The 57,671-nt window shown below is 41.3% G+C and carries 37 protein-coding genes (1 of these 37 cut by a window edge); 27 read left to right on the forward strand and 10 right to left on the reverse strand.

Features of this window, described 5'->3' with window-relative positions; all coding sequences use genetic code 11:
* The 3 genes in view from AAW12_RS11120 to AAW12_RS11130 are tightly spaced (at most 45 nt apart) and all read left to right on the forward strand, a layout consistent with a single transcriptional unit that may run on beyond the window.
* A protein-coding gene (locus AAW12_RS11120) for a DUF6443 domain-containing protein (protein WP_046673697.1) crosses the window boundary here: on the forward strand, window positions 1–3,111 show its 3' portion. Its footprint begins 633 nt before the window's first position; 3,111 of the gene's 3,744 nt are visible here — the last part of the coding sequence; its start codon lies beyond the left edge, outside the window; it ends in the stop codon at window positions 3,109–3,111.
* Window positions 3,112–3,531 (forward strand): hypothetical protein, encoded by a 420-nt coding sequence (locus AAW12_RS11125; RefSeq protein WP_046673698.1) that lies wholly within the window; start codon window positions 3,112–3,114, stop codon window positions 3,529–3,531.
* A 45-nt stretch (window positions 3,532–3,576) separates the two neighbouring features.
* Window positions 3,577–4,758 carry an RHS repeat protein gene (locus tag AAW12_RS11130; protein ID WP_046673699.1) on the forward strand — a complete coding sequence of 394 codons (1,182 nt, stop codon included), beginning with the start codon at window positions 3,577–3,579 and terminating at the stop codon, window positions 4,756–4,758.
* A 749-nt stretch (window positions 4,759–5,507) separates the two neighbouring features.
* Here the strand turns inward: AAW12_RS11130 and AAW12_RS11140 are convergent.
* Entirely contained in the window at window positions 5,508–5,996 is a 489-nt protein-coding gene (locus AAW12_RS11140; protein WP_046673701.1) for an META domain-containing protein, read from the reverse strand.
* A 531-nt stretch (window positions 5,997–6,527) separates the two neighbouring features.
* On the opposite strand from AAW12_RS11140, the gene AAW12_RS11145 reads away from it, so the two are divergent.
* From AAW12_RS11145 to AAW12_RS11170, 6 genes are all read left to right on the forward strand, one after another.
* Window positions 6,528–8,411 (forward strand): alpha-L-fucosidase, encoded by a 1,884-nt coding sequence (locus AAW12_RS11145; RefSeq protein WP_046673702.1) that lies wholly within the window; start codon window positions 6,528–6,530, stop codon window positions 8,409–8,411.
* Entirely contained in the window at window positions 8,401–10,740 is a 2,340-nt protein-coding gene (locus AAW12_RS11150; RefSeq protein ID WP_046673703.1) for a glycosyl hydrolase family 95 catalytic domain-containing protein, read from the forward strand. The genes AAW12_RS11145 and AAW12_RS11150 overlap by 11 nt, the downstream gene beginning before the upstream one ends.
* The gene (locus AAW12_RS11155; RefSeq protein WP_046673704.1) at window positions 10,727–11,929 is read left to right on the forward strand and encodes a DUF4369 domain-containing protein; all 1,203 of its coding nucleotides are present in this window, start codon (window positions 10,727–10,729) and stop codon (window positions 11,927–11,929) included. The genes AAW12_RS11150 and AAW12_RS11155 overlap by 14 nt, the downstream gene beginning before the upstream one ends.
* A gap of 65 nt (window positions 11,930–11,994) precedes the next feature.
* Window positions 11,995–12,855 carry a helix-turn-helix domain-containing protein gene (locus AAW12_RS11160; protein WP_046673705.1) on the forward strand — a complete coding sequence of 287 codons (861 nt, stop codon included), beginning with the start codon at window positions 11,995–11,997 and terminating at the stop codon, window positions 12,853–12,855.
* A 174-nt stretch (window positions 12,856–13,029) separates the two neighbouring features.
* Window positions 13,030–14,748, forward strand: a complete 1,719-nt coding sequence (locus AAW12_RS11165) for a M64 family metallopeptidase (protein ID WP_053003628.1) — start codon at window positions 13,030–13,032, stop codon at window positions 14,746–14,748.
* Window positions 14,749–14,824: 76 nt separating this feature from the next.
* Window positions 14,825–16,267 (forward strand): hypothetical protein, encoded by a 1,443-nt coding sequence (locus AAW12_RS11170; protein WP_046673706.1) that lies wholly within the window; start codon window positions 14,825–14,827, stop codon window positions 16,265–16,267.
* A 93-nt stretch (window positions 16,268–16,360) separates the two neighbouring features.
* Here the strand turns inward: AAW12_RS11170 and AAW12_RS11175 are convergent, their stop codons facing one another.
* The 4 genes from AAW12_RS11175 to AAW12_RS11190 all read right to left on the reverse strand — a co-directional run bounded on the left by AAW12_RS11175 (window position 16,361) and on the right by AAW12_RS11190 (window position 20,780).
* Window positions 16,361–17,830 (reverse strand): glycine--tRNA ligase, encoded by a 1,470-nt coding sequence (locus tag AAW12_RS11175; protein ID WP_046673707.1) that lies wholly within the window; start codon window positions 17,828–17,830, stop codon window positions 16,361–16,363.
* Window positions 17,831–17,894: 64 nt separating this feature from the next.
* On the reverse strand, window positions 17,895–18,356 hold the full coding sequence (gene bcp, locus AAW12_RS11180) for a thioredoxin-dependent thiol peroxidase (protein WP_046673708.1): 462 nt from the start codon (window positions 18,354–18,356) through the stop codon (window positions 17,895–17,897).
* A 74-nt stretch (window positions 18,357–18,430) separates the two neighbouring features.
* A complete protein-coding gene (locus AAW12_RS11185) occupies window positions 18,431–20,155 on the reverse strand; it encodes a M23 family metallopeptidase (RefSeq protein WP_084823141.1) in 1,725 nt (574 codons plus the stop codon).
* A 13-nt stretch (window positions 20,156–20,168) separates the two neighbouring features.
* Window positions 20,169–20,780 carry a fumarylacetoacetate hydrolase family protein gene (locus tag AAW12_RS11190; RefSeq protein WP_046673709.1) on the reverse strand — a complete coding sequence of 204 codons (612 nt, stop codon included), beginning with the start codon at window positions 20,778–20,780 and terminating at the stop codon, window positions 20,169–20,171.
* Between the two features lie 496 nt (window positions 20,781–21,276).
* On the opposite strand from AAW12_RS11190, the gene AAW12_RS25445 reads away from it, so the two are divergent.
* The 10 genes from AAW12_RS25445 (at window position 21,277) to AAW12_RS11240 (ending at window position 37,753) form a co-directional block, all read left to right on the forward strand.
* A complete protein-coding gene (locus AAW12_RS25445) occupies window positions 21,277–21,912 on the forward strand; it encodes a DUF6266 family protein (RefSeq protein WP_053003629.1) in 636 nt (211 codons plus the stop codon).
* Between the two features lie 36 nt (window positions 21,913–21,948).
* Window positions 21,949–22,608 (forward strand): HAD family hydrolase, encoded by a 660-nt coding sequence (locus tag AAW12_RS11200; RefSeq protein ID WP_046673710.1) that lies wholly within the window; start codon window positions 21,949–21,951, stop codon window positions 22,606–22,608.
* A gap of 87 nt (window positions 22,609–22,695) precedes the next feature.
* On the forward strand, window positions 22,696–23,184 hold the full coding sequence (locus AAW12_RS11205; RefSeq protein WP_046673711.1) for a gluconate 2-dehydrogenase subunit 3 family protein: 489 nt from the start codon (window positions 22,696–22,698) through the stop codon (window positions 23,182–23,184).
* Between the two features lie 7 nt (window positions 23,185–23,191).
* The gene (locus AAW12_RS11210; protein ID WP_046673712.1) at window positions 23,192–24,907 is read left to right on the forward strand and encodes a GMC oxidoreductase; all 1,716 of its coding nucleotides are present in this window, start codon (window positions 23,192–23,194) and stop codon (window positions 24,905–24,907) included.
* 411 nt (window positions 24,908–25,318) lie between these two features.
* The gene (locus AAW12_RS11215; RefSeq protein WP_084823142.1) at window positions 25,319–28,465 is read left to right on the forward strand and encodes a SusC/RagA family TonB-linked outer membrane protein; all 3,147 of its coding nucleotides are present in this window, start codon (window positions 25,319–25,321) and stop codon (window positions 28,463–28,465) included.
* Between the two features lie 18 nt (window positions 28,466–28,483).
* Entirely contained in the window at window positions 28,484–30,046 is a 1,563-nt protein-coding gene (locus tag AAW12_RS11220) for a RagB/SusD family nutrient uptake outer membrane protein (RefSeq protein WP_046673713.1), read from the forward strand.
* Window positions 30,047–30,565: 519 nt separating this feature from the next.
* Window positions 30,566–33,610 (forward strand): SusC/RagA family TonB-linked outer membrane protein, encoded by a 3,045-nt coding sequence (locus AAW12_RS11225; protein WP_084823143.1) that lies wholly within the window; start codon window positions 30,566–30,568, stop codon window positions 33,608–33,610.
* A 12-nt stretch (window positions 33,611–33,622) separates the two neighbouring features.
* The gene (locus tag AAW12_RS11230) at window positions 33,623–35,254 is read left to right on the forward strand and encodes a RagB/SusD family nutrient uptake outer membrane protein (RefSeq protein WP_084823144.1); all 1,632 of its coding nucleotides are present in this window, start codon (window positions 33,623–33,625) and stop codon (window positions 35,252–35,254) included.
* Between the two features lie 56 nt (window positions 35,255–35,310).
* Window positions 35,311–36,477, forward strand: a complete 1,167-nt coding sequence (locus tag AAW12_RS11235; protein ID WP_046673714.1) for a glycoside hydrolase family 76 protein — start codon at window positions 35,311–35,313, stop codon at window positions 36,475–36,477.
* A 382-nt stretch (window positions 36,478–36,859) separates the two neighbouring features.
* Window positions 36,860–37,753, forward strand: a complete 894-nt coding sequence (locus AAW12_RS11240; protein WP_046673715.1) for an alkaline phosphatase — start codon at window positions 36,860–36,862, stop codon at window positions 37,751–37,753.
* Window positions 37,754–37,822: 69 nt separating this feature from the next.
* Here the strand turns inward: AAW12_RS11240 and nrdF are convergent, their stop codons facing one another.
* The 4 genes from nrdF to AAW12_RS11260 form a co-directional block, all read right to left on the reverse strand.
* On the reverse strand, window positions 37,823–38,809 hold the full coding sequence (nrdF, locus tag AAW12_RS11245; protein ID WP_046673716.1) for a class 1b ribonucleoside-diphosphate reductase subunit beta: 987 nt from the start codon (window positions 38,807–38,809) through the stop codon (window positions 37,823–37,825).
* Window positions 38,810–38,941: 132 nt separating this feature from the next.
* On the reverse strand, window positions 38,942–41,047 hold the full coding sequence (gene nrdE / locus AAW12_RS11250; RefSeq protein WP_046673717.1) for a class 1b ribonucleoside-diphosphate reductase subunit alpha: 2,106 nt from the start codon (window positions 41,045–41,047) through the stop codon (window positions 38,942–38,944).
* Window positions 41,007–41,414: a class Ib ribonucleoside-diphosphate reductase assembly flavoprotein NrdI gene (nrdI, locus tag AAW12_RS11255; RefSeq protein WP_053003630.1), complete on the reverse strand. Its 408-nt coding sequence runs from the start codon at window positions 41,412–41,414 to the stop codon at window positions 41,007–41,009. The genes nrdE and nrdI overlap by 41 nt, the downstream gene beginning before the upstream one ends.
* Window positions 41,415–41,448: 34 nt before the next feature.
* The gene (locus tag AAW12_RS11260) at window positions 41,449–41,682 is read right to left on the reverse strand and encodes a thioredoxin family protein (protein WP_046673718.1); all 234 of its coding nucleotides are present in this window, start codon (window positions 41,680–41,682) and stop codon (window positions 41,449–41,451) included.
* A gap of 460 nt (window positions 41,683–42,142) precedes the next feature.
* On the opposite strand from AAW12_RS11260, the gene AAW12_RS11265 reads away from it, so the two are divergent.
* From AAW12_RS11265 to AAW12_RS11300, 8 genes are all read left to right on the forward strand, one after another.
* On the forward strand, window positions 42,143–44,566 hold the full coding sequence (locus AAW12_RS11265; protein WP_053003631.1) for a S9 family peptidase: 2,424 nt from the start codon (window positions 42,143–42,145) through the stop codon (window positions 44,564–44,566).
* Between the two features lie 272 nt (window positions 44,567–44,838).
* On the forward strand, window positions 44,839–45,708 hold the full coding sequence (locus tag AAW12_RS11270) for an AraC family transcriptional regulator (RefSeq protein ID WP_046673719.1): 870 nt from the start codon (window positions 44,839–44,841) through the stop codon (window positions 45,706–45,708).
* 442 nt (window positions 45,709–46,150) lie between these two features.
* On the forward strand, window positions 46,151–49,174 hold the full coding sequence (locus AAW12_RS11275; RefSeq protein WP_046673720.1) for a SusC/RagA family TonB-linked outer membrane protein: 3,024 nt from the start codon (window positions 46,151–46,153) through the stop codon (window positions 49,172–49,174).
* Between the two features lie 49 nt (window positions 49,175–49,223).
* Window positions 49,224–50,867: a RagB/SusD family nutrient uptake outer membrane protein gene (locus AAW12_RS11280; protein ID WP_046673721.1), complete on the forward strand. Its 1,644-nt coding sequence runs from the start codon at window positions 49,224–49,226 to the stop codon at window positions 50,865–50,867.
* Window positions 50,868–51,008: 141 nt separating this feature from the next.
* Complete coding sequence (locus AAW12_RS11285) at window positions 51,009–52,832, forward strand: aryl-sulfate sulfotransferase (RefSeq protein ID WP_084823145.1); 1,824 nt, start codon at window positions 51,009–51,011, stop codon at window positions 52,830–52,832.
* 31 nt (window positions 52,833–52,863) lie between these two features.
* Window positions 52,864–54,078 carry a glycosidase gene (locus tag AAW12_RS11290; RefSeq protein WP_046673722.1) on the forward strand — a complete coding sequence of 405 codons (1,215 nt, stop codon included), beginning with the start codon at window positions 52,864–52,866 and terminating at the stop codon, window positions 54,076–54,078.
* 94 nt (window positions 54,079–54,172) lie between these two features.
* Window positions 54,173–55,072 (forward strand): endonuclease/exonuclease/phosphatase family protein, encoded by a 900-nt coding sequence (locus AAW12_RS11295; RefSeq protein WP_046673723.1) that lies wholly within the window; start codon window positions 54,173–54,175, stop codon window positions 55,070–55,072.
* Between the two features lie 42 nt (window positions 55,073–55,114).
* Window positions 55,115–57,001 carry a sodium:solute symporter family protein gene (locus AAW12_RS11300; protein ID WP_046673724.1) on the forward strand — a complete coding sequence of 629 codons (1,887 nt, stop codon included), beginning with the start codon at window positions 55,115–55,117 and terminating at the stop codon, window positions 56,999–57,001.
* Window positions 57,002–57,115: 114 nt separating this feature from the next.
* On the opposite strand, the gene AAW12_RS11305 is transcribed toward AAW12_RS11300, so the two are convergent.
* Window positions 57,116–57,631, reverse strand: coding sequence for a DUF2911 domain-containing protein (locus AAW12_RS11305; RefSeq protein WP_046673725.1), 516 nt, complete (start codon window positions 57,629–57,631; stop codon window positions 57,116–57,118).
* Window positions 57,632–57,671 lie beyond the last annotated feature (40 nt).

Consider the following 57,671-nt stretch of genomic DNA (forward strand, 5'->3'; position numbering starts at 1 on the left):
AAGACCCAGCTATTTACCGACCGTGCAGGTAATACGGTACTGCGCCGTTCCTATATCAATGAAACTGTAGAGGGACAGCCGGAAACCTGGCTGGATACCTATTACGTATACGATGATCTTGGACAGGCGCGGTATGTTGTTCCGCCGAAAGCTGTTACAGCCATGCGCCAGTCGGGTAACTGGACCCTTACGCAGTCCTCTATAATCGATCAGATCTATAGCTACCGGTATAACAATAAGAGGCAGGTCGTCGAAAAACGGGAACCTGCAACAGGTGATATTTATTATATCTACGACCCACTTGACCGGGTTGTGCTCGTTCAGGATGCCCGTATACGGGCATCCAATAAGTGGTACTATATCAAATACGATGCCCGTAATGTTGCGGTAAGCCAGGGTATGTATACCAATACAGTGTATACCACAAGAGCTACGATGCAGAGCTATGTACAGGGATTGAGTTATGCCGTAAATAGGTCTGAAAAAAGGATAAATACGGCAGCAACAGGATATTATAGTAATCTTGTGTTTCCTACCACAGCCATAGAGCCACTGAGCTACGTCTATTTTGACGATTATGACCTGGACCGCAACGGTACGGCCGATTACAGCTATGCACCGCAGGGCTTACAGGACGAGATGACTGCAACAGGTTCCCTTCAAGGGAGACAGACTGTTCTGCGGCAGCGGAGCTTAGGTGATGGACTCGCCGATATCTGGCTTACCTCTGTTTGTTTCTACAGTAAAAAAGGAGACGTCATACAGATCAGGGCCAACAATCATTTGAATACGGCATTGGAGGACAGTGAAACGAAGGTAGTTGATTTTGCAGGAAAGACCCTGCGCAAGCGAACTGTCCGAAAGGTTCCCTCTGCCGGGACCTTGAGTACGATCACGGTGGATGATAGCTATCAATATGATCACGCAGCGCGTCTGCTATATATAGATGAGAAATATAATAGTGGTTCCAGTATCCGTATTGCGAGCTACAGCTATAACGAAATGGGACAGCTGATCGATAAGAAGCTGCACAGCACCAATAGCGGGTCAACTTTTCTGCAGTCGGTCGACTACCGATACAATATCCGTGGGCAGCTGCTAAGTATCAATAGCAGTAATCTGGGGACCGGGGATAACAACGATGACGGCAATGACCTGTTCGGGATGGAGCTCCTCTATGATAAGGTGGATGCAGCTTTGGGAAATACGGCATTTTACAGCGGACGCATTTCGGCCGTGAAATGGCGGGCAAAAACAGCTTCCGACAATAACCCCAAAGAGAAGTCCTATCTGATGGGCTATGACCTTCAGGACCGCATGAAGTCGGCACAATATAGAGACCGGCTGGGAGCAGCAGCCTGGGGCAATATCGGGAGCTTCGATGAAAAGGGACTTACCTATGATGCCAACGGAAATCTCATGACCCTGCAGCGTACAGCGTTAATTTCGGGTGTAAATACAACGATTGACGATATCAGTTACAGCTATACGGGGGATAAAATGACCAATGTCTCCGAGGGTACAACGGGCAGCCTGGGTACCTATGGCTTCCGCAACCTGACAGGAAGTACGGCTGCTTATAGCTATGATGCCGTGGGGGCTATTGCTGCTGATCCCAAGAAAGGACTTTCCTTTGCTTACAATGTATTGGGGCTCACCGCAAAAACGACCATTACAACGGCTACAAACAGATACGTTGATTATACCTATACGGCAAGCGGAACCCTTTTGCGTACCCGGCATTATGACGGTGGTACATTGGTTAAAACCCTGGATTATATTGGCGGATTTGTGTATGAAAACGGAGCAATTTCGTATTTTAGCATGGTTGAAGGAAGAGTGCGTAACGTAGGCGGGGTACTGAAACCCGAATATATGCTCAAGGATCATCAGGGCAATGTACGTGTCAGCTTTGAAGAGCAGTCGGGTGTGGCGGTTGTCCGTCAGGAGAACAGCTATTATCCTTTCGGGCTTCAGTTTCCGGGTACAGTGATACCGAGCGGGGCAAATAGGAACCTGTACAATGGCGGGTCCGAATGGGAGAATGCGTTCAGCAATCTGCCCGATCTTTACCGGACAGACCACCGGATGTACGATCCGGCCCTGGGGCGGTTTTTGAGTCCGGATCCATTGGCGCTGAGCAGTGCGGGTTATGGTACGTACCATTATGCCTACAACAATCCATTGCTGTTTAATGATCCATTGGGATTGAAGGCAGCGCCTGGAAGCGGCGGCGGGATAACGGGGCCATACGGAGAGTTTTGGAATTATGTTATGTCATTTACGGCTGGTAATGGTGCATATATTACACCCGCCAAAAATGGTTGGGACGTAGCAGAATTCAGTTCGTCGGAAGCGGCGTTTTATTTTGCGTCGTCGATGATGACTGAAAACAACAGTTGGGGATCATATTCTGGTTGGGCTGGCAGTTATGAAACTGCTGCCGCTAGATATAATGCAAATAATGTTGGCCAGGTCGCAGAAAAATTTTATAGATTAAATGAAGTTGCCGTTGATAGACGAGGGTTTAATAGCGGAAGTTGGATCTCTCAAGCGTACGCGCAACATAAAAGTCTTTGGAGTTCCTCGAGCAAAGAAACCGGATCTACAATTGATCCACACGCAGATGAATTAGCTAAATATGGGCAAATCAGCTGGGGTTATAATTTTGTAGCAGGAGCGTCAATTTCAACTATTGGAGGAAATGTCGAAATAGGAACACTCATTACTGATAAAGGATGGGCAAGAAATTATAAGACCGTTTACTATTCACCTGGTTTTGCATCCCCCTCTGTCTCACATAATTTTTTCTTTATTTATTCGACAAATAATAAAAATCTTCCGACCTTTTCCGATTGGAATGGTTTATCAAAGGGAATGTCTGCTTCTTTTGACTTTGTTTCAATTGGTGGTGGAATCGGATCAAACTACGCAGTATGGAGTGCTGGTTTGAGTTTTGCACCAGCATCGCTTAACTTTATGAAAGAAAGTCGTGGAGCAGGAGCATTGAATGTTGGTGTAACAACTTGGATCGGTCCTGTTTATATGCTGCCAGGAGATGGTTCCACTCAAAGATATATTAATACAATGAAATTTCAAGGAGGCTATTAAATGAATTTTGAATATAAAATAAAAAGAACCGTAGATATTTCTCTTATAGAATTAGAGAATAAGATTTATACATACCTGAGAAATAATTCCTATAAAATATCTGAAAAGGGTACTGGATATATAACTTTTGTTGAAGATGAATTAAGTAATCGAAGAAGATCACGGTCAGATTTTCATACTAGAATAGGCGAAGGAAAATTTATTTTCCATGAAGACACTACCGGCAACACAAAGATAGAACTAAACTACTTAACATCAATTAATTACTATCTTTCCCTTGTCGGTCTTACTTTAGCCTTTGGAATTTATACACGAAATATAATTATGCCAATAATTTTTTCAATAGTCTTAGCTACGCCTATTTTATTTAAAATTTTTTATTTAAATGAACATGTGTTTGATGAGGTAATGTCAAGCTGAAGCTAGGAATTATCTGAGACCACCTCGTTACTTCAATATGAGTACATGATCAAGGATCACCAGGGCGATGTATGTGTTGGTTTTGAAGAGCAGTCGGGCGTGGCGGTTGTCCGAAAGGAAAACAGCTATTATCCTTTCGGGCTGCAGTTTCCGGGTACGGTGATACCGAGCGGGGCAAATAGGAACCTGTACAATGGCGGGTCCGAATGGGAGAATGCGTTCAGCAATCTGCCCGATCTTTACCGGACAGACCACCGGATGTACGATCCTGCCCTGGGGCGCTTTTTAAGTCCGGATCCATTGACGCTGAGCAGTGCGGGTTATGGTACGTACCATTATGCCTACAACAATCCATTGCTGTTTAATAATCCATTGGGATTGAAGGCAGCGCCTGGAAGCGGCGGCGGGATAACGGGGCCATACGGAGAGTTTTGGAATTATGTTATGTCATTTACGGCTGGTAATGGTGCATATATTACACCCGCCAAAAATGGTTGGGACGTAGCAGAATTCAGTTCGTCGGAAGCGGCGTTTTATTTTGCGTCGTCGATGATGACTAAAAACAACAGTTGGGGATCATATTCTGGTTGGGCTGGCAGTTATGAAACTGCTGCCGCTAGATATAATTCAAGTAATGTTGGCCAGGTCGCAGAAAAATTTTACAGATTAAATGAAGTTGCTGTTAATAGACAAGGATTTAATAGTGGGGCTTGGGTTTCTCAGGCACAAGCGCAAGTTGCGAATTATTGGAATAATGCAAGGGAGCAGGATATTTTCTCTGAAAAAGATATCGCGACATGGGGTCGGAAAGCTTCCGGTTATCTTTTGTCAGCTTCCTTACCTTTCAAAAATGCTTTTAAACGCGGGAGCTTATATTTCAAGCCAAACGCGGGATCGAGAGCATTAATAATTTTCGAAAAGAAAATACTAGGAAAAACGATTGTCCATCAGCCGCTTTTTGAAATGAGTACAGTTAAAGCAGGTAAAATTGCTGCCGGATTAAAAACAGCTGGGAATGTGATTGGTGCAGCGGGTATTGCATTCGCAGTAGGGGATATCTATATGAACGGTTTTACTACCTCCAATTCTTTAGATTTGGCCATGTCAGGCTTGGCGTTGACAGGAGTTGGTTCAAGTGTAGCTGCGGGATATTTTATTTTAAATACAATCTCTGTTGCTACAACGGATAGGGATATAGGTCAACATATTGATAGTTTATTTGAATAGAAGAAAAATGATGTTTTTAGATTGTATGTATGTTGTTTGCTGTAATTTTTATAAGAAGAGAGATAAAGATATATTTAAAACAAGTGGATTAATTTTATTGTCTGCAGTCTTTATGTGTAATATTGCTTTGGTGTTTTTTATTCTAAGAACAAAAAGATTGTTTGTGTGGTCACTAATTGAATATAAATATTCTATATTAATATTTCTTTTTGTAATGATATCTTGCCTGTATCTTAGATACTTTAAGATTACCAATTATGAGGAAGTAAACAACAAACTCTATAGTATAAACCGAGATAAAATGAATCTTTATTATCTGATGTCAACCTTATATATTATATTGTCTTTTGCTTCAATGATAGGCTATGCATTTTATAAAGGAGGTCAGGTTAATAGGTGGTGGTAATTAATGAATATTGGGCTTATTTTTAAAAATTAAGTACTAATACGACAATGATGATGGTGTGTAAACCTATAATAGGACGACGATACAGTCGGCGGGGAAGCCAGAGTATATGCTTAAAGATCATCAGGGCAATGTACGGGTCAGTTTTGAAGAGCAGTCGGGCGTGGAGGTGGTCCGTCAGGAAAATAGTTATTATCCTTTCGGGCTGTAGTTTCCGGGTGCGGTGGTACCGAGCGGGGCAAACAGAAACCTAGACTATAGCGGCTCTGAATGGAAGAGTGCGTTCAATTAAAGAAAAAAAAGCCGGTACATGTACCGGCCTCCTCTTTTACCTTAAACTAACCTATTTTTTAACGAATTGCATCACGACGATGTCGCCAGAGATGAACGTTAACTCGTTATCCCGTACATCGAAGTTTGTCGTAGACTTCAAACCATTCATAAATTCGTTGTAAGCTGCATTCTCACAGTGCATCATGGTTGAAACCAATTTATCACCAATTTTGATCGAATTGCCTTTTTCACTTTCGTAGGTTCCACCAATACCATTACAACCATTGTTGCCATCTACTTTATGGTCTTTTGTATTGAAAGTCAATGTTGGAATTTTGTCCTTAAATAAATCCTTAAGTTGTTTTCCTGCTGTCTCTGCTGTGGTCAAGGATTTAAGTTCCCAGGTGCCTTCCAAAGATGCATTGTCCACTGTGCTCGGTTTTTGGACGGTAGTAGCCGTGTCGCCGGAACCTGTTGCCTCAGCTTTTTTTCCAGTTGTGTTACATGCGATTGTTGAAAACGCCAATGCAACCGCTAAAATCATTAAATTTCCTCTCATAATCATTTTTAATAATATAAAACTTTTGTTATTTCGTCAGTATCTATATCCATGAAAGCAACCCGAAACTTCTTTCTGGTCAATACGCTAGCGTAGCGAGTTCATTGATACGACAGATACGTTCAGAAAAAACATTCCTTTTTCTGCCCTATACTTATAATTATCATGCCAATCTCAAGGATAGCCTAAGCGAGCATCTAGTTGAACGCTGCTAACTATCTTATCCTCTATTAATAAAGGATGGATGATTTTTGTTTGATCAATAAGCGAAAGAATCTGATTTTTCAGGAAATTAGCGTGAAAAAAGGACGAAAAATTAAAAGATTGGCTGTAAAAAGCAGCATGGATAGATTGGAATACTTATTTTAATCAATCGATTGATTTGATCAAAAAATACGATTTGACCCAAGAATACATCCTAATGGAGCTGAGCATCGCTCGGTTTTGTACGCAAATGTTACATACAGCATTTTGCAAAACTTCTTATCTTAGGGCTTTACAACCTAATTTTCTAGCACATAAATATAGACTATGTTGACAATCTTGTTATCCTCCATTTTACTTTCCAGCGGGCCTGTAGCCAAATCAGATACTTTAAAAGCTTACGGGGCTCTGCCAACCGAGCGTCAATTAAAGTGGCAGGAGATGGAAACGTATTGTTTGATTCATTATACGCCGACAACTTTCCAAAATAAGGAGTGGGGCTATGGTGATGCACAACCCTCATTATTTAACCCTTCGGCTTTTGATGCAAATCAAATTGCTAAGGCAGCTGCAGCAGGTGGTTTCAGGGGCTTAATTAGTGTAGCAAAGCACCATGACGGATTCTGTTTGTGGCCAACCAAGACAACATCCTATAGTATCGCTTCTTCACCGTGGGAAAACGGGAAAGGGGATATGGTCAAAGATTTTATGCAAGCGACCCATCGGAATGGGATGAAATTTGGTGTATATCTTTCTGCTTGGGACCGTCACGATGAGCGTTACGGCACACCGGCCTATGCCGATGCCTACAGACAGCAGCTGACCGAACTGATGAGCAATTATGGCCCATTGTTTACGTCATGGCACGACGGAGCAAATGGCGGTGATGGCTTTTATGGTGGACATGAAGGGAAGCGTATCATCGATCGAACAACATACTATGAGTGGCATGAAAAAACGTGGCCTATTGTAAGAAAATTACAGCCTGAAGCCGTTATTTTCTCAGATATCGGTCCGGATATGCGTTGGGTGGGCAATGAAAAAGGATTTGCTGCTGAAACATCATGGGCAACATTTACGCCGATTGGCTTAAATGGAAAAGTCGCTGTACCTGGTGCGACAGAATCACACAATGCCGAAACAGGCGACCGTAACGGTAAATATTGGATACCTGCTGAATGTGACGTACCACAACGTCCGGGATGGTTTTATCATGAAGAACAAGATAGCCGTGTAAAAACACCCAATCAGCTTTTTGAGATCTATTTAAAATCAGTTGGAAGGGGAGCATGTATGAATCTTGGCTTAGCACCGATGCCTTCTGGTACATTACATGAGAATGATGTGAAGTCGCTGCAGGCTTTTGGAAAAAAAGTGAAGGAAACTTTCCGTACCAATTTAGCCAAAGGAGCGACCATCACGGCATCCAATACCCGTAATAGTGATTCAAAATCCTATGGTACTTCCTTTATTACAGATAACGACCGATACAGCTATTGGGCAACAGACGATTCTAAAACATCGGCTACATTGGAAATAAAATTAAAATCCCCTGCTAAGTTCGACCTAATTCAGTTGCGGGAGAATATTAAGTTGGGACAACGTATAGATAGTGTCTCCATTGAACGTTGGGAAAATAACAGCTGGAAGCCTTTGGCCAAAGCAACAAGTATCGGTGCAAACCGCCTCATCAAACTCGAGCAACCTCAAACTGCAAGTAAACTACGTCTTCATGTTTATGCTCCGGTAGCAATCACGCTCAGTGATTTTGGACTGTTCAAGGAGTACAACGAACCCTTTGCATTTAATACCAAAGAGGTGAAAAAGCTGACAGGGTTTAAGATTTCGACGGGAAGATCCAATAATAATGCTTATTTATCTGACGGAAAACCAAGTCCTTTTGCGACTGTTGCCGATCAAGGTGTAATCGTTGTCGCTACAGATAAACCTGTTTCTGGTATCGGCTTCCTTCCTCGTCAGGATGGAAAGAACGTAGGGACACCAACACATTATAAAATATCAACTAGTACTGACGGGAAAACATGGACCCTTGTCAAAGAAGGTGAGTTTTCCAATATTAAGGCGAATCCGATTTTGCAACAGGTGTTTTTCGATACGAACAGCGCAACCAAGTTTATCAAATTTGAACCAAAACAATTTATCGATGGCAATGAATTAGCCATAGCGGAATTTGAATTGTATGGTAAATAGATTTTTAATGCTTATCGTGGTATGTATATGTCATACCACGATACTTTTTGCTCAACAAAATCCACTCGTACTTTGGTATAATAAGCCCGCGAAGGTTTGGGAAGAGACCTTGCCATTAGGAAACGGACTCATCGGCATGATGCCAGATGGAAATCCTAGTCATGAAAAGATCGTACTCAACGAGATTAGTATGTGGTCGGGCAGTCCAGAGGATCCCAATAATTATGAAGCCTATAAAAATGTTGAAGCTATTCAGGCGCTGCTTAAGGCCGGTAAAAATGATGAAGCCGAAAAATTGGTCAATGAAACTTTTGTGACCAAAGGCAAGGGGTCTGGTTTTGGTAATGGGGCAACGGTTCCCTACGGCTGTTATCAGCTGTTCGGCGACCTTATACTCGATTATAAATTGCCTGCTGGAACGATCGAAGGTTACAAGCGTTCCCTGGACTTAGCGACGGCCTCTGCACAAACTTCATTCAAGATCAATGGACAGCAAGTCCAACGCCGTTATTATACTTCTTTTGACAACAATGTCGGTGTTATTCAATTAAGCCAAGGCAAAGATGTGGTACAGCAGTTAGGCATATCATTCCAGCGCCAGGAAAATATTGACCGTTATACCTTGTTGGACGATGGGATTCTGGTTGAGGGATCTTTGCCTGATGGAAAAGGTGGTAAAAATCTGAAATTCGTTGGATTAATTCAGGTTAAAGGTAAAAATCTGCAGATCAACAAAAAGGATAAAACCTTAGAGGTGTCGGCAAATGGTGGTCTTACGATCTATTTCTCAGCAAGTACTTCCTATTATGGAAAGGACCCCTTACCTGTTGTCAAAGCAGCGGTTACAGCAGCAAAAACTGCTGAAGAACAAAAGGTATATCGGGATCATCTCGCTGCGTATCAAAAGGTCTTCGATCGGGTAAGTCTCAATCTGTATGGAAATACAGTGAATAACGCTATTCCGACCAATGAACGCATTGCTAATTTTTATAAAAATCCGGTTCAGGATCCCGATTTGGCAACGATTTATTATCAATACGGAAGGTATTTGAATATTTCAAGTGCTGCCCCGAAAAATACAAAAGCACTCCCGCCAAACCTTCAGGGACTATGGGCTAATCAGATCAATACGCCTTGGAATGGTGATTATCATCTCAACATCAATGCACAAATGAATCATTGGGGCGTGGAGGTTAATAATCTGAGCGAGTATCATAAGCCTTTTATCGAAATGATAAAACGGATTGCAAAGACAGGTGAGCAGACTGCAAAGGCATACTATAATGCACCGGGGTGGGTGGTCTATATGATGACGAATATCTGGGGCTATTCCGCTCCGGGTGAGCAGGCTTCCTGGGGAGCCAGTACGGCATCGGGCTGGCTATGTAATCATCTCTGGGAACATTATCTGTTCACCGGCGATAAAAATTACCTCAAAGAGATTTACCCGATATTAAAAGGAGCAGCCGTATTTTATGATCACACACTTGTTCAGGATCCTAAAACCGGATGGTGGGTCACTTCACCATCGGTGTCGCCGGAAAATGCTTTCCGAATGGCCAATGGAAAAGTTGCTGCGGTTGTGATGGGACCTACCATTGACAATCAGATCGTACGGGAGCTGTATCAGGCAGTAATTCAAGCAGATTCTATCCTGGCGATGAACGATAGTTTTGCCGGTACCTTGAAAACAAAGCTGAAGGATATCCCTCCGCCTGTAGTCGTTAGCCCATCGGGGCGTGTCATGGAATGGCTCGAAGACTATCAGGAAGTTGAACCTAAACACCGACATGTATCGCATTTATATGGTTTGTATCCTGCGGCATTTATCTCGCCACAGACGACACCTGAATGGGCTGAAGCTGCACGTAAGACTTTAGCTGTGCGCGGCGATGAAGGAACGGGCTGGTCGAGAGCTTGGAAAATATTGTTTTGGGCCAGATTACAGGATGGCGATCATGCACTCGAAATTCTAAGGCAGTTGCTTAAACCCGCTTTTACCAATGAAACAACGTATCAAGGAGTCGGAGCGGGCACTTACCCCAATCTGTTCTGTGCGCATCCGCCTTTTCAGATCGATGGAAACTTTGGTGGTGCAGCCGGGATCGCCGAGATGTTGATACAGAGCCACAATGGTTATATCCATCTATTACCTGCTCTACCCAAAGCCTGGTCAAAGGGCGAAGTTAAGGGACTTAAAACCCGAGGCAACTATACCGTAGACATCAAATGGGAAAATGGAAAGGTTTCCGATTTGCGGATTAAAGGTAAAAAAGGAAAGCTTCGTCTATTTGAAAACGGAAACTATAAAGATTATGAAGTTCGTTAAATATTTTTACTTGATTTCTGTGCTGGCCTTGGGGACGACAGCCTGTACCCAAAAGTCCGAATCGGCGAAGACAGCCGCCTTGTTGAATAGCTTTAGCTATAAGATAACTGGAAAAACCACTGCCGCGAACGGAACTCAGGTGAGCCTCGTCGATCACGACAATAAACTGCAGCAATTTGTAAAAACACAGGTTGCTAATGGGCAATTTGTTTTGGAAGGTGAATTGGCTATGGCCGGATTTTATGATATTCAGATAAAGGGTATGGAGCCCTATACGTTATTTGTCGAAGGCGGGAGTGAATATGATTTGAGTGAAAATCAGGGCAAGTTTACCTTGACAACCTCTTCGCAGAATGCGAACGATTTTGTGCAGTTCAATGCAGCCTACCACAAGCGTGAACAGGAGGAAAAAAATAAAACGGCAAATAAAAGCCAAAGGGTAAGGCAGTTGGAGAGCCAGCTGCCTTCGATGGCTGCAAGAAATGACGGTTCCTATGAAAAAACAGTGGATGAAATACAGCGCTTAAGTGGCAATACAGCATTTAATCCACGCACACTATACGCCGATTTTATTCTCGATAGTACCCATCGTTCATCCTTGGTATTGCCTTATTTTTTTAAATACATCTCCTTGGATCAGACGAACTATAAAAAATTCGATGCCGCATTGCTGAGTTTTAATGCAGATTTACAGAAGCATCCTTATTTTAAGTTTGCCCGTGAAAAGGTCGATAAGGTGAAAGACTTCTATGAAAATATGCCTGTATTTCCTGCTATTAGCCCGATGAATGTAGAACGGGATAGTTTGAATTTGAAGGATTTTTCAAAAGCTAAAATGCTGATTGCCGCGTTTTGGAAAACTTCCAATACAAATAGTAAGGCGGATATAGAGATGTTACGGAAAAAAGAATCTCAGTTGAACGCTATGGGGGTAAGGGTTATCTATTTTTCGCTGGATAAGGATCTGGATAAATGGATCAAATCAAGTAAGGATCTCGCCCTAGGTAAGCAGAGCTATTTTTTGAATTATAACGACCAAGCAACGATGGAAAATGATTTTGGTATAGATCGTACGCCAAGTTATCTATGGATAAATCCACAGACCTTCCAAATCCTATCCTTGAGTGGTGAGGATCCAGCAATGCCACAGTTTTTAGGGAAGGTAAAGGAATTTCTTGTTAAAAATTAACGATTATTGTCTTAAAAAATCTTACATTTGAATTAACTGTTTAATATTTGTTATTTCAATACGTAATGAAAGTCGTTCAATTTACAGTTCCGGTTGTTTATCAAGGATCTATTTGTGTGCAGGAAGATATTCTGCCTTCATTCTATAGCAACTACCACCGACACAAGGAAATCCAGCTGACCTACATTTTGAAGGGGCGGGGAACCTTTATGATTGGCAACTTTACACACAGTTTTGAAGAGGACGAAATCTATATCGTTGATGCGGACGAACCGCATATGTTCAAAACAGGGGAGGATATAAAGGATGGTATTCATGCCATCCATATTTTTTTCGACTACGAGCATTTTAAACCTTTTCTGGATTTCCCTGAATTTGATGATGTTAAATATTTCCTGGAACACATCAACGTCAGTAAAAAATTGGATGCGGAGCACTCCGTTGCGTTGAAAGAGAAGTTTGTACAGATTAACGTGAGTGCGGGCATAGATCGCCTCCTCTCGTTTGTGAAGCTGATTAATTTTTTAAGTAAAAAAGTAGATCAATGGACTTCGCTGTATACAGGTATTCCACAAAAGAAGTTCTCCGATGCCGAAGGATTGCGAATCAATGAAATATTCCAGTATACTTTCCAGCATTTTGGAGACAAGATTTCCCTGGAAGATATAGCAGCGGTGGCACATATGACCCCACATGCATTTTGCAAGTATTTTAAGAAACATACACGGAAAACCTATGTGACCTTCCTCAATGAAATACGGATTGAACGTGCCTGTAAAATGTTGATTGACGAATCTTCAGAAAGTGTTTCTAATATCGCTTTTAAAACAGGGTTTAACAATGTTGTCAATTTCAATCGGGTGTTCAAAAAAATAACCAAACTTTCGCCGAGTGAGTATGTACAGGAACATCGTATGCGTGACTAAGCTGTCTGTCGGATGTTACGATGCCGGAACCTTATCCCGTTGATTTTGGGATGCTCCCTCCACGGAAATCAGAAGAATGGTTTTGTTGACAATATCGGAGAAAGACTCGTTAATAAAATTTAAAGATAGCAGGTGTTAAAGTGTTATTTTTGAACGTTAACGATAACCATTCCGATGAATAAAAATCTATTTTTTGTCTTTATAGCCTTATTTGTATCGCTGATGCAGGCGCGGGCCCAAGGTTCTCTTTTTAAGATCGATACGCTGCAATACCAAGGAACGGATAAGCATATTGTTAATCTGGTCATTTTGGGAGACGGTTACACCAAAGTACAGCTGGATGATTACGCTGCAGATGCCAAGCAGTTTACCAACTATTTTTTCTCGATCGAACCCTTCAAACAGTACAGCAGTTTTTTTAATGTGTTTGCAATCCGTACGATTTCCGAGGAATCTGGTGCAGCGCACGATTGCAAAGCGGGTGATTGTGTGCATGGTGAAACCGATTTAAGTAAATATCCACCACGTTACAACAAGTTTACACGGGATCATGCTGTTCCGGTTGCCCATCCAAACACGATTTTTGGAAGCAGCTTTGACAATGGTGGTTTACATCGTTTGGTTGTACCGCAAAAAAATGATCGTATCGAAGAGATATTAAAAATGCATACGCCCAATTATACACAGGTCGTTGTGTTGGTCAATTCCCCATTTTATGGTGGTTCAGGAGGAAAATGGGCAACTTCTACGGTTAATTTTAAGAGCAATGATATCGCGGTACACGAAATTGGACATTCCTTTGCCCAGCTTGCCGATGAGTATTGGGCTGGAAATCAATATGCTATTGAATCTGTAAACCGCTCACAGTCAGCAGATGCAAGTCAGGTCCCCTGGAAATACTGGCTTGGAAAAGACGGAGTTGGTATTTATTCTTATGGTGGTAAAGGTTCACCCTCCAACTGGTTTAGACCACATGAATATTGTAAAATGCAATATCTAGTAGCTCCATTTTGCCCCGTTTGTCAAGAACAATTTGTTGCTTCCATCAAAAAAAAATCAAGCCCATTTATTCAGGTAAAGCCGACGCTCGACAAGCCGATTACCTTAGATAGTGTTCAGAAGTTTTCCCTGCGCCTGGCAAAACCTTCCCCGAACACCTTTAAATTGTCCTGGTTATTGAATGATGAAACAATTGCGACCGACATTGATTCGATTTACCTCGATCCGGGGATGTTAAGCGTTGGAGCAAATACGTTGAAGGTAATGATTCAAGATACGACAAATCTAGTGCGCAATCCATCCTATGTCAACCACCGAGACTCGGTTGTGTGGACCTTTAATCAGGTGAAATTGATTGATTTAGCGAAACCATCGACCACATGGGGCGATACATTGGAAACCTGTTATGGTGGTGCTCAGGTGCTCACGGTAAAGCATCCTGTTGCCGGACTTGAATATCGTTGGTATGATGCCGCTACAGGATTTTGGGAAGAGACAGGCAATAATATTGTGTTACAAAATATTGTGGAATCAAAAGTATACTTCGTCCGTGGTATTTGGGATGACCGCACCTCCGAGATGACAAAAATTCATATCCATACACTGGGTAAAATCGATAAACCAAAGCGTATTGATGTTAAAATCGATAAGAAGAAGAATACAGTACAGTTGACGGTAAAGGATAAAGTCGATGGGCGTTATAACTACATCTGGTTGAATGAAGATGGCCGTCCAATCTATGAATGGGATGAATTTAATGGGGAGTATGTACGCCCAACGGGGGTAAATAATGTGCTCACAATGAAATTACCAACCTCGTCTGGAAAGATATATGTTCAAAAAATAGATAAAGAGACAACGTGTAAAAGCGAGAAAACAATTGTAACTTTTTAGATGTATTGTTGGAATAAAATAATTTATAAGTTAATTTTAATCTGCCGGTTAATTAACTTATAAATCATTTATATTTATGAAAAGAAAATCCAAGTCAACTTGGGGGATTCTTTCATGTGTATTCATCCTGGTTTTAGCCGCGATGCCTTCGTGCAAAAAGCATGCAAAACTTCCCGATGAAAACGATGAAGCAATTCATGCGGTAAAATTCAAAGTCAAGGATTTTGAAGCGATTGTTACTCCACTAAAAAAGCAATCGACTAAGACAAAACGAGCTGCGCTAAGCGGAGCCGCTTCCGAAAACGAATTGTTGTACCATTGGACGTTTGATAATAGCAACACTGTGCCTGAAGTGGCACTCGATGCGGCTGTTTTGATCGATTACAACAATGAAAAGACAGACTATGATTTCCTGGCCGGTTGGCCCGCAACGGGAAAAGCCGTAAGCTTTAAAGGCGTGAAAGAGATCCTAATCAAAATCCCTACCAGAGGTATTCAATCCTTAGGCAACTGGACATTTGATGGCAATAGTTCGGGTTCAGGGCCAAGGGCGTTATTGTTGAGTTATTCCCTGGATAAGGGAAATAGCTTTTCAGTGCTCTCAGACACCATTAGGTATCCTCCAAATGTGCCAATTTCTGCTAAAATTCCCATGAGTACATCGTTAGCAGATATTTCTCTTGGCAACAGCAAAGAGCTATGGTTGAAAATCTCATTATTTGCTGGAAACAGAGACGGTGGGATGGGCTACAGTCCAACGACGGGTACGTTTAAGATGGATAACTTGATGATTTATGGGCAGGTAAAGCCAGAGGCTTTACCCAGCAAGTTTTACTACCATGTGTTTGATGCGAAATCGAAGGCCATGATCAAATCGGGAGTGCTTAATTCGCAGGAAACTTTCGATGTTGAATTGCCGAATGGAACCTATTACCTGAGTCTGATCGCTAAAAATTCAGCGTTGCCGCTGATTATGGCAGAGGCTGTGGATTTTGAACACTTTTATACTACGAATGCTTTTTCTGAACGATCTGCGGAGTTGTTTGCAGGTCGGGATACCTTTGAAGTTAAGGGGGCACTAGTAGAGCGGGTACTGAACTTAGATCGCATCTACAGCGAGGTCAAATTGACTTTTACGGATAGCGAAGACCTTAGTGTAATAGACAGTATTCAGGTGAAGCAGCTGCATCCAATATTTCATTATTATCCTTTCATGACGCGAAGTAACGACCAAATCGATAAAAGTGTGTTGACGGTTGTCCCAAATTTTACAGCAGCGAATCAAAGCTTTACTTTTAATCAATTTATGGGCTATTATACCGATAATAAGGCTATTAGGTATGAGTTTCGGGTTTTCAAAGACGGCCAGCTGCTACGTACATTTGAACTGGGAAGCGAAATCCGCAACAATGTTCAAATACAGTTTAAGGGCAAATTGTTGGAGACCACCAATGGTAATCTGGGTTTTCAGGTCGTGAAGAACGAACATTGGGACGACAATATTGTAATAGAATACTAGCACAGTTATTGTACTAGGCATCTCGCCACCCTACATCTATTACCACAGAAAAGGTGTCCAGCAATGGACACCTTTTCTGTGGTAGCGGATTGGCTATATCAATTTTTTTAGTAAGGTATTCCAACCAGTCAAGTCATTCAATATTTTTTCAAGATCGGCAATGGCAACACGTTCCTGTGCCATCGTATCACGGTGACGGATGGTAACGGTATTGTCTTCTAGCGAATCGTAATCGACTGTGATACAGATCGGTGTTCCGATTGCGTCTTGACGACGGTAACGTTTTCCAATGGCATCTTTTTCATCATATTGGACGTTGTAATCCAATTTTAATGTATTTAGGATCTCGCGAGCTTTTTCTGGTAAACCATCTTTTTTGGTCAATGGTAAAATTGCCGCTTTTACCGGTGCCAATGCTGGTGGAAATTTCAATACGACACGAGAATCTTGTTTTTCTGCTGTAGAAAGATCTTCCGTTACCAGAGCGTTACATAATACAGTCAAGAAAAGTCGGTCCAATCCAATTGAAGTTTCAATTACATACGGAATATAGTTTTGATTGATTTCAGGATCAAAATATTGCATTTTCTTTTTAGAAAATTCCTGGTGTTGTTTCAAGTCAAAATCTGTACGCGAGTGGATACCTTCAACTTCTTTGAATCCGAATGGGAAGTTGAATTCAATATCAACTGCCGCATTTGCGTAATGTGCCAATTTATCGTGGTCGTGGTAACGGTAGTTTGAAGGATCGAAACCCAATGCCAAATGCCATTTCAAGCGTGTCTCTTTCCATTTGTTATACCATTCCAATTCAGTACCCGGGCGGCAGAAAAATTGCATTTCCATTTGCTCGAATTCACGCATGCGCATGATAAACTGACGTGCGATCACTTCGTTACGGAAAGCTTTACCAATTTGGGCAATACCAAAAGGTATTTTCATGCGTCCTGTCTTTTGAACATTCAGAAAGTTGACGAAAATACCTTGTGCAGTTTCAGGACGAAGGTAAACCTGATCAGCTCCATCTGCCATAGCACCCATCTGAGTGGCAAACATCAAATTAAATTGACGTACTTCAGTCCAATTTTTGGTGCCTGAAACCGGACACACGATATTATGTTCTTCAATGATGGTTTTTAGTCCAGCTAAATCATCAGCATTCAATGCGGTATTCAAAGCGTCTAATAGGGCAGCAGCTTCTGCTGTCTTACCGTCTGCTTCATAACGTGCAATCTTGTCTTCGATCAATTGATCGGCACGGTAACGTTTTTTTGAATCCTTATTGTCGATCATTGGGTCGTTAAAGCCATCAACGTGACCCGATGCTTTCCATGTTGTGGGGTGCATGAAAATTGCGGCATCAATACCAACAATGTTTTCGTGCAATTGCACCATGGATTTCCACCAATAAGTCTTTAGGTTGTTTTTTAATTCCGAACCTAATTGACCGTAATCGTAGACGGCACTTAATCCGTCATATATTTCGCTCGATTGAAATACAAAACCGTATTCCTTCGCGTGTGATACTACACTTTTGAAAAAGTCGTCTGTCTGTTTGCTCATAAGTGGCAAATATAGATATTAGTATTTAGATTTTAGATATAAGATTCTTGATAAGAAGCATTCTTTAAATGCCTAAATCACGGATCTGTTGCGATGCATTTTTGTTATCTACTTTTTTGATGATATGCTGGATAATGCCATCTGCATCAATCACAAAAGTGGTGCGTGCTGTGCCCATATACTTTTTGCCATACATGTTTTTCTCAACCCATACGCCATAGGCCTCGACAAGGCTCTTGTCTTCATCTACAAGCAATTGAAAAGGTAGCTCATGCTTACTGATGAATTTTTGATGCGACGCCTCCCCATCTATACTTACACCGATGATTTCAAAACCATCTTTTTTCAAAGACTGATAGTTGTCCCTGAAATTGCAGGCCTCCGTGGTGCAGCCTGGCGTATTGTCTTTTGGATAAAAATATAAAATAACTTTTTTCCCTTTAAAATCTGAAAGATGGACTGTTTCACCATGTTGATTTTTTGCACTGAAATCCGGTGCTTTCTGTCCTATTTCTAGTGTTGCCATATTATCTTGTATTTAGTCGATTAAGATACGATTAATCTCTTGAAATCGCTGATTTATTGCCCAAAATCAGGTGTTTACCTTGTAAAAGAAGCTTCGTATGTCTTTAAATTTCCTTTGTTGTCTTTTACTTCGAGTTTAAACTCATGTCGGCCACTGCTTAAGTCGGGTTCGAAGTCATGCCAAATATGTCTTGTTTTCGGGTCATATTTCATCAAAGCCCATTTCCCATCAATGTAAGCATTAAAAGTATCTATTCCAGAGAGATTGTCGCTGATTGTAAAGTCAATGGATTGCTGTCCGCTCAAATTCTTCCCGTCGGTCAGGTTACGTGCTACAATATTCGGTGCAATGGTGTCAACAGCAACATAAAAACCGCCAAATTCGCGTACATTGGCCACCACCCAACCGTTCTCATATTTACCGCCCTGTGCTCCACCATCGGAAGAAACAATCAAAGCTTTGTCATAAAGATTTTCAGATAAGCTGTAGTCTGGTTTGATCATGAGCTTGTAGTATCCGAAGACCGGTGTATAAGCATTGTGGATATAGTGCATTGCCGAGTAGCCTTTTGCAGGTTTTGCTCCTTGTGAATAATTGAAGTAAAGATCGTCGTACAATACATTTTTACCCATATAAACACGCGCATTCTCTGCTTCATATTTGTTCTCGTCTGCGAAGTGGAACATTTTTAAGCCGGCAGCATTGGCGCGACTGATCGAAAGCGAGGGATTATTTTGCACCTTAAAATTCAATTCGCTCGTATTTCCTTGAACATCCTTGACGACATATTTTACCTCATGGACCTCATTGTCTTTCAATTCGATTTTCCCCAGGTTGTCCAAGTGTTTATAGATGTTGATCGGATTGTTTGGATCTTTAAAACTTTTTTGAACACGTACACCGGATTTTTTTAAGTAGGGGTAGTCGACGTAAGACTGGATCGCACGGGTCTGATCAAAAGGGATTGATTCAAAGAGCACCGTACTGATGTTTTTGTTGTCCAAAAAAAGTTCGATCGAGTAGACACCATACGTAAATGAGATACCACTGCGTTTATCGACGGTGTTAATGCCTAATCCAAAGGTACCGTTCACAGAGATAGGGGCGTTTGTTGCTAAACTATAATTGCCGCTACCAACGGACTTAATAGTTTGATGCCTGCGGGGTGTATTTTCATCAAACAGTTCGGAGCCCAAATCATAGACTGTCATGCCGCGAATGATCGGCTTGACACCATCCGGAAAGAGTAGTCCAAACAATTGGGGATTGAGGGGCAGTTGTGCCTTTGTATCGCGGATTTCAAAATGAAGATGTGGACCGGCAGAGCCGCCTGTATTGCCCGAATTTGCAATAAACTCTCCTTTTTTTACAGGGACCTGGTTTGGTTTAAGAAAGACATCGACATCAAAACGTTTTTGCTTATACTGCTCATCTTTGACGATTTTAGCAAGGTCCGAATTGAAACTTTCCAAGTGCATGTATACCGAGGTGTAACCATTGGGGTGATCAATATAAACATAATTACCACCACCGCCTATTTGTACCCTGACACGGGATACAAAACCTTCCGCGGCTGCATGCACCGGAATATTGATGCGTTGTTGTGTCCGATAATCGTCCCCACCATGGAAATGTGTTGCCCGCAATTCGCCGAATGATCCCGAAGCCTGTGGAGCAATGTCCATCGGTCTTACAAAATAGTTTTGTGGATAATTGCGGCTTTTGATAATATCTTGTCCCTGGCTTACACCTGTTATGCAGATTAGCAGGGAGAGTAATGCTGTCGTTTTTTTTATCATGCTATTTCCCCTACTATTTAATTTTACAGCTAAACATTTTCTGGTCGCCGATGAAACCTTCCAATAAATCGCCGATGGCTACAGAGCCAACACCAACAGGCGTGCCCGTGTAAATGAGATCCCCTTTGCGAAGGGTAATAAATTTGGAGGTATACACAATCAGATCTTCGTAGGAGAAAATCATGTCCTTGGTATTTCCCTGCTGAACTGTTTGTCCATTTTGCTGCAGGGAGAAATCAATCGAATTCACATCTGTTAGCTCCTCTTTAGGAATCAAGTTGCTGATTACTGCGGAATGGTCAAATGCTTTTGCCAATTCCCAGGGAAGGCTTTTTGCTTTTAGTTCTTGCTGCACATCCCTTGCGGTGAAGTCAATTCCCAAACCGACGGCATCGAAGTATGTTGATGCAAATTTTGGGGTGACATGTTTTCCCTCTTTACAGATCCGGAGGACAACTTCGGTTTCGAACTGAATATTTTTGGAGAATTCCGGGTAATAGAAATCTTTGTTATCCTTTAATACCGCAGTATCGGGTTTTAAAAATATAATGGGGTTTTCAGGGACTGGATTATTGAGTTCTTTCGCGTGGTCGATGTAATTGCGACCGATTGCAATTATTTTCATGATATAAATTTTTTAGGCAATGAAGCTTCCAGATTTCTTGCGAATTCATGAGCTCGGTTTTCATTGCGTGTACGTTTGAGGCGGTATTCGAAAGTACTATATGCTATTCGTGAGGGACCTACACTAGGCCTGAATGCGCTATGCTAACGAACGTCATGTGAGGAACGATATGGCTATCTTCTAAAAGCTTGTCGTGCATCCCTACTCGGTATACCTTAGTTTTCGTTTACCACAACAAACTTAATAAATGTCCAAAGCTTATCCAAAAATGAAGGAAAACAACAACATCTGTACCTATTACCAAAGTGACCTTTTATATAGGGTTTAGTTAGGGTTAGTTTAGGGTTTAGTTAGGGTTAGTTTAGGTATAACCTAATGAAAACCTAACTTAAACCTAACCAAACTCTAATTTATGGCTAAGCTAAGTAAAACATTGATGTCAATTGTTTGTTAGGGTGTAAAATAGATTATAGAAATAAAATAAGAAGGTTAAAAAATGGGAATATTAGAAGATGGTCCAAATGGTGGTTTTCGAGGTAAAGTAGGTTCAGTATATGGCTATAATCTCAATGGAAAATGTGTTATACGGGGGGCGAGGAGGAAAAGTACGAAACTACCAACTGCAGCGCAATTGGCACACCGTCAAAAATTAAAAATGGTCAGTGAGTTTTGTCGCTGGATAAAACCTATTGTTGATTTTGGGTATCAATTTGAAGAAACTAAAAACTCTGGGCGAGGAAAATTTCAGCTTGCACAGCAGCACATTTTCAAAAATGCCATTGATGTGGATGTCGAAAATAAACCAGTTATTAGTATGGAAAAAGTGCAGGTATTTGTCGGGGAGCTCGTGTCTCCCGAAGGTGTTCAGGCTCGTTGGGAAGACGGTCTGCTGAAATTATCCTGGATACCGAATCCAAAATACAGGGATAGCATGTTTAAATTAAACCTGGCCTTAGTCAGTTTAGATCGGGAGGGCGACCTCAAAATGGCCGTAGCGGATGCGGCGCAGGGGGAATGTACGGTTGATATCGCGACATTTAGAAAGGATAAATTTGAATATCATGTCTACATCGGTTTTTGGGATACCTATCATGGTGCATTCTCAAATTCGACCTATTGCGGTGTCATTTAATAGGATAATTCAGTCTACTTGTGTATCTTTAACACTATGAATAAAATACAGGCGGTATTGTTCGATCTGGATGGTACGTTAATTGATTCGGAATATTTCTATTTCAAAAATTGGGCCCCTATATTAAAACAGGAATTTAACCTTCTGATCAACTATGAAGATTGGATTCGCGATTTTGCTGGACATACTTTAGCACATAATGTCAAGCGTCTTACCGAGGACTATGGCTACGACGTGACGGAAGAACATATGTGGAAGCGTACACGTGCGGCTTATGCCGATTCTAACATGAGCGATATTGAATTAATGCCTGGAGCGCGAGAAATTTTAGCTTTTTTGAAAGCAGAAGATATCCGTATCGGGCTTGTGACTTCGAGTTATAGAAGCACAGTCGATACTGTTTTGGGCAAGCACGAGCTCTTGGATTATTTTGAGTTTTTTGTCACGCGAGAGTGTGTGGAGTTGCCAAAACCCAATCCGGAACCTTATCGTTTGGCATTGACAAATCTGGATCTACCAGCTGACTGCTGTGTGGCTATCGAAGATACATCGACAGGAAGCACATCGGCGTTGGGAGCAGGGACGCAGTTGATTGCAGTTACGAAACAGGAGGTGGAACGTGCTAGACTAACAGCTGTTGATAACATTGTGGAAAACTTGTCTGAGGCAAAAGCCCTGTTGGCGCAATGGATTTAAGGGTTGTAAAATAATTTAATCGTTTTAGCATTTGTATTTTTATTCGGATATATGTAATATTACCGAATTGTAAAGGGAACTCTGATTATGAACCGTAGAACCGCAATAAAGCAATTTTTCATTATAGCTGGCGGACTGACAATTTTGTCGTCCTGTCTGAATGATGGAGGTGCATCAATTGTATTGAATAAGCTGAAGATTTCGGCAGAAGATGAGCAATTTTTGGGCGATCTGGCTGACATCCTGATTCCGAAATCGGATACACCAGGAGGGAAGGATCTGAACTTACATCTTTTCGTCATCAAAATGGTCGATGACTGTGAGTCGCCAGAAAATCAGGCTAAATTTGTCGCTGGTTTCAATAAATTGAGAAAACAGTTGAATTTAAAAAATAGCAAAGAGACGGAGACCACTTTGGCGGGGTTAAAAGACAAAACCGACGAGAAGGCTTTTTTTGAGACCTTCAAATCGCGTGCAATTCAGGGGTATATGAACTCAGAATACGTGATGAAGAATAAGGTGATCTATAAACTTATTCCGGGTCCGTACAATGGTGCGGTAAAAGTTAAGGCATAAATAGCACATGGCAAATCTAAATATTGACAGTGAAAAAAACAGAACCTACGATGCAATCGTGATCGGTTCGGGAATTAGTGGCGGTTGGTCCGCAAAAGAGTTGTGCGAGAAGGGATTGAAAACATTGGTTTTGGAACGTGGACGTGATGTACAACATATCAAGGATTACCCAACCACCAATATGATGCCTTGGGAGTTTGAACATCGGAACGAAATGCCTTTCAAAGTAAAAGAAGAGAATCCGATTGTCAGCAAATGTTATGCATTCCATGAGGATGCGGCCCATTTTTTTGTAAAAGACAAGGAACACCCTTATATTCAGGAGAAACCTTTTGACTGGATCAGAGGCTATCAGGTTGGCGGCAAGTCGTTATTATGGGCGAGACAAACGCAACGTTGGTCTGACTTTGATTTCGAAGGGCCGGCTAGAGATGGTTTTGCAGTAGATTGGCCGATCCGTTATGCTGATTTAGCCCCTTGGTACGCTTATGTCGAAAAATTTGCCGGTATTGCAGGAAATCACGATGGACTTCCTGAATTGCCGGACGGCGAGTTTTTGCCAGGCTACCCATTAAATATTGTCGAGAAGTATTTTAAAGAAAGCGTCCAAAAGAAATTTCCGGAGCGCAAAGTTATTTCAGCACGTTGTGCACACTTATCCAAACCAAATCAGATTCACATCGAACAAGGACGTGTACAGTGTCAGAATCGCGTACTTTGTCAGCGAGGATGTCCTTTTGGTGGATATTTCAGTTCCAATGCAACGACAATCCCTTGGGCTGCGAAGACTGGGAATATGACCTTACGTCCATTTTCGGTTGTTCATTCAATCCTCTATGATGAACAAAAAGGAAAGGCTGTGGGTGTACGTGTTATTGATACCAATACAAAAGAGGAAATTGATTTTTATGCAAAGTTGATTTTTGTCAATGCGGCGGCAATCAATACGAATTTAATCTTATTGAATTCTAAATCCAACCGTTTTCCAAATGGTTTGGGCAATGATAGTGGTGTGTTAGGAAAATATGTTGCCTTTCACAACTATAGTGCACGCATTTACGCGGAGTATGAAGGGATGTTGGATTTTACGGCCGAAGGGCGGAATCCCGCAGGTGGAGGGTATATTCCACGCTTCAGAAACTTGCACAAACAGGAAACGGACTTTTTAAGAGGCTATGCCGCCGGTTTCGGTGCTTCACGTAGTAAAGAATCTGATCGTTCGGGTTTAGGGTTAGATCTGAAGAACAATTTGTTGAATCCTAAATTAGGTGTTTGGCAGGTTGGATCTCACATGATGGGTGAAACAATACCAAAAGAATCGGGAATGGTTTCATTGGATAGCAGTAAGAAAGATGACTGGGGTATTCCGTTGTTAAAAATTGCTGTCGATTATGATGAGAACGATGAAAAAATGAAAAAGGATTACATTGCCGTCATGACGGAGATGTTTACGGATGCTGGTTTCACAAACATTCGCCCGGATACACACTGGCAGGCTCCAGGTTTGGATATCCATGAAATGGGTGGTGCACGTATGGGCCACGATCCGAAAACTTCAGTATTGAATAAATGGAATCAGATGCATGCTGTGAAAAATGTTTTTGTCACAGATGGTGCAAGTATGACATCCACATCAACACAAAATCCTTCATTGACCTATATGGCATTTTCGGCTCGATCTGTCGATTATGCGGTTAGCGAGATGAAGAAAGGAAATATTTAATTTTACCGGGGAAAGCTTTTGAAAATAAATCTTTCCCCAGTAAAATTAAAGTGCTATCTTTCCAAAGAATAGCACGTTAAAACCAAGAAATAATAACCAAAAAGGAAAGATAAAAAGTAATAGACAATTAAAAAACCAAAATAGGGAAACCAAAAAATTTTACAAAAAAAGCAAAAGCGATTTAGCTCAATTTATTAGGAGCCCTTTGGGTTAATGAGCCCAGAGGTAGTCTAAACCTGCTGTTTTCTCTTTTATGTTAAACGAAAGAATGAAAACAAAAAAGGAATTGGATATCCAAATTTTTAAGAAAGCGGATCGATTTTAAAAACATCAATTAAGGGAAACTAAATTAAACTAGACGTTTTAAGCATCTTTTGCTAAAACGTTTTTATAAACCAAATCACTATTAATATGAGCAAAGTTGACGTAAAATCATTTGCGCAGCTTGGGAAAAAATCAAAGTTATTTTTCTCATTGGCTGTCATTGCTGGTACTTTCCAACAAGTCAATGCCGCTGTCGGAACTTCAGTCAATTACGAAGGAAAATCCTTCGTAAAAGAAGTAAACCATGTGCAGCAGCAAGTTAAAGGAAAAGTATTGGATGCTGCTGGAAAACCAATTTCAGGAGTTAACATCGCTGTAAAAGGAACTTCGAAGGGCACACAATCTGATGCCTTGGGTAATTTTACTTTGGATGCTAAATCGGGGGATGTATTGGTGGTTTCTTCCATTGGTTACAAAGCCAAAGAAGTCACTGTTTCCGGTGCAACTGTTTCTGTACAATTGGACGATGATCAAAGCCAATTGGACGAAGTTGTCGTTGTTGGTTACGGTACCATGCGTAAATCGGATGTAACAGGTTCTATTGCGATGGTTAAAGGAGCCGACATGATCAAAGATCAGAACTTTAGTCCGCTGGATAACTTAAGAGGTAAGGCTTCGGGGGTGAATATCTTTTCCAACTCGAGCCAACCTGGTGCTTACGCCAACCGTGTGGTCATTCGTGGTGTGGCTACGATCAATTCATCATCCAATCCACTCTATGTTGTGGACGGGGTTGTGATGGAAGACTTTCAGTTGTTGAATCCGAATGATATCGAGAATATCGAGGTATTGAAAGACGCATCTTCGGCAGCAATCTACGGTGCACGTGGTGCAAACGGGGTTATCTTGGTAACAACAAAACGTGGAAACAAAGATGGGTCCAAAACAATTAGTTATCAAGGATCTGCTGGTGTGAGCTCGGTTCAACGCTACATGGATGTATTGAATGCACAGGAATGGGTAGATGCCTTTATGATCGGCTTACAAAATGAAAATAAGTACCAAGGGAAATCCTGGTCTTTGGATAAAAAGACCTGGTTTAATGATGCCAATTATTTCGATGCCAATGGCAACCCGCTTTATAATACAGATTGGCAACGGGAAGCAACACGTACAGCTATTTCGCACAATCATCAGTTAAACGTACAACAGGGTGATGACAAATCTTCTGTCGGGGCTTTCTTGAATTATACCGATCAGCAAGGTGTCGTTAATAATACCTGGAATAAGCGTATCAATGGAAAGCTTGCTTATGATGCTAAACCAACATCATGGCTTTCTACAGCAATTAACTTAACTGTTAACCATACTTGGGGACGTTATACACCAGAAGACGGTGGTGGACAAGAAGCGCGTCGTACCATGATCGAGATGATTCCTTGGTATCCAGTCTACGAAAAGGACGGTACTTATACCAATTCCTCTTCTTCAAAAGTAGCAGAAACATTGGGTTTTGAAGGTATGTCTAATCCAGTCGCTATTTTAGACAAGCAAAAACGCATGCGTTACAATACGCAGATTTTTGGAAATGCAGCATTGACCTTCCACTTGGCAGAAGGTTTGGACTTAAAAACCCAATTGGGTATTGATAATCATCAGAAGACTTACCGTGGCTATTCTTCTGTAACTCTAAATAATATTTCCAGACCAAATGGTTGGGCGGAAATTAATCACCGTAATACACTTTACTGGCAAGAAGAAACTTACCTGACTTATAATAAAAAAATTGACAAGCATCGGATCAATGCGATGGCTGGTCTCTCGTGGCAGGCACGGACCAATGATTATGATGGAAGTCGTACGACAGGCTTTGCTGACGATTTCTATGAATACAATAATATGGGAGCCGGAACAATCCCTGATCCACCGTATTCAGCATATGACAAGTGGGCAATGAACTCCTATTTTTTACGCGCTAATTATTCGTATGATGACCGTTATTCGGTGGTATTTACAAGCCGTTATGATGGAGCTTCCAAATTTGGTTTAGACAAGAAATACGCTTTCTTCCCATCCGCAGGCTTAGCATGGAATGTGGGAAATGAAGATTTCCTAAAAGGAAATGATAAGATCAGCAATTTGAAACTACATACAAGTTATGGTCTAACAGGTAACTCGGAGATTGATCCGTATAGTTCACTTGCGAATGTTGCTACTGGAACAACTTTACTAAATGGTCAACGAGCAACGTGGTCTTATGTCGAGTCTATCGCGAATCCGGATTTAAAATGGGAGAAAACTGCCCAATATGACGTCGGAGTCGAATTGGGTTTGTTTCAAAATCGATTGAATTTTGATGTCTCTTACTACCATAAAAAGACCAATGACCTCCTATTAGAAGCTCCATTGCCTCACTCTTCTGGTTTTAGTTCAGTCTATAAAAATATTGGATCTGTAAAGAACCAAGGTTTGGATTTGATGATCAATGGAACCATCTTCAATCACGAAGATTTTAGTTGGAAAGCATCCTTAAATGCCAACTATAACCAAAACAAAGTCGTAAAACTTGGTGAGAATAATGAAGATATCCAAATGAACTTTTGGGTAGGTGGTGCCAATAGTATTATTCGTGTGGGCGAGAACCTGAATAGCTTCTATGGCTACCGTCGACTAGGTGTATATACACAGGCGGATGTCGATGCCGGCAATGCAACGACAAGTCAGATTGGACGTGCGAAGAGATCGGCAGAGAAAGAGATCATTGGAAAAGGGCTGCCAGATTGGACCGGTAGTTTTATCAATAACTTACGCTACAAAAACTTCGATTTTACGTTGGATATGCAGTTTGTAAAGGGGGTAGATGTCATGCAACAGTTCTTCCATTCGACCTACGACCGTTTTGGTATTACCAATGGTTTAAAAAATATCCTGACAGATGCGTATAATGGCTCGAATCCGAATACGATGCAGCAGGCTATCTATCTAACGAATGGTGGACATGCCGGACAAGATACGAACGTAGACGATGCTTGGGTAGCTGATGGGTCTTACCTTCGTGTCAATTTGATTCAGTTGGGATACACCTTTAATCCTGATGTGCTGAAACGTGTCGGTATGTCTAGATTACGTGTTTATGCATCTGCGAATAATCCATTCTTATTTACATCGAAGGAGTTCTTAGGTTATGACCCCGAAAGTACTTCTCAAGGAGAAAGTAAGTTCGGTCAGAACATGACTTTCTTCTCTTATCCTAGAGCGAAAACTTTTTCTGTAGGTGTGAATGTAACCTTTTAACTCTTAGAATTTAACAAAATGAAGAATAAATTATGTATGTTGTTATTGGCCGGGTTGGCATTGACAACTTCTTGTAATAAATTTTTGGAAGAAGACCCCAAATCTGGGGTTGTTTTGGGAAGCTTTTATAAAACTGAGTCTCAGGCTAGAGAGAATGTCAATTATCTGTACCGTAATGGTGCACCTCAACGTTATTCATACGCGTCAAGCGCTTACCTCGGCCCCACAGCTTCTATCAACTCCATGTTGACGGGCTATTTTACAAGCAGCTATGAAGGACAAGAACGGATCTGTTTATTTGCCAGAGAATTGACTCGTCAAAGCAATACCAGTATCATCTCCAACACAATGAATACCATTTGGGATGAAAGCTATAAAGCAATCAACGTATCCAATGCCGCTATCCAATACATTCCTCAAATCAACATGGCGGATGCTGTTAAGAATAGCTTGGTTGGAGAAGCAAAGTTCTTTCGCGCATTTAACTATTTTTATCTGGTAAAGACTTTTGGTGCTATCCCTTTTTATACGACGCCAAATGAGTCTTTAAAAGACAATCTATACTTGGAACGTACGGATGCTGCGAAAGTATATGAATTAATTGAGTCCGATTTGAAGTCTGCTGTGGAACTCCTTCCTGCTGCAACATTTGCTGCAAATGGACACCGGATAACCAAATATGCGGCGGCAATGACTTTGGCCAATGTTTACCTACAACAGGGTAAATATGCTGATGCTGCAGCGGCAGCAAAGATTGTCATTGGCTCAGGTCATAGTATGACCACAAACACCAATCTTGGGATGAATAGTGCCTATAATAAATTACGTACGACGGATGATCTGGATGAAGTAATTTATGCACAGGAGTATAATGCGACTATCCGCGATGGTAGCTGGTGGCCAACTTATGCTTTCAATTCGTCAGCCGTATCGTTATTTACATCCTATTCGATCTTTGAAAGAATCTATGGACCAACCAAACAATTTTTGAATGTCTACGAGAGCAAGGATCTTCGTATCCAGCCGAATCAGTTCTATCATTGGAAGTATACGAATCCAAAAAATGGAAAAGTGTGGGAATCAACGGATGCGGGAATATGGTATTTTGTGGATGAAGAGGCGCTATTGACAACAGGAAAAGCAACTAAAGACTGGAACTTCTATCGTTACCCTGAAGCTTTGCTTATCGCTGCAGAAGGAATCGCGAAAACATCTGGCGTGAGTGCTGAGGCTGCAGGTTATTTAGCTCAGGTAAAAGCACGTGCCAATACCGAAGGGAAATCAGTTGCTGCGTATACAGCCGAATTACTAACATTATCAGCAGACAATTTTGTGAAAGAATGCTGGAAAGAGCGTCTCCGCGAGTTCCCGTTGGAATTTAAAATGTGGGACGATATTGTTAGAACGAAAATGTTCCCTGTAATTTCAACAACTGAGGCTGGTAAAGTCGATTTCGTACCATTGATTGGGGCTAAGAACGGATCTGGTGCAACATTCAAAGAAACAGACTTATTATGGCCGATTTCTCCGGATGAAATTCAGCGAAATAATAAGTTGACACAAAATGCAGGCTATCAATAGTCTTCAAAATCTGAGTTTAAAATGGCCATCAATCGATGGCCATTTTTTTTTATAAAAAACGCCTAACGCAATGGAATCTAGTGACAATAAACGGGGAAATTAGGTGTTTAGGTAACATCTATAACGATACTGTTTAAAATTTTAAAAAAACCTTTTCCCTTTAAAATTAAAATCCTATCTTGAATCCACAATCAAACACTTAAACTAAAAACAATAACCAAAAAGAGAAAAATCAACAAACATATAATTTAGATAAAATCACATTCGCTTTTTTTTCTTTAAATAGCAAAACCGCTTTTGCTTTGTTTTTTACACTGATTATATGCTGAGTTGTTCCAGCTTAGGTGCATTTTTATGTTTTTTTTAATAATAAATAATTAATAGGCTGCCAGATTTAATCTATTACGATAGAGATGGGGATCAGGTATTACTATTAATTATTGAAGAAGATACTAATTAAACATGATCGTCTTAGCTTATCAAAGCTAAAACGTTTTATAAACCAAAATCACTAGTTATATGAGCAGAATCGATTTAGAATCATTTGCCCGCTTAACGAAAAATACCAAGCTGTTTTTTTCGTTGGCTATTATCGCTGGGACGATACATCAGGCAAATGCACATGTCATTACCAAGGGGGAAGACCCAAAAGAGACCATTACCCATAAGGTCACTAAGTTGCAGGATTTAATTAAGGGAAAGGTACAGGATGCAAAGACTGGAGAAGGGGTCTCCGGCGTTTCGGTTACCGTCAAGGGATCCACAAAAGGTACAACATCGGATGGACAGGGTAATTTTGCCCTGCAAGCCAAGATAGGAGATGTCCTGGTCGTGTCGTCCATCGGTTATCGAACAAACGAAGTCAAAGTAATCGGAAAAGCCCCGATTGATATTCGTCTATCCGCGACGGAAGACCAATTGGAGGAGGTTATTGTTGTCGGTTATGGTACACAAAAGAAAAGTGAAGTGACTTCAGCAGTGGCCTCTGTAAAAGAAAAGGATTTCAATCAAGGGGGTATGCGCAACCCAATGGATCTGGTGCAAGGTAAAGTTGCCGGGCTAAACGTGACGAGAACCCAGGGCAGCAATCCAAATGCTGGTTCGGATATCCAATTGCGGGGGATGGCTTCCATGAAAGGTGGCAACTCCCCGCTTATTGTCATTGATGGTATTCCTGGTGGAAATCTCGATTTGATCAAGCAAGGAGATATTGAATCCATTGATGTTTTAAAGGACGGATCTGCAGCCGCTATTTATGGGACGCGTGGTAATGGTGGTGTAATTTTAGTGACCACTAAAAAAGGCAAATCCGGAGAGCCGCGATTTGAATATTATACCTATGGTCAACATGAGTCTGTAGCAAAGAAACCTTCCATGTTGAATGCACAGCAATTTAGAGACTATGTGGTCAAAGGGCAGAATAAACCTGATCTTGACCTGGGTGCGTCAACGGATTTATACGATGAATTGATCAATAAAGGTAATTTTTCAACATTCCATAATTTTGTTGCCAGCGGTGGTGGCGATAAATCCAACTACCGTGCTTCAATTAACTATGAAAATGCCGAAGGTATTGCTAAACAGAATGGACGCCAGCAATTCGGCGGTCGTGTCAATTTTTCGCAAACTGGATTAAAAGATCGATTGACTTTTTCCGGTAATATTGCGGCCAATTTCAATAAAGCAGATCTTTTAGGTGGAAAAACGGAATATTTCGAACAGGCGATCCAGCGCAATCCAACTGCTCCGTTATACAATACTGATGGGAGTTTTTACCAAACCCAAGGTTATAATAATTTTAATCCGCTGGATCGTATGGCCAACCGTGTAGATCAACGCAATCAGGAAACATTCTCAGGAGATGCGCGTATGAAACTCAAGATTATAGAACCATTGAGCATCTCAGCTTTCGGATCCTATCTTAGAAATAATTGGAACGATCGTCAATATCGGTCGATCAAAGATTGGGATCAACGCCAAAATTCTGAGTATCAGGGTATGGGCTATGCCTGGAAAAGAAATGAATTAAATTGGTCCAAGACCTTTGAAACAACCATTGATTACAACCAGACATTCAATGAAAAGCATAATATAACGGGTTTACTCGGTTACAGTTTTCAATATAATGGTTATGAGCGGTTTGAAATGTCCAATAATGGCTTTACAACAGATGCTTTTCAAGACTGGGACATGGGAAGTGGTACGGCTCTGACAAATACCAAATTGCCAAGACCATCGATGGGCTCATTTAAGGAAGACAATAAACTGATTGCTTTTTTTGGACGGGTAAATTATAATTATGACCAAAAGTACTTTGTGAGTGCAATTCTGCGTCGGGAGGGCTCCTCACGATTTGGAGCTAATCATAAATGGGGTAATTTCCCTGCCATTTCTGCGGGATGGACCATTACCAACGAAGACTTTTTCTCCAATAAAGACCTTGTCAACAATCTGAAGCTCCGTGTGGGGTATGGGGTAACCGGTAATCAGGGCTTCCCGAATTACAATTCGTTGATCTTATTGGGAACAGGCGGGGTGTATCCACAGGATGGCATCTATTATCAAACGTATGGACCGACACAGAACCCCAATCCAGACTTAAAATGGGAACAAAAAGCCGAATTGAATATCGGGCTTGATTTTGGTTTGTGGAATAACCGACTAACAGGATCTCTGGATGTCTATAATCGTAAAACCAAAGATTTATTATACCAATATAAGGCGCAACAGCCAGCCTATGTGAGTACAAACATTTGGTACAATGTAGGCGAGGTTTCGAATAAAGGTGTTGAATTGCAATTGTCTGGAGTTCCAATTCAAAAAGAAGATTTTAAATGGACGGTGGATTTTGCCGGAAGTTATCAAAAGAATAAACTCGTTACCATGTCCAATGATATCTTTAAAAGTAATTGGATGACTTTTGGCGGTCTGCCTTCTCCAGGTAATCTTGGAGATGCCATTCGTCTTGAAGAAGGCGGTGAAATTGGTTCCTTCTATGGAAAACGTTATGCGGGTCTGAATGATGCTGGAGAATGGCTCTTCTATAAAGCCGACGGTTCCAAGGCTACCATTGCCGATATAAATGATAATGATCGCGCCTATATTGGAAATGGTGTTCCCAAATTCAATGCGTCGCTAGGTAACCGGTTTGCCTATAAGGGCTTCGATCTGACCGTGTTTTTCAGAGGTAAATTTAAGTATGATATCTTAAATACAGCGGATATGTTCTTTGGTAATCAAAAATGGTTGCCTAATAATGTATTTGAAAGTGCTTTTACCAAACATGCCGATCTTAAACAGGATCCACAATATTCTGATTACTATCTCGAGAACGGAAGCTTTGTGAAGCTGGATAATATTACATTGGGATACAACTTTAAATTAAAAACTGATTATATCAAAAGTCTATATGTATATGCGACAGGAAGAAATATCGTAACAATGACCAAATATACGGGCATTGATCCAGAGTTGCAGGATACAGGTTTTGAAGCAGGGATTGATTCGCGCAGTTTCTATCCAAGAACAAGATCTTGGACAATTGGTTTAAATGTTGGATTTTAAAATAGTAAGGTTATGAAAAAAACAAATAAATATTTATTCGCCATCCTGAGCACTATTACCTTAGGTCTCTCTTTTTCTTCCTGCACCAAGTTGGATGAGACAGTGTATAGTCAGATCAAAGATGATAATTTTTACAAGAATAAACGGGAAGTTATGCAAGCTGCACTCCGGCCTTTTACGCATATGCAGGCCTGGCTTGCACCCACAGGCGGAAATGGCTTTTATTATCATTCCGAATTAAGTGCCGATCAGGTAGCCTGGCCACAAAAGGGACGCCATGGATATGACGGTGGAGATCATATCCGGCAGCACTATCACACTTGGACAAGCAATGAAAGCCGAATGCGTGGGGCCTGGGAGTTGATGTGGGGCGGCGTTGGCTATGTCAATAATGCTATTCAGGATATTGAGAAACTTGATATCACTAAAATCGCCGATCTGACGGAGGATGAGCGCACGCAAATACTTGTGCAATTAAAAGTAATGCGGGCATTTCACTACATTAAGATAATGGATCTTTGGGGCAACGTTCCTATCGTGACAAAGGTAGCCGATCCAATTAACCCTGAAACCAGACCAAGAACAGAGGTCTTTGCATTTGTACAGAAGGAGCTGGAAGAAAATGTAGGAAAATTACCTAAAACTTCAGCAAGTAACATTGGTCAAGTGTCTATGGCTGCTGGTTATGCCATGCTGGCTGAACTCTATCTTAATGCAGAAAAATGGTCGGGTAAAGCGATGAATGATGAATGTATCGCTGCATGTGACAAAATCATTTCTGGGCAAGCTGGCGGCATCGGGGGGGCTCCCAAATTGAGCCCTGATTTGAATGCATTGTTCAGTAATACCAATTCGGCGAATCCCGAATCGCTATTTCAATTTCAGTACAGCCGGCAGGCAGGTTTTACATTTGACTGGTCGGGATTCTACATGAGCTACGACTATATGAAGGAAGTGCTCAAAGTTGGCTACGGTGGATGGAACGCATTTGTTGTTATTCCTACTGCATTTAGTGCGTATGCTGAAAATGATTTGCGGAAGAAAGAATGGTTTTTGTTTGGACCACAATATAAATACGGCACCACTACACCTGTATTGGGGACGGAAGAGTATTCAGGTAAACCACTGGTGTTTGTCAACTCAATTCGCAGAGAAAGCGAAGGTGATAAGACTTCAGAAGGTGGTATGACAAAAGGAGAGGAGAATTCTGGAGCTCGTTTTAATAAATATAAATCAGGTACCTTAGACGATGCCAACTATTGGGAGAACGATTATATTATTTATCGTTTAACGGAGATTTATTTTGATAAAGCCGAAGCACTGATGCGCAAGAATGGAGGTAAAGCCAGCAGTGAGGCGGTTGAATTGGTCAATGAATCCAGAAAAAGGGCATTCAGCGCAGCCGATTGGCCTGCGGCACAGTACACGGTAGCTACATTGACATTGGAGGAGCTATTGGCGGAACGGGGACGCGAATTTATTTTTGAAGGAAAGCGCCGGACAGATTTAATCCGATTTGGGAAATATATATCCGGATCTTGGTGGGATCATAAAGCGACGAACGATAAGAATAAAGAACTTTATGCGGTACCGATGGATCAATTGGCTATTAATCCCAATTTAAAACAAAACCCTGGATATTAATGTTCGGGAATAGTAGATGCCCATGCGGGTGTCTACTATTCCTTTACCTAAAACATATGAAAAGATATTTTACGTTGTTTCTTTTGAACTTTATCGGTGCTGCATTATTCGCGCAGAAAGGTAATTTTCAAAACTATGCTATCCAAACGTTAGATAGCATCTATAGCAAGTTTGGAAATACTAAAAATCAGCTTTTGGCTGAAAAATATCCCTTTGATGAAAACTTTAAAGCTGATTATCTGGATAATAATCAACAGGCCGAGCAGCAAAAGAAATATGCTTACCTCTGGCCTTTCTCAGGTAGTTTCTCGGCCGTAAATGCCTTGATGGAATTACCAAAAACAAAAAAGGCATTTCAGTTCATACTCGACAAAAAAGTCCTGATTGGGCTACAGGAATATCGGGACGAAAGTCGATCGCCGGTTGGTTATGCTTCTTATTTAAATACAGCTCCTCCCTCGGATCGTTTTTATGACGATAATATCTGGTTGGGGATAGATTTTACCGATAGCTATATTCATACAAAAAAAACAAACTACCTGACTTCGGCCAAAGAGATCTGGAATTTTGTAAAGAGTGGGGAAGATGATAAATTAGGCGGCGGCGTTTATTGGTGTGAACAGAAAAAGGAATCTAAAAATACCTGTTCGAATGCGCCAGCGAGTGTATTTGCACTTAAGTTATTTATGGCAACCAATGATAAGTCCTATCTGCTGGAAGGGCAGCGTCTTTATGAATGGACAAAAAGAAATCTTCAGGATCCCGAAGATAAGTTATACTGGGACAATATGCAGCTCAATGGAAAGATTGGAAAAGCTAAGTTTTCGTACAACGCCGGACAAATGTTGCAGGCCGCTGCATTGCTTTATAAGTTAACGAAAAATAAACGGTACCTCGAGGATGCACAACAGCTGGCTGAGGCCTGTCTAGGCTATTTTTTCGAAACGAATGCGAAATTGGATTTCCCAAAATTGAAAAATAGCAATTTATGGTTTCATGCGGTGATGATGCGTGGTTACATGGAGCTTGCTGCGGTCAACGGTGACCAAAAGTATCTGTCTATTTTTGCTAAAAATCTTGAATTTGCCTGGAAGCATATGCGCGACCAAGCAGGACTTTTCAGCCCAGACTGGACTTTGAAGGATCAACATCAATCGAAATGGCTGCTCGATCAATGTGCGTTTGTCGAAATGTATGCACGTTTGGCAAAAGCTGGGTATTAGAATCGACGTAAAGCAGTATAAGGTTAAGACGCTGAAATTATTTTCAGCGTCTTTTTTGTTCTTGTAACATATTGGTTAAAGAGATTAAATATTGTTTACTTAACATAATAGATGCTGTGAAATTTCTATTTTTGAGTTAGGTCAACTTATTACAAGCATGACTTGTAAAATATGATCGATAAACCTTGATCAAGCATGGGAGCGATTCATTGGATAGGATGGACATCAGGTTATCTATTCTGGATACAAGAAAGCTTGAATAGGTTGCGTACTCATTGGTTACCAAGTTATTTTATTATGAAACCATCATGATTTATTCAATCACATTAGGGAATGAATAAATCTGATCGCTTCATCGCAATTGAAAAACAAATTTATACAGATGAAAATTAAAAATCTATTATTACCATTGATCGTACTGGGGCTATCCACAAGTGCTGTGTCGGCACAGAGCAAAAAGATCAAACATGTTGTTTTAGTTGGTTTTGACGGTTTTGGAGCGTATGCTTTACCAAAAGCAGAGATGCCGAATCTCAAAAAGATGATGCAGGAGGGTACTTATAGTACACATGTACGCACCGTTTTACCTTCTTCAAGTGCTGTAAACTGGGCGTCCATGATTATGGGGGCTGGTCCTACAGCCCATGGATATACAGAGTGGGATAGTAAAACACCTGAGATTCCTTCTACAGCCAAAACAGCAAACGGCATGTTCCCTTCCGTATTTAATGCGGTTGCCAGCAAAAATCCTAAAGCACAGTTTGTGGTGGTACATAGCTGGCCAGGTATAGGTTATCTGATCGATAACAAAGTCGTTCAAAAAGTTATTAATACCAAAGATGATGATGAGGCTGCTTTGAATACCACGGTAGACATTATAAAGAAAGAGAAACCGACGATTACTTTTGTGCATTTCGATCAGCCTGATGGTGTAGGGCACAATATTGGACATAATACCCCGGAATACTATGCCGAGCTAAAACAGGTTGACAGACGCATAGGCACTTTGCTGCAGGCGGTAAAAGATGCTGGAATCGCGGATGAAACCATTTTCGTTGTTGCTGCGGATCATGGCGGTACAGGAAAAGGACACGGTGGTAAATCGCTGGCGGAGGTGGAGATTCCCTGGGTAATGACCGGGCCTGGTGTACCCAAAGGGAAAGAAATTAAGGAAAATCTAATGATTTATGATATCGCGCCTACATTAACCTGGTTGCTTGGTGCACCGCTTGATGCCGCTTGGCGCGGACAGGCGATCAAAGCATTCCAACAATAGCCGTTGCCCGTCAAACAAAAAGCCCCAAAGAAAACTCTTTGGGGCTTTTTGTTTGACAAATTTTCAATATTATATATCTACGACCACATCCATTTTGAAGTCATCATCTTTTAGATGAACAATTTCTGTTGCTTTTTCGTAGTTAGTTGATTTCTTGGAGAAGAAGTCATGTTGTGTCGTTTCAGTATTTAATCCATTCAATACGATTGGGTTGACTTGTTTTACTTCGAAGATCGGATCAAAACCTAAGTTCATCAATGCTTTGTTGGCATTGTAACGAACATATTCTTTTACCTCTGCAGTTAAACCAACTTCAGTATAGATCTCTTCTGTATATTTCAGCTCATTTTCATACAAATTGTAAAGCAAGGCAAGGAAACGAGCTTTTACCTGATCTTGATTTTTTAATTTTTTGAATTGATCTTGGGCTATTAATCCAACGAATACACCGTGGATAGATTCGTCTGCGATAATTTTCTTAATGATATCGGCAGAAGCAACCATTTCGCCCTGTCCACATAACCATAATGGCAAGAAGAATCCAGAATAGAATAAGAATGACTCCAATAATACGGATGCAGCCATCGCCATATAAATCTCCTCCTCGGAAGCATCTTCTTTATCGATCGCGCGGTAGTAGCCATCAATCGTTTCTGCTTTGTATTGAAGATATTTATTTTGTTGAACCCATTCGAAAATATCATTTATTTCGGCGGTCGTAGAAACTGTCGTGAAAATGGTGGAATACGATTTTGCATGGATAGCTTCCATCATACACATATACGACAATACCGCTTTATTCTGTAAGGTGTCGATATGATCGATGATTTTAGGCATACCTGTATGGCTTTGAAGGGTATCCAATAGGGTCAATCCTCCTAAAGCTTTTTTATACGCATCTTTCATTTCTGGGCTGATACGTTTCCAGCTATCGATATCTTTTGATGGAATGTATTCCGTGTCGATCCAGAATTGACGGATATTTTGTTCCCAGAACATCAATACATAATCGTTCTCAGGGGTATTCCAGTTGACAGCTTTATATGTTTTACTCATTTTTAGTTTAAAGTATTAGGCATTTATTATCACGTATTTGGATTGTTGATTTTAGATAAGCCAAAAGCCGCCAATGGCGTAGGCAACTTTTGACTTTCTCCCATTATATATCCAAATACTAAAATCTCAAAATTAAGCTGAACAAGAGACACATTCGTCGATGGTCGATTTTCTTGTCCGTGTATAATAAAGGGATTTCAATCCCAATTTATGTGCATAGATATAATATCTTGACAAATCTCGTGTCGAATCCTTTGAGTTTGTATGCAAAATTGTAGATACACCCTGATCAATATGGCGTTGGATAACCGAAATCAATTTCAAGACTTTGAATTGATCCATATCATAAGCCGATTTGAAGTAGAAATAATTATCGTTTGTCAAATATGGCATTGGATAGTAAGTTGTACTATCTCCATATTCACGCACTTCAATGATATCGACGATTGGCATAACTGATGCGGTTGCATTCATGATATACGAAGTCGATTGATTTGGAGCAATGGCCAAACGGTAAGCATGGTAAATACCATGTTCTTTGATTTTTGCTTTTAATTCCAACCAATCTTCTACCGTTGGGATATGTATCCCTTCAAATAACTCCGCTACCTTAGCAGTTTTAGGCATATAATCGCGGTTTACGTAATTGTTGAAATACGTACCATCGGCATAGGCTGATTTTTCAAATCCAACAAATGTTTTACCACGTTCTTTGGCAATTTCCATCGATGCTTCCAATGAATAATAGTTCATCATCATAAAGAAGGTATTGGCAAAATCGAGCGCCTCGTTAGATTCATACATAATGAAGCTTTTTGCAAGGTAACCATGGAGGTTCATTGCACCTAGCCCTACAGAATGTAACTCACGGTTTGCTTTTGCAATAGACGGAACCATATCGATATTGGTCACGTCTGTAACGACAGTCAAAGCACGCATCGCCGTTTTTACGGTCTCTTTGATACGTTTGTTGTCCATTACAGTTGCAATATTTAAAGAGCCTAAGTTACAGGAGATACCATAACGGATCGTGTCCTGCTTGCCATAGATCTCAATATCGGATACTTGAGATACTTGCATGATTTCAGTACACAAGTTCGAGAATTTCACTTGACCGATTTCATTCAATGCATGGACACGGTTGGTGTTCTCTTTGAAGAAAATATAAGGATATCCTGATTCTTTTTGTGTCTGTGCAATTTTAACTAAGAGGTGACGGGCATTGATTTTTTTCTTTTTCACGTTTGGATTCGTGATCAATTCGTCGTACATCTTGTCCATATCCATTTCATCCAAGAATTGTCCATACTCTTGCATTACCGTATGTGGGTAGATCAAATAGCATGGTTCATCTTTTTCTGCCAATTCCATGAATTTATCCGGAACGATGATACCGATCGACAATGATTTGATACGTACTTTCTCGTCAACGTTGATTTTTTTACAATCCAAAAATTCTTCGATGTCAGAGTGGAAAATATTGAGGTATACTGCCCCAGCACCCGGACGTTGTCCCAACTGGTTCGCATATGAAAATGTATCTTCCATAATCTTCATGATTGGAAGCACACCGCCAGCACGGCCTTCAACACCTTTAATCGCTTCTCCGCGAGCACGGATTTTGGAGATATTGAACGATACACCACCACCGATAGAAGACAGCTTCATGGCGGAATCAACAGCATAACCGATACCATTTAAGTTGTCGCCGATTTCATCCAAGAAACAAGATACCAATTCACCCGAGCGTTTCTTTCCTGCATTTAAGAATGTAGGGGTCGCTGGCTGATATTCTTGATTGATCATGATCTCTGCGTACTCAATTGCTTTCTGAACACCCTCTTCTCTTGCTAAGAACAAGGAAACAGCAACTACACGGTCTTCATAACGCTCTAAAAACTTCTCGCCAGAATCGTCACGTAAAGCGTAGCTCTGGAAGAATTTGAATGCCGCCATAAAAGACTCGAAACGGAATTTCTTCGCATACACATAGTTGAATACCGTTTCCATTTCTTCAAATGTAAACCATTGGTAAAAGTCAATATAATAGTTGTTTTCTACCAAATAGTCTATTTTTTCTTTTAATGTATAAAAGAACACTGTGTTCTTATTTACATATTCCAAGAAATATGCACGAACCGCTTCCTTATCTTTATGTAAGCTGAATTCGTCATCATGCTTAATCATGATTTCATTATTAAGCAATATCCAGTTTTTTGCTACTTCGTTTGCTACCATCGCAAAAGTTCTTTAAGATGTCAATAAATTGATTAATATCTTCCATTGTTCCGGACAGTTCAAATTTGAACGCCAGTGGAATGTCAAAATCCTGTGAAATGCGATCAGCTGCTAGACCAAAATTCGGTCCCCAGTTGCGGTTGCCACTGGAAGTAACAGAATAGATATTTTTAGCTTCGCGTTTCATGAATTCTTTTGTGTTTTCGGGCACCTGTCCAAAATTTGTGGTGAAGGTGACCAAATGACCGGGGTCTTTTACCGTTAAATCAGCGGTGATTTTATGGATCTGCCAACCCGTTATCTGAGCTACTTTGTCCATAAAGCGTTGTACGTTCCCCGTTCTGGAATCATAATAAATGTGTATCATGTCACTGTTTCATTTTAATGATACGCTGAATTTATTAAAGTGCAATGGCAGCCAATTCTTCTGGTTTAAAGCCAATGATACGGTGTTGAATCTCTTCATTTTCCAACACAATTACCGTAGGAACAGTGCGGATTTTGAATCTTGCGGCCAAGTCTGGTTCATCAAAAGGATTAACCGTTTCATATTGGATACCTTTTTGATCCAAATAAGCCGATACTTGTGCACAAGGAGCACAATCGTTTTTCTCAAATTTGATAATTCTTGCCATGTTTACTTGTTTATTTTTTTATTCCAATCTTTATAGAAAAACCCGGACGGAGTTAATGGTATCAATTTTAATCGGGGAGACCAGATTGAAGGTTCATCTGGCCATTTAAAATAGACAATTCGTCAAAAACAAAAGTCTGTACTTCGATACTTAAAAACTTCGTTGAGTTGCCAATTCTTTCATCAGCTTAACAAATATCTTATATTTTCTTTCGATGCGGTAGTTTGACTTTTCCACATTTTGGGTAAAAGTTTCCCAGAGAATGCGTTTGCTGCAGATTCGTGTTTGTAAGTTGTTGGTTTTCTTTGTTTTGTGAATGTGGATAACTTTAAATTAGTAATTTTTACCACTATTTTACAAATGATTTAAGTTTAATTTTAGTGTCATAAAAAAGCTACAAAGCTTGCTTTTTTATGAAAATTTTATTACCTTATTTTGCCCTAATTTGAAAAATAAATTTATGAAGAAACTATTCTATGGTCTCTTGCTTCTAGCGTCGCTGCAGACGCACGCGCAAGAAAACATGACCTTTCAAAAGCCCTCTACTGAAATTTTGGCCTTAGCCGACTATGTACGCCCACCTCAAATAAAGATTTCAAGCGATAAAAATTGGATGTTATTCACGTTCCGACCTACGTATAAAAGCCTAGCCGAATTAGGTCAGGAAGAAATGAAGTTGGCGGGATTGCGAATTAATCCAAAAACGAACATGGAAAGTTCAACAATCTTTTTCGATAAGATTGCCTTGAAAAAAATAGGGCAAAATGTGGAATTTTCCGACTTCACGGGGATGCCCGAAAAAGCGGCGATGACCAATTTTTTATTCTCTCCAGACAATAAGCGTTTGGCATTTAGCAATACAAATGAGCGTGGAACAGCCTTATTTGTCATTGATCTTGCAACGCGAAATGTCAAACAGCTCACCGCCTACAATTTGAATGGAATATTGACAGCACCATTTCAATGGCTGAGAAATTCTTCTGGCTTAATAATTACAAGCCTGCCAAAGGATCGGGCTGCCCTGTTGGATCCTACAAAAGATTTGCCGACAGGACCTATTGTTTCAACAAGTGACGGGAAGGTATCCCAATTGAGAACGTATCAAGACCTGCTTAAAAATCCGCAGGATGAAGCAAATTTTGAAACCTTGGTGCAATCCAACCTTGAACTTGTAGACCTGGACGGTAAGATTTCGCCTTTTAAAGATAAAGCCGTTTATACGGGGATCAGCTTCTCTCCGGATGGCGAGTATGTGATGATCACGACCATCACAAAACCTTATTCCTATGTAGTCCCCGTCTCATCTTTTCCACAGCAGGTTCGTATTTATGATCGATCTGGCAAGGAAATAGCGCTTGTGAATGAGACTCCCTTGACAGAGGTAATGCCAAAGGGCTTTTCGTCTACACGATCGGGAAAACGTGCCTGGCATTGGCGGAGTGATCAGCCTGCTACCTTGGCCTATGTAGAAGCTTTGGATGGTGGGGATGCGAATAAACCTGCTGAGTTTCGTGATGCCTTATATACTTTATCCTACCCTTACAACGGTGCGGGAAAGCTTATTTTTAAAATCAAAGACCGTTATGCTGGTGTAACATGGGGAAATGATAAATATGCATTGATCAATTCCCAATGGTATGATACGAGAAATGCAAAAACTTTTGTGGTGAATCCTTCCTCGGGAGAATCTAGACTGTTGCACGATCAAAACAGTCAGGATGTGTATAATGATCCGGGAGATGTGTACATGGAAAAAAATAGTTTAGGCACTTATTCAATGTATGTGGATAAAGATAAAGCACTGTTTGTTGGTAAGGGATTTACTAAAAATGGTGAATTCCCTTTTGTGGATGAGCTTGATCTGCATTCATTGAAGAAAAAACGTATCTACACTGCTCCAGCATCTGAACTGCAGGAGCGTATCACTCAACTAGTGAACCCTAAAACGGGTGATCTGTTGATTTCGCTTCAGTCAGCATCAATTTATCCGAATTATTTCATGAAAAACATGAAATCAGGAAAACAGGTGGCTCTTACCGGATTGGAAAATCCGTTTAAATCTTTGGAAAAAGTTCATAAAGAGATTTTAAAGTACAAGCGCAAGGATGGGGTTGAACTTTCCGGTACATTATATTTACCTGCCGGTTATGATTTTACCAAGAAAGAGAAGTTGCCTTTGCTGATGTGGGCTTATCCACGGGAGTATAAGGACAAGAATACAGCCGAACAAAGTACAGCCAATCCCAAGGAATTTACCTTCCCAAGTTATGGTTCTTTTATCTATTGGGTATCTAAGGGCTATGCTGTATTGGATAATGCGGCCTTCCCTATTATTGGAGAGGGAACTAAAGAACCTAATGATAACTTTATTGAACAACTTGTGTCCAATGCCGAAGCCGCAATTGATGCAGTAGATCATTTGGGTTATATCGATCGAAAAAAAGTCGCCGTGGGTGGGCATTCCTATGGCGCGTTTATGACAGCACATCTGTTGTCCAATTCGAAATTGTTTGCCGCCGGAATAGCTCGATCGGGAGCGTACAATCGGACCTTAACACCATTTGGTTTTCAGAGTGAGCAACGTAACTTCTGGGATGATCCAGCCTTGTATATGACCATGTCTCCATTTGTGAGTGCTGATCGGATGAAAACCCCACTTTTGTTGGTTCATGGCGGAGCCGATAATAATCCCGGAACATTCACCCTGCAGACAGAACGCTATTTCCAGGCCCTGAAAAACTTGGGAGCTCCTGTGCGTATGGTCATTTTACCACGTGAAGCGCATGGATATGTCGCCAAAGAAAATATCTTCCACTTACTTTGGGAACAGGATCAATTTTTGGAGAAATACCTTAAAAATCAAGGTGAACATCGAAAAGAATAAAAAGGGGTTGCAAAAATGAATTGCAGCCAAAAAGTAGGACAAGGTTAGAAATTAATTGTTCAGGTGATGAGCTCGATATTTTATCGGGCTCATTCCTTTTTGATGCGCAGCAGCCCCCATTGGATCTGCATTAACTTGATGCGGGAACCATGAAGTAAGGGTTCACCTCTGGAAAGCTTCTGCTTAACCGCGTGCAAATGTGCTGAAGCACCAATGGATTATACATATTATTTTTTAAGTTTGGGTAATTTACTGGAGGGGAAAATCCAATTATGAGACCTGATATATTTAGAGAGAAATCGCCATTATCTTCCGATGACTGTTTTGTGGTCTTCGATCGGAGAAAATCTTCTTTTACATTTCCCGTACATATTCATCCTGAATATGAGCTCAACTATGTTGAGGGGGCAGCGGGTGCTCAACGTATCATTGGTAACTCGATCGAATCTATTGGAGAACGCGATCTGGTGCTCATTGCTAGTCCTGAGCTTGAACATGCATGGAAAGATGGCGATTGCCAATCAAATGATATTCATGAGATCACGATTCAGTTTCATCCTTCATTAATTGAACAGTATCTGGATAAAAAGCAGTTTGCAAGTATACAACAGTTATTATCCAAAGCTTCACGTGGTGTAGTTTTTGGTAAAGACACGGTAGATCGGGTATTACCTCTGTTACGCATATTGACTTTGGAAAGGGATGGGTTCTATTCGGTTATGAAACTTTTGGTGTTGCTGTATGAATTGTCCAAAGGTGATGATATCCGTGTATTATCTACTGCGACCAATACAGTGTTGAGCAATAGCGAATTGATGATGGGACGATTGCAGGAATATATCGTTACCCATGTAAACCGGGAATTGAACCTTCCGATGGTTGCCGCAGTGATGAACATGAGCAAGTCAACATTTTCCCGTTTCCTGAAATCGGCTACAGGGATGAATTTTACGGATTATCTGCTCGACTTTAGGATCAATATGGCGGTGCGATTACTGAAAGAAGAGACGCTAATTGCCGATATCGTCGAACAATGTGGATTTAACAGCGTTTCGTACTTCTACCGTGTATTTAAAAAGAAAAAAGACCTTACCCCAGTCGAGTACAGAAATAGTTTACGTAAACAGCAAATGATTATCTAGCTTTTTCTTTTTTCCTTTTCTATTTCGCTTTTTCAAAAAGCGGAAAGATCTCCTATGTCCATTTTTTCAGGATACAGATATTCGATAAGACCCTGCCTATCCCCTCTATGATAATTCAATACAAATGAGTCCAAAGTTCAATAAAATGACTCGAAGTATTTTTTAATACGCTGTTTTTCAGTTTTTTACTATTTCATTCCAATACGCCATTGTTTTTCCTGTTTTGTTATCATTTCCATTTTACGCAATCGTTTGTGCTGACTTTTTCATGATTTTTCCAATAGAAATATGAATGAAAAGTACAATATAAATGACTTGATTTTGCTACTTAAGGCTTCACCTTTTCTCTAATTTCGTTAGATAAACCAATATTAGAATACCAATTAAGTATAGACATATTATACAAATCATCTATTTATTGTAAACCTTAAATACACAAAATATGAGAAAAACAGCTTTACTACTCTTACTTTCCACTTGTGGGAGCTTGGCTTTTGCACAGCAATCCCAAAAGGTGAGAGGCAAAGTCCTCGACGCGGATAATAAGCCAGTGGCAGGAGCTACGGTCAATATCAAAGGTAGTGCCAACGGAACTAAAACGGATGCCGATGGATCTTTTACACTTGACGTTGCGAAGGGGAAAACCTTAAAAATTACCTACGTCGGAATGAAGGAGCAAGAAATCCTTGTCAATGATGCATCAACCTACAGTATTGTGCTTCAATCGGGCAATGAGTTGGATGAAGTCGTGGTGATCGGTTATGGTACGGTAAAGAAGCGTGATTTGACCGGTGCAGTGGCATCAGTAACGGGCAAAGATCTACAATCTAATCTGGCTAAAAGTACTGCCGGAGCTTTACAGGGGCGTGTTGCGGGCGTATCTGTGACCAATTCGGGGGGAGCTCCCGGAGCAGGGTTGAATGTTACCATCCGTGGTTTAAGTTCTTTTGGTAGCAATACGCCGCTGTACGTTGTGGATGGAGTATTTGGAGATATCAACCTGGTGGATCCTAATGACATCGCTTCGTTGGAAGTCTTAAAAGATGCATCTGCGGCAGCTATTTATGGCTCACGTGCAGCTAATGGTGTCGTTATCGTGACGACCAAAAGTGGCCGGCAAAACACGGCAGCTACACTTAGTGTAAATGCGTTCACAGGTGTACAAAAAGTTTCCAAAATGTTGGATCTTATGGATGCCGTACAATGGAAAGCATTTCAGAAAGAGAACAAGTTACTGCCTTCGAGTGCCGAAGCGATGACAGCTAATACGGATTGGCAAAAAGAAGTATTCCGTACGGCGCCTATGCATAAAGTTAATGTGGATATTGCAGGCGGAGGCGAGCGTTCAACTTATAGTGTTTCCGCGGGCTACTTGGCACAGGAAGGAATACTTTTGAATACGGATTACAAAACCTTTAATCTACGAACTAAAAATACCTTTAGCCTGTTTAACAACCATCTACGCTTGGGGAATACATTCTTAATTAAGAATGGCGATCAACAACGTGGATCAGAACTGGTGATTACCGATATTTTGCGTCAGAATCCTTTGGTACCTGTGTATGATTCGAATATATTGGGCGGCTACGGTACCTATTCGTCCTGGATGAAAAATATCGAAAATCCTGTTGGCGTCCTTAATTTGTACAATAATCAACGTCATCAGACCGATATCATGCTTAGCGGTTACGCAGAGGTCGATCTTTTTGTCAAAGGGTTGAAGTATAGACTGAATGTAGGGGCCAATCGTACCACCGGGCGTAATTATAATAAAAAGGCAGAACCACATGTGTATGGTGATAAATTGATACAATCTTATTTGAGAGAAAGTGCATTTTTTAATAACCAGTGGTTGATTGAAAACACGTTACACTATGACCGTACCTTTGACAAGCATACGCTATCCGTTTTGGCTGGATATTCAGCGCAGGAAAACAACAATCGTGGCTTTGGTTTGGGACGCTACGATATTCCACTAGGTACAGATGCTATTGATGCTGCAGCAATGGATCAGCAGTCTACCAATGGAAACCTTCAAGAGGATGCGTTGGTTTCTCAGTTTGGCCGCTTGATGTACACCTATGACAACCGTTATCTTTTAACGGCTACTATAAGACGGGACGGCTCATCGAAGTTTGCGAGTGGACATCGCTATGGCGTATTCCCCTCTGTTGCGTTGGGTTGGAACGTGATGAACGAAGCTTTCTTTGAATCCGCTAAAAAAACGGTCAATGAATTTAAGATTCGCGCCAGTTATGGCCGCCTAGGTAACCAGAATATCGCTAACTATACAACACAGTTCACAACCCAATATGGTATCAATTATATTCAGGGTGGTAAATTGTGGTTAGGCGCAATTCCGGGCTACGACTGGGTATCGCCAGCTGCCTTAACCTGGGAAGAGACCGAAACCAGTGATATCGGTTTAGATCTGGCTTTTTTGAATAAGCGATTGAACGTTAGTGCTGACTATTACGTACGCGAGACCAAAGACATACTCTTGGGAATCAATCGTGCGCCTTCATCAGGTCTGGGTGGTACCCCAGTAATGAATGCAGGGGTAATCAGTAATAAAGGGTTCGAGTTTTTGACTAGCTTTCGGGATGCTGTAGGTGAGGTTAACTACAATATTTCTGTCAATGCCTCTACGGTCAAGAACAATATGAAGGCTGTAACCTTAGGTTCTATCCAAGAGTTTGCCGGTTTCAATCCGCATGCTGAAGGTGATATCACCTGGGCGAGAGTTGGTTATCCGATAGGTGGCTTCTGGTTGATTAAGACAGATGGTATATTCCAGTCTGATGCTGAAGTGCAAGCGTACAAAAGCTCAAATGGTACAGTTATACAGCCTAATGCCAAGGCGGGAGATATTCGCTTTGTAGATTTCAATGATGATGGAAAAATCACGGATTATCAAGACGCCCAATACGTGGGAAGCCCTTTCCCTAAGCTGGCTTATGGTATTCGGGGTAATGTGGAGTATAAGGGTGTTGATTTGGGGTTTTTCTTTGATGGTGTATCGGGCAATAAAATATACAACTATACCCGGGCACGCATTGAATCAACCAATGAAGTCAATAACCATTCAGCAAGCTTGCTAAACTCTTGGACACCATCAAATACCAATACGGATATTCCACGTTACACGCGTGAAGATCCGAATAACAACAAACGCCGTACGTCTGACCGTTGGTTGGAGAGTGGATCTTTCTTCCGCTTAAAGACCTTAGAGATCGGCTATACATTACCGCAGCTTGTGTTGAGCAAGGCGGGACTGAAAAGTACCCGTGTCTTCTTCGCTGGTGACAATTTGTTTACTTCGACAAAGTATAAAGGATACACGCCGGATCTAGGAATCAATTCTGATGAGAATGGTGGTGGATCTAGTACGATGACGGCAGGGACAGATTATGGTCGTTTTCCATTGGCACGCACCTTTATGTTTGGCTTACAAGCCAGTTTTTAAACGACATAACGATGTTTTTCATGAATCTTAGCATTTTTAGCATACAACTATGAAATTTTTAATCAATAAATATACGATTGCGGTAGTACTGGGGCTGTCTTTAACGGGCTGTTCCAAGGATTTTTTGGACAAAATGAATCCCAATAAACCTGTGGATGGTGTCTTTTGGGCGAATGAAAACGATGCTGTATCCGCCGTAGCAACTGTTTATTCACCTATTCGTAACCAGATGGCGGGCTATTATGGCGCATGGAGCGGGTATCAAACCATGAATCGGGCGGATGATACGTTTTTTCTAATTGGAGAAGAAGCTTTTACCTGGGAATTTGTTAATTTCCTGAATAGCGCGTCTACGGGTAATAGTGAGTTTGGTAGCTTATACAAAGGTATTAATCGGGCGAATGTATTTTTCAAAAATATAGATAAGGTGCCTATGGACGAAGCCAAGAAAAAACAGCTGATCGGTGAGGTAAGTTTCCTAAGGGGGATGTACTATTTTTTGTTGGCTGCCAACTGGGGTGATGTACCGTTGCGGCTGACGGTAGCAACGGATGATGCAGAACCGGGTGAGGCTGCGTCTGCATCGGAAGCTGAAATCTGGAAGCAAGTGATTGCCGATTTCAAAGTGGCAAAAGATAACCTTCCTGTAAATAGACCGGCAGATGAATTGGGCCGTGTAACCAAGGGTGCTGCGATTGCGCACCTAGGTAAAGCATTGGTATATACTAAGCAATATAGCGAAGCCGAAAAGGAGCTGAAGGTACTGCTTTCCTCACCTTATAATTATGATTTGGTAGCCGATTATCAAGATAATTTCAAACACACAACTAAGTTTAACAAGGAGTCGGTATGGGAATTGGCTTACGATGGCACATTGAGTAGCGGTGGTGTATGGGGAAATGATCAGCCAAACTCGCACCTGGGAATGGTACTACCGAACTTTGTAGGACCCGATGGTACTGGAGCATGGTTCAAGATTATGCCTTCACCTACAATAATACGTGATTTTATCGCTGAGCAGAGACCTGCAGGATCCGATACTCGTTTTGACAAACGTATGAATGCCAGTTTCCTATGGAAATATTCGGACTACCAAATTGGGGCAGCCGATGGTAAATGGTATGGAAATCAGACTTTTGATGATATTTGGGCGAAATGTCAGGAGAAATTTAAGCGCCACTCTCCTGAAGAACTTGAAAAGGCTTTCCCAACTATTGATGGAAAACAGGGGCGTTTCTTGATGAATAAGTATACCAATGCTTATATGAATGCTGCGGGTTCCAACTCACATTATGATCCAGCGAAGAACAACAACAACAATCTACGGGTGTTCCGTTTCTCTGAAGTGCTATTGTTACATGCTGAAGCGTGTGCACAGAATGGAAACATTGCAGATGCTTCGTCGAGTCTGAAGCGTATACGTGATCGCGCGGGATTGGCTAATAAGACCTGGAGTGGTAAAGATGATTTGATGAAAGAAATCATGAAACAGAATGAATTGGAGTTTTTCTTTGAAGGGCATCGTTTCTTTGACTTAAAACGCTGGTTTACGTATGCTGATATGAAGAAGATTTTTGTAGACAACAAAAAGCAAGGGGCTAATAATTTTCAGCCTAAGCATTATTATCTTCCGATACCGCAGGACGAATTGAATACCAATACCAAAATAGAACAACATCCGTTGTGGCGGTAAGCTGCAGCAGTGCTTCCGACTGGGTCGGTAGGCAGATACGAATTATTCTCGATTCCACAGTTGAGTGTTAGTTTTTTCCGGTAGGGGAGTAGATGCCTCTGCCGGAATACTTTTTGAAATTTCTTTTAAACAATAATAAGTATGATTGCAGTACAACGAATATATCGCATGCGCTTCGCTGCGATTTTTCCCGCTATATGCTGCTTGGTTCTGTTGTTTTTTTCCTGCAAAAAAGATCGGGAAACAACGAATGAATTATCTTCCAAGCTGGCATTGACATCCAAAATCGATGCTGGTGAATTGTTGCTTGATGTCAATCAGCAGACACAAGAGTATGTTTTCAACTTTGAAAAGGGAGCCATAAATGTCCCCATGAAGGATATCCTCAAGATAACTTCTGATTTGGTACATTGGCGTACAAAACTCTCCTTTAGCGACGGGTCGGAGGTGGACGTACCTACCAAGGGTAGTTCGCTCGATTTTATTGTTGAAAATATTAAACTGGATCCTTCGGGTTATAATCCGCTGTCGGCCATGGTAAATGTAAGGTTACCGACATACGGTCGTGTGCGGGTGACCGTACGCGGAAAGCATGGCAAACTGGGTACTATTACGCATTTATGTAACGATGATACACCACGTCAAAACGTACCTATATTGGGCTTATATGCCGATTATGATAATATGGTCGATCTTACTTTTACTGATCGGAAAGGTAACGAGCGCGGTAGTACAACGATACATATCGTCACACAAGCGCTAACAGTGCAAGACTTTCCCAAGTGGAAGATCGTCAAAGGACAAACCGAGAAAATGGAACCCGGACTTAATTTGGTGAGTTATCCTGGGCATAGTGAGCTAGATACTTCTTTACCTTATATGATTGATAACGAGGGTGAATTGCGTTGGTTGTTGCTGTTGAAAAAATCTTCTGATTTACAGAAATTTTCCGGTTCGATAGGTCTTAAGCGGACCAAAAAAGGAACCTTTATTTCGGGTGATCAGTCTCAGCAACGTGTTGTTGAAATTGATCTTTTTGGAAACCTGATCAATCAGTGGGATCTGGCAAAACTGGGATACGGATTTCACCATGAAATTAGTGAGGCCGCCAATGGTAATTTCTTGATCAATGTAACCAAAGCTGCAGCCCGTTTAAACAATGGTCAACCCCGTATTAACGACTTTATCATCGAATTGAATCCGGAAACAGGCGTTTTAGTCAATGAATGGGACCTCACCAAGCAGCTGGATACAACGCGTTATATCAAGCCTGATGGCGTAACGCCGCCGGCCTTTTCGCAGAGCCCAAGTAACTGGGCCCACAACAATTCAATTACAGAAATTGGCGAAGATTTATTGGCTACGGCACGTTATCAGGGGATTTTCAGCTTTAACCATTCGGGAATAACGCAATGGATTATATCGCCTCATAAAAATTGGGGAGCTAAATATCAGGCTTTGCTGTTAAAGCCAATTGCCGAAGATGGTACAGCAATTACAGATCCAGCAGTGATCAATGGGGATGCTGCGGTGGTGGGCTTTGATTGGCCCTGGGGTCCACATACACCTGTCGCCTTGAGCAAGGATCGTATTTTAGTTTTTGACAATGGCTATAATCGGCAATGGAAATCAAATTTTGCTCCAGGGGTGAACAGCTATAGCCGGGTCGTGGAATACAAGGTTGACCTGACCAATAGAACGGTGCAGCAAGTATGGTCTTATGGAAAAGATCGTGGAGCGCAAGGCTTTTCACAGGCCATATCGGGCGTGCAATACTTGGGACAAACGGGACATGTCTTATTTTGTCCGGGTATGGGGGTAGCAACTTCTATTGGTTCGGGCGGACGTGTTGTGGAGATCGATCCGAAAACAAAGGAAGTGATATTCGATCTTGAGGTCGCTACGGGTAGCGGCACTGCATTCCATCGGGTGACACGTATGCCGCTTTATCCCGAACACTTGTAAAATAATTATTTTTTTGAACAGAACTAAATTTATGGCCGAATCATTTGTACGTCAGCAAGCTTACATTATCGAATCACAACGCTTATTATTGGAAAGAGCCAATGTTGAACTATCTAATCCCGGAAAAATTGTTAAGCGTTATTTATATCCTGTTGTTACCAAAGAGCATATCCCCTTGACCTGGCGTTATGATTTTAATCCATTGACAAACCCTCTTTTTCTAGAGCGAATCACTTTCAATTCAACAATGAATGCAGGGGCACTCTACTGGCAAGGAAAGTACCTTTTGTTTGTTCGTGTTGAGGGGACTGACCGGAAATCATTTTTTGCGATAGCAGAAAGTGAAAATGGGGTCGACAATTTCCGATTTTGGGATCAGCCATTAGCTCTTCCTGATTTGGATGAGGAGGAAACAAATGTATATGATATCCGTCTAACTGCGCATGAAGACGGTTGGGTATATGGTATTTTTTGCAGTGAAAAACGCGATACAGCCGCTGGTCCTGGAGATCTCTCCAGTGCCATTGCCGCAGCAGGCATCATTCGATCAAAAGATTTGAAGCACTGGGAGCGATTACCCAATTTGAAAGCGAGTAGTCAACAGCGGAATGTCGTATTGCACCCCGAATTTGTACAGGGGAAATATGCTTTGTATACACGGCCACAGGATGATTTTATCCTGGCGAAACGTGGTGGCGGAATTGGATGGTCATTAATTGATGATATTAAAAACGCTGTTGTTGTTGAAGAGCAAATTATCAACAAACGTTTTTATCATACGATTAAAGAACTTAAAAATGGTGAGGGACCTGCGCCTTTAAAAACGGCGAAGGGCTGGCTACACCTCGCCCATGGTGTGCGTGGGACAGCTGCAGGCTTACGCTATGTGCTCTATATTTATCTTACTAGTCTGGATGATCCGAGTCAATTGATCGCCGAGCCTGCAGGTTATCTGATGGCGCCGGAGGGAGAAGAGCGGATCGGTGATGTTTCCAATGTGTTGTTTTCCAACGGTTGGATCATGAATGCCGACGGTATGATTTATATCTATTACGCTTCAAGTGATACACGAATGCATGTTGCTGTATCTTCGGTCGACCGGCTTTTGGATTACTGTCTAAATACAGCACCCGACGGCCTTCGCTCGGCAACCTCGGTCGGCAATGTCCTCCAGCTTATTGATCGCAATGCGCTATATGCCATGGAATCTGGAGTTTGTTCCCGAAACGATGTGAGACGGGGCTGATAATAGGATGTGAAAATTGAAAGCTGGTCTCCTATTTAAATCGTATAAGCCCGGCTTGTTGTTTGTTATAAAATCGATATTTAGGAGTATACAAATGAAAAATCTGATCAAGTTTTATGGGGTGATCGCTTTACTTTCTCTGTGTTTGACAGTGAAATCTCAGGCCGATCAATCGCTAAAGATAATTTCTTACAATATCTGGAATGGGTTTGAGCGTACGAAAGCAAAAGCGGATAAATTTGTCCATTGGATGAAACAGCAGCAACCCGATATTGTTGCTTTAGAAGAACTGGTCGATTTCAAACAGGCCAATCTTCAACAGTTGGCCGAATCCTATGGACACCATTACAGCGTCTTACTGAAGGAGAAGGGCTATCCCGTAGGGATCACGTCTCGCTATCCGATTACCCTGATCAAAGCCCAGGTAGATGGGTTTTGGCACGGCATGCTGCATGTTAAAATTAAAGATATTGACATTATAGTCACGCATCTCAGCCCTTTTTCCTGGAAGTATCGATTGAAGGAAGCGCAGCAGATTGTGGATTATATCAAAAGTAATTCCTTGAATAACTGTATGATCATGGGGGACCTCAATGCGTATTCTCCGTTGGATGCAATTTGGCTGGAACACAAAGAGCCCCTGAGAAAGAATTTATTGAATTGGGATCAAGCGCATCCCGAATATGGCAATATGCGTGGACAACGTTTTGATTATAGTGTACTGTCGACTTTTATTGGCGCAGGTTTTGATGATTGTATCGGACATATGGTATTTCCGGAAAATAAGCGGGTCAGTTTTCCGACAGCCACGCTTTATGGCTGGAATTGGGGCGACAGCCGGTTAGCTGAAGTGTCGGAAAGACTTGATTATATCTTATTGTCGGAGCGATTGTCGCCTTTCGTTCAGCAGGTCGAAGTGCATAATGGTCCTGATCTTGAAGGTATATCGGATCACTATCCCGTTTCGGTCGTGATCGGTCAATTGGAGAAGTAGAAATATAATTGTAGATTGCGGTTGACCACGAGAAGATTATTCATGGAACTTTCCGTAATAGATATATTTATCATTGTCTGTTATTTGCTGACGATGATTGTCATTGGCCTGATTCTTAAAAAGCGAGCTTCTAAGGACCTCGACTCTTATTTCTTAGGAGGGAAGTCCCTTCCTTACTATATGCTTGGTATTTCTGATGCATCGGGGATGTTCGATATTTCGGGCACAATGTGGATGGTTTATCTTGCCTTTGTCTATGGCCTTAAAAGTATGTGGATTCCTTGGTTATGGCCTGTCTTCAATCAGATTTTCCTGATGGTTTACCTTTCGGTATGGCTGCGGCGTTCAAATGTCTTGACGGGAGCTGAATGGATCCGAACCCGTTTTGGGCATGGTAAGGGTGCAGATGGAGCTTACACTATCGTCATTTTATACGCTATTGTAGCGGTATTGGGTTTTCTATGTTACGGATTTATTGGGATCGGGAAATTTATGGAAGTATTCTTCCCTTGGGAACAGCTGTCACGCTTTATTCCATTGACCATTGACCCGATGCATGTTCCACAGCTATACGGTATATTTTTCACAGCCATAACGACATTTTATGTCATGCTTGGCGGCATGCATAGTATTGTGTGGGCAGATATGGTGAAATTTGCAATCATGATTGTATCCGGCATTGCAATCGCGGTGATTGCCATGCAGCAGGTGAGCCCTGAATTGTTGGCCGCCAATACACCTGAGGGTTGGGACTCTCCCTTCTTTGGCTGGCACCTGGATATGGACTGGAGTAACTTACTTCCTTCTATTATGGATCGAATAGCCGACGATCAATACAACCTGTTTACCATATTTGTGATGATGATGCTTTTCAAAGGTATTTTCATGAGTATGGCTGGGCCCGCGGCCAACTATGATATGCAAAAGATTCTGGCTTGTAGGTCACCCAAAGAGGCTGCATTAATGAGCGGCTCGGTATCTGTTATATTGCTGATACCGCGTTATTTGATGATCATGGGTTTTACGGTATTGGCTCTTGTTTTCTTTCGGGATGAGTTTACAGCAATGGGAAGCCATATGGATTTCGAGATCATCTTACCCAAAGCAATTAGTCGTTTTGGAAAGGTTGGATTGACAGGTTTATTGTTGGCGGGACTTCTGGCTGCGTTTATGTCTTCTTTTGCTTCAACGATAAATGCGGCACAGGCATATTTAGTCAATGATGTCTTGCTGAAATTTTTTTATCGTTCGGCTTCGCCTAAAAAGCAGATTCGGTTGAGTTATATTGTTTCTGTTTCTGTGGTTGTTTGCAGCACGATCATCGGATTGTATGTCCAAAACATCAATTCGGTACTGCAGTGGATCGTTTCAGCACTCTATGGCGGGTATATTGCCGCGAATGTGCTCAAGTGGCACTGGTGGCGATTTAATGGGACAGGTTTTTTTTGGGGAATGTTGACAGGTATATTCGGTGCGATTATTCTGCCACAGTTCTTTCCCCATACCTTGCCGCTTTATTATTTTCCGTTTTTGTTTGTCCTATCGCTGCTGGGCTGTCTGATGGGAACTTGGTTGTCCAGACCTACTGAAGACGACGTGCTTGTCGATTTTTATGTCCGTGTTCGTCCATGGGGCTTTTGGGGACCAATTCACCAGAAAGCGTTGCAGAAATACCCAGATCTTAAAAGAAACAATCACTTTAAGCGCGATTTATTTAATGTTGGGGTGGGAATTATATGGCAATGTTGTTTGACATTGATCCCGATGTATATCGTTATTCAACAGGGACAGGGCTTACTGACTAGTATATTGATCTTAGGGATTACAACACTGATTCTTAAAAAGAACTGGTACGATAAGATGTGTCGCGATGAGGCTGAATACGATGCTTTTATGACAAAATATGGAATGAATAAAGCGGATCGATAAACAAATAACTTTTTAAAATGGGGCTGAGCGAAGAGAAGAATCAGGTAATCGAACGGCCTGTTTGATTAAAAAACGATCGTACCGTACCGATTACCGTGATAATGTGTTTTGCGTTTAGTTGCTCGCTTTAACCGTAAATGGAACGACATACTGTCCCCACTCCAAAGAAACGGTTCCTTGCGGCGTTGCATTGATCTTAAACTGTTCCTGCGAATTGCTTGCTGTAGCATTGCTGACTGAAACACGTAAAGCATCTTCGTTGGCATCATATTTTGTTCCCCACTGATTCCACACTTTATTGAACATAATTGTTGTTTCGTGTTCTCCAGGGATGCTGTAAAGGCCATATTTACCAGCGGCTAATTTCTTGCCTTCAACCAATACATCTTTATTAAATTCGATGGTGGTCGCTTCATTTGCTCCAGTACGCCATACAATGCCGATAGGGGCGATATCAACACCAAGCTGACGGCCTTTCAATGAAGGGCGGCTATAATTAATGTCAATCGTGACACCATCGGTGGTGGTTACCTTAGTGTTGTCTGGAGGACTTGGGCGTTTACTTTTGTCGGTCTGAGCAAAAGTAAGTTGACCTATTAAGGTCAGGATCGTTAAAATTAGTACTCTCATTTTTCGTATAGTATTGATTAAACAATTAAACTTAGATAAA

Source organism: Sphingobacterium sp. Ag1 (genome assembly GCF_000988325.1).
In the GTDB taxonomy this organism is placed as follows: Bacteria; Bacteroidota; Bacteroidia; order Sphingobacteriales; family Sphingobacteriaceae; genus Sphingobacterium.

Bases quoted from the DNA above. Each gene is read 5' to 3' on its own strand.
- AAW12_RS11125 (WP_046673698.1), top strand. From the start codon at position 3,112: ATGAATTTTGAATATAAAATAAAAAGAACCGTAGATATTTCTCTTATA.
- AAW12_RS11130 (WP_046673699.1), top strand. From the start codon at position 3,577: ATGATCAAGGATCACCAGGGCGATGTATGTGTTGGTTTTGAAGAGCAG.
- AAW12_RS11140 (WP_046673701.1), bottom strand. From the start codon at position 5,996: ATGAGAGGAAATTTAATGATTTTAGCGGTTGCATTGGCGTTTTCAACA.
- AAW12_RS11145 (WP_046673702.1), top strand. From the start codon at position 6,528: ATGTTGACAATCTTGTTATCCTCCATTTTACTTTCCAGCGGGCCTGTA.
- AAW12_RS11150 (WP_046673703.1), top strand. From the start codon at position 8,401: ATGGTAAATAGATTTTTAATGCTTATCGTGGTATGTATATGTCATACC.
- AAW12_RS11155 (WP_046673704.1), top strand. From the start codon at position 10,727: ATGAAGTTCGTTAAATATTTTTACTTGATTTCTGTGCTGGCCTTGGGG.
- AAW12_RS11160 (WP_046673705.1), top strand. From the start codon at position 11,995: ATGAAAGTCGTTCAATTTACAGTTCCGGTTGTTTATCAAGGATCTATT.
- AAW12_RS11165 (WP_053003628.1), top strand. From the start codon at position 13,030: ATGAATAAAAATCTATTTTTTGTCTTTATAGCCTTATTTGTATCGCTG.
- AAW12_RS11170 (WP_046673706.1), top strand. From the start codon at position 14,825: ATGAAAAGAAAATCCAAGTCAACTTGGGGGATTCTTTCATGTGTATTC.
- AAW12_RS11175 (WP_046673707.1), bottom strand. From the start codon at position 17,830: ATGAGCAAACAGACAGACGACTTTTTCAAAAGTGTAGTATCACACGCG.
- bcp (WP_046673708.1), bottom strand. From the start codon at position 18,356: ATGGCAACACTAGAAATAGGACAGAAAGCACCGGATTTCAGTGCAAAA.
- AAW12_RS11185 (WP_084823141.1), bottom strand. From the start codon at position 20,155: ATGATAAAAAAAACGACAGCATTACTCTCCCTGCTAATCTGCATAACA.
- AAW12_RS11190 (WP_046673709.1), bottom strand. From the start codon at position 20,780: ATGAAAATAATTGCAATCGGTCGCAATTACATCGACCACGCGAAAGAA.
- AAW12_RS25445 (WP_053003629.1), top strand. From the start codon at position 21,277: ATGGGAATATTAGAAGATGGTCCAAATGGTGGTTTTCGAGGTAAAGTA.
- AAW12_RS11200 (WP_046673710.1), top strand. From the start codon at position 21,949: ATGAATAAAATACAGGCGGTATTGTTCGATCTGGATGGTACGTTAATT.
- AAW12_RS11205 (WP_046673711.1), top strand. From the start codon at position 22,696: ATGAACCGTAGAACCGCAATAAAGCAATTTTTCATTATAGCTGGCGGA.
- AAW12_RS11210 (WP_046673712.1), top strand. From the start codon at position 23,192: ATGGCAAATCTAAATATTGACAGTGAAAAAAACAGAACCTACGATGCA.
- AAW12_RS11215 (WP_084823142.1), top strand. From the start codon at position 25,319: ATGAGCAAAGTTGACGTAAAATCATTTGCGCAGCTTGGGAAAAAATCA.
- AAW12_RS11220 (WP_046673713.1), top strand. From the start codon at position 28,484: ATGAAGAATAAATTATGTATGTTGTTATTGGCCGGGTTGGCATTGACA.
- AAW12_RS11225 (WP_084823143.1), top strand. From the start codon at position 30,566: ATGAGCAGAATCGATTTAGAATCATTTGCCCGCTTAACGAAAAATACC.
- AAW12_RS11230 (WP_084823144.1), top strand. From the start codon at position 33,623: ATGAAAAAAACAAATAAATATTTATTCGCCATCCTGAGCACTATTACC.
- AAW12_RS11235 (WP_046673714.1), top strand. From the start codon at position 35,311: ATGAAAAGATATTTTACGTTGTTTCTTTTGAACTTTATCGGTGCTGCA.
- AAW12_RS11240 (WP_046673715.1), top strand. From the start codon at position 36,860: ATGAAAATTAAAAATCTATTATTACCATTGATCGTACTGGGGCTATCC.
- nrdF (WP_046673716.1), bottom strand. From the start codon at position 38,809: ATGAGTAAAACATATAAAGCTGTCAACTGGAATACCCCTGAGAACGAT.
- nrdE (WP_046673717.1), bottom strand. From the start codon at position 41,047: ATGGTAGCAAACGAAGTAGCAAAAAACTGGATATTGCTTAATAATGAA.
- nrdI (WP_053003630.1), bottom strand. From the start codon at position 41,414: ATGATACACATTTATTATGATTCCAGAACGGGGAACGTACAACGCTTT.
- AAW12_RS11260 (WP_046673718.1), bottom strand. From the start codon at position 41,682: ATGGCAAGAATTATCAAATTTGAGAAAAACGATTGTGCTCCTTGTGCA.
- AAW12_RS11265 (WP_053003631.1), top strand. From the start codon at position 42,143: ATGAAGAAACTATTCTATGGTCTCTTGCTTCTAGCGTCGCTGCAGACG.
- AAW12_RS11270 (WP_046673719.1), top strand. From the start codon at position 44,839: ATGAGACCTGATATATTTAGAGAGAAATCGCCATTATCTTCCGATGAC.
- AAW12_RS11275 (WP_046673720.1), top strand. From the start codon at position 46,151: ATGAGAAAAACAGCTTTACTACTCTTACTTTCCACTTGTGGGAGCTTG.
- AAW12_RS11280 (WP_046673721.1), top strand. From the start codon at position 49,224: ATGAAATTTTTAATCAATAAATATACGATTGCGGTAGTACTGGGGCTG.
- AAW12_RS11285 (WP_084823145.1), top strand. From the start codon at position 51,009: ATGATTGCAGTACAACGAATATATCGCATGCGCTTCGCTGCGATTTTT.
- AAW12_RS11290 (WP_046673722.1), top strand. From the start codon at position 52,864: ATGGCCGAATCATTTGTACGTCAGCAAGCTTACATTATCGAATCACAA.
- AAW12_RS11295 (WP_046673723.1), top strand. From the start codon at position 54,173: ATGAAAAATCTGATCAAGTTTTATGGGGTGATCGCTTTACTTTCTCTG.
- AAW12_RS11300 (WP_046673724.1), top strand. From the start codon at position 55,115: ATGGAACTTTCCGTAATAGATATATTTATCATTGTCTGTTATTTGCTG.
- AAW12_RS11305 (WP_046673725.1), bottom strand. From the start codon at position 57,631: ATGAGAGTACTAATTTTAACGATCCTGACCTTAATAGGTCAACTTACT.